Source organism: Chroococcidiopsis cubana SAG 39.79 (assembly GCF_003991895.1).
GTDB lineage: Bacteria > Cyanobacteriota > Cyanobacteriia > Cyanobacteriales > Chroococcidiopsidaceae > Chroococcidiopsis > Chroococcidiopsis thermalis.
On the sequence record NZ_RSCK01000005.1, the window covers coordinates 154,673 to 206,384 of the forward strand.

The 51,712-nt window shown below is 45.4% G+C and carries 47 protein-coding genes and 1 pseudogene; 25 read left to right on the plus strand and 23 right to left on the minus strand.

What is annotated here, in order from left to right; genetic code table 11:
- A partial coding sequence (locus DSM107010_RS39405) for a non-ribosomal peptide synthetase (protein ID WP_199755411.1) occupies positions 1 to 2,397 on the plus strand: 2,397 nt, incomplete at its 5' end.
- A gap of 121 nt (positions 2,398 to 2,518) precedes the next feature.
- On the opposite strand, the gene DSM107010_RS05360 is transcribed toward DSM107010_RS39405, so the two are convergent.
- Complete coding sequence (locus tag DSM107010_RS05360; protein ID WP_106167429.1) at positions 2,519 to 3,574, minus strand: hypothetical protein; 1,056 nt, start codon at positions 3,572 to 3,574, stop codon at positions 2,519 to 2,521.
- 672 nt (positions 3,575 to 4,246) lie between these two features.
- On the opposite strand from DSM107010_RS05360, the gene DSM107010_RS05365 reads away from it, so the two are divergent.
- From DSM107010_RS05365 to DSM107010_RS05390, 7 genes are all read left to right on the plus strand, one after another.
- A complete protein-coding gene (locus DSM107010_RS05365; protein WP_015154597.1) occupies positions 4,247 to 4,903 on the plus strand; it encodes a Crp/Fnr family transcriptional regulator in 657 nt (218 codons plus the stop codon).
- Between the two features lie 66 nt (positions 4,904 to 4,969).
- The gene (locus DSM107010_RS38170) at positions 4,970 to 5,137 is read left to right on the plus strand and encodes a hypothetical protein (RefSeq protein ID WP_158266024.1); all 168 of its coding nucleotides are present in this window, start codon (positions 4,970 to 4,972) and stop codon (positions 5,135 to 5,137) included.
- A 21-nt stretch (positions 5,138 to 5,158) separates the two neighbouring features.
- Complete coding sequence (locus tag DSM107010_RS05370) at positions 5,159 to 5,920, plus strand: sigma-70 family RNA polymerase sigma factor (RefSeq protein ID WP_127022520.1); 762 nt, start codon at positions 5,159 to 5,161, stop codon at positions 5,918 to 5,920.
- A gap of 37 nt (positions 5,921 to 5,957) precedes the next feature.
- The gene (locus DSM107010_RS05375) at positions 5,958 to 7,403 is read left to right on the plus strand and encodes a glycoside hydrolase family 140 protein (RefSeq protein ID WP_106218776.1); all 1,446 of its coding nucleotides are present in this window, start codon (positions 5,958 to 5,960) and stop codon (positions 7,401 to 7,403) included.
- A gap of 280 nt (positions 7,404 to 7,683) precedes the next feature.
- The gene (locus DSM107010_RS05380; protein WP_106167878.1) at positions 7,684 to 8,682 is read left to right on the plus strand and encodes a helix-turn-helix domain-containing protein; all 999 of its coding nucleotides are present in this window, start codon (positions 7,684 to 7,686) and stop codon (positions 8,680 to 8,682) included.
- 133 nt (positions 8,683 to 8,815) lie between these two features.
- On the plus strand, positions 8,816 to 11,458 hold the full coding sequence (locus tag DSM107010_RS05385; protein ID WP_106167877.1) for a TonB-dependent receptor: 2,643 nt from the start codon (positions 8,816 to 8,818) through the stop codon (positions 11,456 to 11,458).
- A gap of 13 nt (positions 11,459 to 11,471) precedes the next feature.
- Positions 11,472 to 12,425, plus strand: coding sequence for an ABC transporter substrate-binding protein (locus DSM107010_RS05390; protein WP_106167876.1), 954 nt, complete (start codon positions 11,472 to 11,474; stop codon positions 12,423 to 12,425).
- A 125-nt stretch (positions 12,426 to 12,550) separates the two neighbouring features.
- Here DSM107010_RS05390 and DSM107010_RS05395 read toward each other — a convergent pair whose 3' ends face one another.
- The 10 genes from DSM107010_RS05395 to DSM107010_RS05435 form a co-directional block, all read right to left on the minus strand.
- The gene (locus tag DSM107010_RS05395) at positions 12,551 to 13,345 is read right to left on the minus strand and encodes a DUF2887 domain-containing protein (protein ID WP_106167875.1); all 795 of its coding nucleotides are present in this window, start codon (positions 13,343 to 13,345) and stop codon (positions 12,551 to 12,553) included.
- 106 nt (positions 13,346 to 13,451) lie between these two features.
- Entirely contained in the window at positions 13,452 to 13,793 is a 342-nt protein-coding gene (locus tag DSM107010_RS05400; RefSeq protein WP_106167874.1) for a hypothetical protein, read from the minus strand.
- A 54-nt stretch (positions 13,794 to 13,847) separates the two neighbouring features.
- The gene (locus DSM107010_RS05405; RefSeq protein WP_158631738.1) at positions 13,848 to 14,087 is read right to left on the minus strand and encodes a TonB-dependent receptor plug domain-containing protein; all 240 of its coding nucleotides are present in this window, start codon (positions 14,085 to 14,087) and stop codon (positions 13,848 to 13,850) included.
- Positions 14,088 to 14,097: 10 nt separating this feature from the next.
- A complete protein-coding gene (locus DSM107010_RS38175) occupies positions 14,098 to 14,259 on the minus strand; it encodes a hypothetical protein (protein ID WP_015154590.1) in 162 nt (53 codons plus the stop codon).
- Between the two features lie 145 nt (positions 14,260 to 14,404).
- Positions 14,405 to 15,241: an MFS transporter gene (locus DSM107010_RS05410; protein WP_127022523.1), complete on the minus strand. Its 837-nt coding sequence runs from the start codon at positions 15,239 to 15,241 to the stop codon at positions 14,405 to 14,407.
- A gap of 161 nt (positions 15,242 to 15,402) precedes the next feature.
- Entirely contained in the window at positions 15,403 to 16,305 is a 903-nt protein-coding gene (locus DSM107010_RS05415; protein WP_106167871.1) for an ABC transporter substrate-binding protein, read from the minus strand.
- An 88-nt stretch (positions 16,306 to 16,393) separates the two neighbouring features.
- Positions 16,394 to 17,371 carry a sucrase ferredoxin gene (locus tag DSM107010_RS05420; protein ID WP_106167870.1) on the minus strand — a complete coding sequence of 326 codons (978 nt, stop codon included), beginning with the start codon at positions 17,369 to 17,371 and terminating at the stop codon, positions 16,394 to 16,396.
- A 12-nt stretch (positions 17,372 to 17,383) separates the two neighbouring features.
- Positions 17,384 to 20,005, minus strand: a complete 2,622-nt coding sequence (locus DSM107010_RS05425) for a TonB-dependent receptor domain-containing protein (RefSeq protein WP_127022526.1) — start codon at positions 20,003 to 20,005, stop codon at positions 17,384 to 17,386.
- Positions 20,006 to 20,154: 149 nt separating this feature from the next.
- A complete protein-coding gene (locus DSM107010_RS05430; protein ID WP_106167059.1) occupies positions 20,155 to 21,120 on the minus strand; it encodes a helix-turn-helix transcriptional regulator in 966 nt (321 codons plus the stop codon).
- Positions 21,121 to 21,237: 117 nt separating this feature from the next.
- Positions 21,238 to 21,420 carry a hypothetical protein gene (locus DSM107010_RS05435; RefSeq protein ID WP_127022530.1) on the minus strand — a complete coding sequence of 61 codons (183 nt, stop codon included), beginning with the start codon at positions 21,418 to 21,420 and terminating at the stop codon, positions 21,238 to 21,240.
- Positions 21,421 to 21,527: 107 nt separating this feature from the next.
- Here DSM107010_RS05435 and DSM107010_RS05440 point away from each other — a divergent pair, with 107 nt between their 5' ends.
- The 3 genes from DSM107010_RS05440 (at position 21,528) to DSM107010_RS05450 (ending at position 26,410) form a co-directional block, all read left to right on the plus strand.
- Positions 21,528 to 22,529: a helix-turn-helix transcriptional regulator gene (locus DSM107010_RS05440; RefSeq protein ID WP_106167062.1), complete on the plus strand. Its 1,002-nt coding sequence runs from the start codon at positions 21,528 to 21,530 to the stop codon at positions 22,527 to 22,529.
- Positions 22,530 to 22,678: 149 nt separating this feature from the next.
- Positions 22,679 to 25,375 (plus strand): TonB-dependent siderophore receptor, encoded by a 2,697-nt coding sequence (locus tag DSM107010_RS05445; protein WP_106167078.1) that lies wholly within the window; start codon positions 22,679 to 22,681, stop codon positions 25,373 to 25,375.
- A 114-nt stretch (positions 25,376 to 25,489) separates the two neighbouring features.
- Positions 25,490 to 26,410 (plus strand): iron-siderophore ABC transporter substrate-binding protein, encoded by a 921-nt coding sequence (locus DSM107010_RS05450; RefSeq protein ID WP_158631739.1) that lies wholly within the window; start codon positions 25,490 to 25,492, stop codon positions 26,408 to 26,410.
- A 132-nt stretch (positions 26,411 to 26,542) separates the two neighbouring features.
- Here the strand turns inward: DSM107010_RS05450 and DSM107010_RS05455 are convergent, their stop codons facing one another.
- Together DSM107010_RS05455 and DSM107010_RS05460 are read right to left on the minus strand one after the other, a co-directional pair.
- On the minus strand, positions 26,543 to 26,977 hold the full coding sequence (locus tag DSM107010_RS05455) for a type II toxin-antitoxin system VapC family toxin (RefSeq protein WP_015154581.1): 435 nt from the start codon (positions 26,975 to 26,977) through the stop codon (positions 26,543 to 26,545).
- Positions 26,974 to 27,267 (minus strand): hypothetical protein, encoded by a 294-nt coding sequence (locus DSM107010_RS05460; protein ID WP_015154580.1) that lies wholly within the window; start codon positions 27,265 to 27,267, stop codon positions 26,974 to 26,976. Before DSM107010_RS05460 ends, DSM107010_RS05455 begins: the two co-directional genes overlap by 4 nt.
- Before the next feature lie 4 nt (positions 27,268 to 27,271).
- On the opposite strand from DSM107010_RS05460, the gene DSM107010_RS42050 reads away from it, so the two are divergent.
- The 3 genes from DSM107010_RS42050 (at position 27,272) to DSM107010_RS05470 (ending at position 28,229) form a co-directional block, all read left to right on the plus strand.
- Positions 27,272 to 27,394 (plus strand): hypothetical protein, encoded by a 123-nt coding sequence (locus DSM107010_RS42050; protein ID WP_015154579.1) that lies wholly within the window; start codon positions 27,272 to 27,274, stop codon positions 27,392 to 27,394.
- A 170-nt stretch (positions 27,395 to 27,564) separates the two neighbouring features.
- Positions 27,565 to 27,867, plus strand: a complete 303-nt coding sequence (locus DSM107010_RS05465) for a DUF433 domain-containing protein (protein ID WP_015154578.1) — start codon at positions 27,565 to 27,567, stop codon at positions 27,865 to 27,867.
- A 2-nt stretch (positions 27,868 to 27,869) separates the two neighbouring features.
- Entirely contained in the window at positions 27,870 to 28,229 is a 360-nt protein-coding gene (locus tag DSM107010_RS05470; RefSeq protein WP_106167067.1) for a DUF5615 family PIN-like protein, read from the plus strand.
- A gap of 147 nt (positions 28,230 to 28,376) precedes the next feature.
- Here DSM107010_RS05470 and DSM107010_RS05475 read toward each other — a convergent pair whose 3' ends face one another.
- Positions 28,377 to 28,673 (minus strand): XisI protein, encoded by a 297-nt coding sequence (locus DSM107010_RS05475; RefSeq protein ID WP_106167069.1) that lies wholly within the window; start codon positions 28,671 to 28,673, stop codon positions 28,377 to 28,379.
- Positions 28,674 to 28,703: 30 nt separating this feature from the next.
- Here DSM107010_RS05475 and DSM107010_RS05480 point away from each other — a divergent pair.
- From DSM107010_RS05480 to cobO, 4 genes and pseudogenes are all read left to right on the plus strand, one after another.
- Positions 28,704 to 30,491, plus strand: a pseudogene (locus DSM107010_RS05480) (ABC transporter ATP-binding protein).
- Positions 30,492 to 30,703: 212 nt separating this feature from the next.
- Positions 30,704 to 31,753 (plus strand): glutathione S-transferase family protein, encoded by a 1,050-nt coding sequence (locus DSM107010_RS05485; protein ID WP_106167071.1) that lies wholly within the window; start codon positions 30,704 to 30,706, stop codon positions 31,751 to 31,753.
- A 2-nt stretch (positions 31,754 to 31,755) separates the two neighbouring features.
- On the plus strand, positions 31,756 to 32,673 hold the full coding sequence (locus tag DSM107010_RS05490; RefSeq protein WP_015154573.1) for a histone deacetylase family protein: 918 nt from the start codon (positions 31,756 to 31,758) through the stop codon (positions 32,671 to 32,673).
- Between the two features lie 150 nt (positions 32,674 to 32,823).
- Entirely contained in the window at positions 32,824 to 33,495 is a 672-nt protein-coding gene (gene cobO, locus DSM107010_RS05495; protein ID WP_106167073.1) for a cob(I)yrinic acid a,c-diamide adenosyltransferase, read from the plus strand.
- A gap of 72 nt (positions 33,496 to 33,567) precedes the next feature.
- On the opposite strand, the gene DSM107010_RS05500 is transcribed toward cobO, so the two are convergent.
- On the minus strand, positions 33,568 to 33,729 hold the full coding sequence (locus tag DSM107010_RS05500; protein ID WP_015154571.1) for a YqaE/Pmp3 family membrane protein: 162 nt from the start codon (positions 33,727 to 33,729) through the stop codon (positions 33,568 to 33,570).
- Positions 33,730 to 33,899: 170 nt separating this feature from the next.
- The gene (locus DSM107010_RS05505) at positions 33,900 to 34,259 is read right to left on the minus strand and encodes a translation initiation factor (RefSeq protein ID WP_015154570.1); all 360 of its coding nucleotides are present in this window, start codon (positions 34,257 to 34,259) and stop codon (positions 33,900 to 33,902) included.
- A 238-nt stretch (positions 34,260 to 34,497) separates the two neighbouring features.
- On the opposite strand from DSM107010_RS05505, the gene DSM107010_RS05515 reads away from it, so the two are divergent.
- Complete coding sequence (locus tag DSM107010_RS05515) at positions 34,498 to 35,334, plus strand: peptidoglycan recognition protein family protein (protein WP_106167075.1); 837 nt, start codon at positions 34,498 to 34,500, stop codon at positions 35,332 to 35,334.
- Between the two features lie 107 nt (positions 35,335 to 35,441).
- On the plus strand, positions 35,442 to 35,732 hold the full coding sequence (locus DSM107010_RS05520; protein WP_015154568.1) for a hypothetical protein: 291 nt from the start codon (positions 35,442 to 35,444) through the stop codon (positions 35,730 to 35,732).
- Positions 35,733 to 35,788: 56 nt separating this feature from the next.
- Here the strand turns inward: DSM107010_RS05520 and DSM107010_RS05525 are convergent, their stop codons facing one another.
- From DSM107010_RS05525 to DSM107010_RS05550, 4 genes are all read right to left on the minus strand, one after another.
- Positions 35,789 to 36,415: a ribonuclease D gene (locus DSM107010_RS05525; protein WP_127022533.1), complete on the minus strand. Its 627-nt coding sequence runs from the start codon at positions 36,413 to 36,415 to the stop codon at positions 35,789 to 35,791.
- Between the two features lie 109 nt (positions 36,416 to 36,524).
- A complete protein-coding gene (locus DSM107010_RS39410) occupies positions 36,525 to 39,299 on the minus strand; it encodes a hybrid sensor histidine kinase/response regulator (protein WP_199755412.1) in 2,775 nt (924 codons plus the stop codon).
- A 72-nt stretch (positions 39,300 to 39,371) separates the two neighbouring features.
- Entirely contained in the window at positions 39,372 to 41,666 is a 2,295-nt protein-coding gene (locus DSM107010_RS05545) for a methyl-accepting chemotaxis protein (protein WP_199755413.1), read from the minus strand.
- Positions 41,667 to 41,828: 162 nt separating this feature from the next.
- Positions 41,829 to 44,222: a methyl-accepting chemotaxis protein gene (locus tag DSM107010_RS05550; RefSeq protein ID WP_106168207.1), complete on the minus strand. Its 2,394-nt coding sequence runs from the start codon at positions 44,220 to 44,222 to the stop codon at positions 41,829 to 41,831.
- On the opposite strand from DSM107010_RS05550, the gene DSM107010_RS42055 reads away from it, so the two are divergent.
- Positions 44,223 to 44,357: a hypothetical protein gene (locus tag DSM107010_RS42055; protein ID WP_277871311.1), complete on the plus strand. Its 135-nt coding sequence runs from the start codon at positions 44,223 to 44,225 to the stop codon at positions 44,355 to 44,357. It begins immediately after the preceding gene.
- A gap of 15 nt (positions 44,358 to 44,372) precedes the next feature.
- Here the strand turns inward: DSM107010_RS42055 and DSM107010_RS05555 are convergent, their stop codons facing one another.
- The 3 genes from DSM107010_RS05555 to DSM107010_RS05565 all read right to left on the minus strand — a co-directional run bounded on the left by DSM107010_RS05555 (position 44,373) and on the right by DSM107010_RS05565 (position 46,602).
- Positions 44,373 to 44,858 carry a chemotaxis protein CheW gene (locus DSM107010_RS05555; RefSeq protein WP_106168208.1) on the minus strand — a complete coding sequence of 162 codons (486 nt, stop codon included), beginning with the start codon at positions 44,856 to 44,858 and terminating at the stop codon, positions 44,373 to 44,375.
- Positions 44,858 to 45,217, minus strand: coding sequence for a response regulator (locus DSM107010_RS05560; RefSeq protein ID WP_015154562.1), 360 nt, complete (start codon positions 45,215 to 45,217; stop codon positions 44,858 to 44,860). The genes DSM107010_RS05555 and DSM107010_RS05560 overlap by 1 nt, the downstream gene beginning before the upstream one ends.
- 194 nt (positions 45,218 to 45,411) lie before the next feature.
- Entirely contained in the window at positions 45,412 to 46,602 is a 1,191-nt protein-coding gene (locus tag DSM107010_RS05565; protein WP_015154561.1) for a response regulator, read from the minus strand.
- A 224-nt stretch (positions 46,603 to 46,826) separates the two neighbouring features.
- On the opposite strand from DSM107010_RS05565, the gene DSM107010_RS05570 reads away from it, so the two are divergent.
- From DSM107010_RS05570 to DSM107010_RS42060, 4 genes are all read left to right on the plus strand, one after another.
- Positions 46,827 to 49,883 (plus strand): UPF0182 family protein, encoded by a 3,057-nt coding sequence (locus DSM107010_RS05570; RefSeq protein ID WP_199755414.1) that lies wholly within the window; start codon positions 46,827 to 46,829, stop codon positions 49,881 to 49,883.
- Positions 49,884 to 50,096: 213 nt separating this feature from the next.
- Entirely contained in the window at positions 50,097 to 50,846 is a 750-nt protein-coding gene (locus DSM107010_RS05575; RefSeq protein ID WP_106170351.1) for a hypothetical protein, read from the plus strand.
- Positions 50,843 to 51,550: an OmpA family protein gene (locus DSM107010_RS05580; protein WP_127022536.1), complete on the plus strand. Its 708-nt coding sequence runs from the start codon at positions 50,843 to 50,845 to the stop codon at positions 51,548 to 51,550. The genes DSM107010_RS05575 and DSM107010_RS05580 overlap by 4 nt, the downstream gene beginning before the upstream one ends.
- 8 nt (positions 51,551 to 51,558) lie before the next feature.
- Positions 51,559 to 51,690 carry a hypothetical protein gene (locus DSM107010_RS42060; protein WP_277871312.1) on the plus strand — a complete coding sequence of 44 codons (132 nt, stop codon included), beginning with the start codon at positions 51,559 to 51,561 and terminating at the stop codon, positions 51,688 to 51,690.
- Positions 51,691 to 51,712: the final 22 nt, after the last annotated feature.

Consider the following 51,712-nt stretch of genomic DNA (forward strand, 5'->3'; position numbering starts at 1 on the left):
CTTTTGAAGGGGGGTTGGGGGGATCTTCAACCACTCTACCTCGATCGCGATTGGGAAATCGTTGCTCAACAAAGCGGGGAAAACATAAACAGTGGTGTAACTGCCGCAAATCTTGCCTATATAATTTACACTTCCGGCTCGACCGGACAACCCAAAGGGGTTTTAGTCGAACATGGCGGACTGTGCAATCTAGCCCAAGCGCAAATTCACACCTTCGATCTCAAACCAGAGCATCGAATTCTCCAATTTGCTTCCCTTAGCTTTGATGCTTCTATCTTCGAGATTGTCATGGCATGGGTAATAGGAGCAACCCTATATCTAGTGCCAAAAGCAGCACGTCTAGGATCGGAGTTGATTTCGTATCTACGGCATCACGCCATCACTCATGCTACCCTTCCGCCTGCCGTACTGAAGACTTTATCACCCACTCAATTGCCAGCTTTGCAAACTCTAATTTCTGCTGGAGAAACTTGTTCGCCGGAAATTGCAGCCCGTTGGACAAGCGATCGCCATTTCTTCAATGCTTACGGGCTGACGGAAACAACTGTTTGGTCTACGATCGCTGAAGTAAGCGATCGTAAAGATACAACTATTGGTCGGGCGATCGCTAACACTCAAATCTACATCCTCGATGCCCACCTCCAACCCCAACCCATCGGTATTCCAGGTGAAATATACATTGGCGGAGTCGGTTTAGCAAGAGGCTACCTCAACCGTCCTGAATTGACTGCTCAACGGTTTATTTGTCAAGGGAGCAAGGGAAGAGAGCTAGGGGAGCTGGGGAGGCGGGGGGAGCTGAGGGAGAAAGAACCCAATTACCCATTACCCATTACCAACCGCCTTTACAAAACTGGAGATCTTGCCCGCTACCTAATCGATGGTAATCTTGAATATCTCGGACGCATCGATCGCCAAGTGAAAATTCGCGGCTACCGCATTGAATTGGGAGAAATTGAAAGCCTGCTATTACAACACTCAGCAGTAGAAGAAGCTGTAGTTTTGGCACAGGAAGATCGATCGAGCAATTATTGTTTAGTTGCTTATATTGTTCCTGATGTAGAGACTAATTTATCAAATTTAAAATTAAAAATCCAAAATCCAAAATCAAATGACTTGCGCTGCTTTCTCAAGCAAAAATTACCAGACTACTCGATCCCTTCAGCTTTTGTAGTGCTGCCATCCCTACCACTAACTCCTAATGGTAAAGTGGATCGAAATACCTTAATGAAGTCTAATATCAGTAGTCCAGAGCGTCCTTTTGTTACTCCTAAAACTGCCATTGAAGCAACCTTAACAACACTTTGGGCAAATATCCTGAAGCTTGAGCAAGTGGGTATTGAGGACAACTTTTTTGAATTAGGTGGAAATTCCCTGCTGGCAGTCCAGTTATTGGAGCAGGTAGAGCGGCAATTCGAGCAAAAATTACCATTGTCCGATCTCTTTGGTGCGCCAACTGTTGAGCAATTCGCGCCTCTGATTCAGAAATGGGGAAAGCCTAAACGTAATTCTAAGCGATCGCCCCTTGTACCACTCCAGCCTTTAGGTTTTAAGCTGCCATTCTTCTGTATTCACCCAATTTTCGGTGTTGTTCTGCCCTACTACGAGTTGGCGCGTCATTTAGGAACCGAACAGCCCTTTTACGGACTGCAACCTTTTGGGATGGACGGTTTGCACCCACCATTAACCAGCATTGAGGAGATGGCAGCGAGCTACATCGAAGCACTGCGTCAAATTCAGCCGCACGGTCCTTATCAGCTAGGCGGTTGGTCTTTTGGCGGTTTAGTTGCCTATGAGATGGCGCAACAGTTACACCAAGCAGGAGAGCAAGTGAGTTTCTTGGCAATCCTAGATACGATCGCTCCTATTTCTAGCAATCGAGTTTCCTGGGGCGATGGTTTGAAATTTCTCCTGACAACCGTACCTGGTTCTATTTATCCTTTTGTTCGGGATTACTGGTCGCTGCTTCGCGATCGCCTGGCGCGTTCTAGAAACGATAATAGCGATCGCCTACGCACTTCAAATCCAATTTCTACAATGAAAAAAATTTTGACTCCTCACGCATGGCTATCTTCCCTAGAACGAACAACTATTAGCCATCTCCTTCCACGATCGGCTGTTTTAAGAATGCTGGACGAGTTAACCATTCATCGACTGATGAAGATTTTTTCTGCCAATAGCCGAGCTACCTTGAAGTATACACCTCGACCTTACCCTCTAGCGATCGCCCTATTTAGAACTACCGAATTGCAAAAAAAATCTCACGACCCAACTTTAGGTTGGAGTCAATTGTCAAGATCTGGCGTGCAAGTTCACTACATTTCTGGTAACCACTTGACTATGCTGCAAAAGCCTCACGTCCGAGTGCTTGCCGAACACTTACGCAGATATCTGGCATAACGCCAAACGAGATCGACGAATAGCTTTGTCTATGCTGCTGAGTGATGTTGACTTTCCCCAGTCTATATCGAGCGTTTCGGTTGGGAGAAGCGCTCGATATAGACTGAGTCAGACGATCTCGCTAGAATCGCCCGTGTCCGATGTCCTTGAGCGCCGCCAGAGCAGCCCGATCCTTATCCATTTCCCAATCTCCATGAATGCTAAACATGCTGAAGAACAGAACGTTGTGGAGTTTCTGGCGCCGAGCGTAGGCAGCCATGTCCCGCAGCCATAGCGCCCGCGCCTCTCGCCCGTGCTGACCCTTCCACTCTCCATCGGAGCCGCCTGGGTTGAACCAGTTAGGGTCCGACCCACACTCGCTAATCGCCACCGGCTTGTTGACACCGAACTCCGCCATCCATTTGCGCAGTGTCGCGATCGCATCTTCCCTGAGCTGACCGCCGTACATGTGAGTGCCGATGAGATCGGCATATTTTCCAATACCTGCCTTGAGGAGAGCGCGGTTGTATTCGGTGTTCGGTCTGGTCGCGGGTGCAGACTCGACGAGTATTCCTGGGTCTACCCGCTTGATTGCCTCGTAGCAGGCTTTTTGCATACGGACGACGGTTGCGGGTGTCTCGGGACCTCGCTTGGCATCTCGACCGCGAATATCTGGTTCGTTATCCACTATGTAGTAGCGCACCGTATCCTTCCAATGGTGAGCCACTTGACCGCATTTCCAGGCATAGTTCTTCGTCCACTGGATGGGTTCGTATCCGGCGACATCGAGTTCCCACCTGAAAGCGATTACCATGTGAAGGGCTAACCCTTTAGCCAAGTGTTCTTGAATTACTACGTCGCGCCGAGAGAAATCGCACGGCTCCCCCTCCCGTTCGCACTTCATCTTGTCTGCTCCGGTGCGGACTGCGGTGAGCCCAAGGGCAGAGATGCGCCCTGACACCATCTGACTGAACTTCTGGGAGTCGTCGTACCCAGTGCCGTCGTTCACGCCGAAGATGACATTCCCGCCTCCTCGCTGCGGCACGTCGGTCTTCAAGTCGGCGCAGGCGAAAGAAAATGGCAGAATCGCACTGAGGATAAACGCACAGCAGAAGAATAAGAGCTTCGGATGTTTCTTTGGATGAACAGCGGCAACGAGGCGACCGATTGTGACGCGGTAAAGATCGGGTATGTGCATAATTTCTCATGCGGTAAAGTTCGCTCGGGCGGTTATGTATTTATTCCTGCCAGACATTACATGCTTATGTTCTTTTGGATCAAACCAAATCATCTTCATAAAACACCAGCGCCTTTTTTAGAATTAAGCTTCAATACTTCTGTCATATGACTTCTACCTGCTGAAGACTTTTTGCTTGACTTTTGAAGCAACTACAATAACTACTCTCAAATTTCCGCAAACAAGTTAGAGCAATTTTTTCGATTCTGCAAGCGAAACTTTTTCAGAAAAATAGCTACAGATTGAGCGCAACGGATTAGGTAGCAATTCCAAAAATTTGAGAGCCTTACCTGAGAGAAGCCTATATAATTTGTCAATCTAGTCAAGTCGAGAATAAAATTTTGTAAAGTAGGAACGTGCAATTTAATACTGAATCTTTTGTTACGCCTCTATCTAAAGAAAGAGTTTTTGATTCGGTATCTGAAGTAGCTTGCGTGACTTGAGCAAATATAACTATTCTTTGGATGAATTTCATAGCTACGCTCTCGGTTAGTTCCTTGATACTTTACCGATGTGAAGTGACGAGTTCCGCTCGGTCTGTTTGTCGCATCCGAGGCGGTGTACCAACAAGTCTAGCTGTAGCGGCTGCTAGTCACGAATGAGTTGACCAAAAAGCCCAACTGATGGAGTTTTATGCAACAGTCAAGTCCGCTCGTTGGCTTAATCACTCCACCGTTCCAACAGCAATGGAAGCGTCGCGCGCAGCTGCCAGAACACAGCGAAGTTTTATGGCGGATCGAATCAGGTGTCGTCTGTAGTATGACTTGGACTGCTGAAGGCGAGCTAGTTTGCTTGGGCTATTGGGGAGTGGGAGATGTGGTGGGACACCGATTGTCACGAGTGCGACCTTACGAAATCCACTGCCTCACAGATGTCGTTATCAGCTGCTGTTCCTACACTCAGCGATCGCATTTCACCGATGCCATCATTCACCAGCAGCAGCAAACCGAAGAACTCCTGAGCATTATTCATCTCAATCCCCTATCTCAGAAGTTATGGCAGCTCCTCATGTGGTTGAGTCAAAAATTCGGTTGCGACGTGGAAAACGGTCGCTTGCTCGATCTGCCGCTCACCCATCAGCAGTTGGCTCAGACGCTGGGGACGAATCGGGTCACGGTGACCACAATCCTTCAGCGGTTAGAAGCAGAGGGAAAAATACATCGGCAGCAACGGCGGCTCGTTGTCGCACGGCAGGAAAACCACGCTCGTCAGTCAAAAGACGTGCAATCTAGAGAGCGAGCAAACAGGGCGCGCCATCGGGCTAACATCATCACAAGCGATCGCTCCTGAACTTTTCCGTACCTGTGTGCAATTGACAAGCTTTTAGTATGAGTAGAGAATAAGCCAAAAGCAAAGATGCCGAAAGTCAGATTCAGAGCGCTTGTAACATTTGCTAGCAGCGCTCGACGTGCGAGAGCGATCGTGGCGATCGAGAATCTCTCAAGCGAGCCGCTGCAAAAGATGGAGCGCATGACCGAGAACTTTCTCGGCTCGACTCAAATTTCTGCGGTGGTCGCTCGATAACGTTCGCGATTGAGGTGTTTTATGGTGGTGACTCAAACTAACGTCTACTGTAATGAGATCGAGCTGTTGATTTCTTACTATCAAAAGCCTTCGCTCTGGTTACGCAATCGACTGGTGAGAAGGCACGCTGGGTTAGTACGCCAGATGGCGCGTCAACTGTACCATCGCTCTCCCGAACCTTATGAAGATTTAGAGCAGATTGGATACTTCGGTTTGATTCGCGCGATCGAGCGCTTTAATCCCGCTCGAGGATATGCTTTTAGTTCTTTTGCAATTCCTTATATTCGCGGTGAAATTTTACATTTTATCCGCGATCGCGCCGGAGTGGTAAAAATCCCCCGCCGCTGGCAAGAGCTTCACGCTCGCGGGCAAAAAGTTTACCAACAATTAACTTCTTCTCTCGGTCGTCTTCCGACAGATTTAGAGATTGCGCGCTCGCTGCACGTCTCGCTGTCAGAATGGAGAGAAAGCCAATTAGCCATTCAAAATTGCCGCGTCTTCAGTTTAGATAGTACGTTGGTTCGAGAGTCCGATGGTCAGATTCAACTAGCCGATACCATAGCAGAGCGACGTTCTTGCACTTTACAGCCAGAAGAAGAGCGGCAACAATTGCGCTTCGCTATGAACCAGTTGGAAGAAAATACTCGCAAGGCAGTTGAATTGGTCTTCCTCCAGCAATTTTCTCGCAAAAAAGCAGCTCAATACCTTGGTGTGAGTCCGATGACTGTCACTCGATATCTACAAAAAGGCAAACAACAGTTGTTTGAGCTGTTGCAACCCTAGAATTTTGGACTCGACTGAACCCAGGGGCTAGAAAACTATGAGACGTTTTTTGCTTTGGATGTTACCGCTCGCTGTCTGTTTCCTCTTATCGAGTTGCAATACTGTCATGGCAGGAGCGCGAACGAGTAAATTGAGCCAACTGCGTGTCAGTCACAACGGTCGGTTTTTGGTGAAAGAGGATGGTTCGCCTTTCTTTTGGCTGGGCGATACGTCGTGGGCAATTCTTCAGAAGGCAACGCGCGAGGATGCGCACAATCAACCTTCCGTGTTACGCTATCTCGAAGATCGCGCCGCCAAGAGATTCAACGTGATTCAGTGTCGTTTGGTTAGGAACGCCGAGAGTACAAATGCTTACGGTCAAGCGGCGTTTATCCGAGGCAACTTTGCCCGACCTCAAATTGCTAACGGTGCTAACAACGATTATTGGGACATGGCTGACTGGTTTGTTGCCCAGGCTGAAGCGCACGGACTTTATCTGGCTCTGCTGCCGATTTGGGCTAACAACGTGCCGAATCACGACCCAATAGTTCAGAACCCTGCGATTGCTTATCGCTACGGACATTTCCTTGGCAACCGTTGGCGGCATAAATCGCACTTGATTTGGGTGATGGGCGGAGATCCGGTGCGCGAGCGGGACGTTGACAATCCAGAACGACTGAGAATGACCCGCGCCATAGCCGAGGGAATTGCGGATGGTACGAACGGCGACGCGCGATTTGACGGGCAAGCAGATTACAGCACGACATTGATGACTTACCACCCTCGCGGTGGCGGTCGCTCGTCTTCGCGCCATCTGCACCAGGAAAAGTGGCTCGACTTTAACATGATTCAAACCACAACTTCTTTCGAGTTTCGTAACTACAAAACGATCGCCGCAGACTATGCAAAAGAACCGCCGAAGCCAACGCTGGATGCCGAAGTTGCATACGAAAACTCACTTTCTCTGAGCAGGAATGCGCCACCGGACAAGCGAATTCAGCCTTGGCACGTTCGCAAAGCGGCATACTGGGCTGTGTTTGCTGGTGGCTTCGGTCATACCTACGGTCATCGTAGCTTTATTGGTTGGGTTCGTGAAGGCGAACATCTGGGGAGAGGTGCGGACATCCCGTGGTTCAAATCCCTCGATGCGCCAGGTGCGGGTCAAATGACATATTTACGCAATCTGATGGAGTCGCAACCGTTTCTAACGCGGATTCCAGATCGCTCCTCGATCGCAAACGGGCAGAGAGAGCAACTCAATCGCATTCAGGCGACACGGAATGCTGATGGCAGCTATGTCATGCTCTATCTTCCAACTAGTAATGCTGTAACAATTCAAATGGATAAAATTTCAGGCGAGCGGGTGAAAGCACGCTGGTTTAACCCGCGTCAAGGGACTTGGCAGGCGATCGGCGAATTCGCTGCGGCTGGCACGAAACGCTTCGTTCCGCCATCCCACGAGCGCGATCGCGACTGGGTACTGGTACTAGAGCGGGCGGATTAGTTTTATCGCGTGCGTTCAATCAGCGATTCTTGTAGATGTAGTACAGGTTTTGACAGCGATTCTCAATTAATTAAAAGAAACTATACACGACCGCTGGCGATCGCGTCTGACGCGAAACGGATTTTTTCTATTGCAAAGGGATCTCTTAGTTTCAGCTTAATGTTTTGCTTGAGGGCGATCGCGTTTAGCAACGCCCTCAAGCAAATTGTATCGGGCGATCGCGTTCTAATTTATTGAAATTTATTATCATCAAATCTAACAGATCTCCCATTTGCTAGCTATGACAATTACCCTGACGATGTACGAGGATTGGGAACTATGGGCAGAAGCTAACCCCAACAGTCTACAAAAACCAAAACCAGAGCCATTTGAAATCGTCCGCGAAATGCCTAAGCAACTGGGTAAAGGCTATGCGCGACTTATTGAGGTGTATCCCCACTTTTGGCTAATGATTGTGGACTATAAATATCGCGATGATATATTAATCAAAATCCCTGAGTGGGATCACCCATTGCAATTCTTAGTTTACCTTTCAGGTAGAATCACAGACGAATACGGGGGGCAGTTAGGAGAAGGATATACGTGTATCTCTGGTAGTGGCGTTCAACGCCAAATGACTACGCAGTTACTCAAAACTCGATATGTGGGTATTGATTTCGATATGCCTCCTGAGTTGCTGGCAACTTTTTTCCCTGATGAAGCTGGGGAAATTCCCCACCAGTTGCGTCTATTGGCAAAGGGTAATGATTGGCAGACTTTGCTTTACCCCGAAACTACAACGGCTATTCAAGGAATAGCACAGCAAATTATCAACTGTCCTTACGAGGGAATGACAAAGCGAATGTATTTACAAGGGAAGGTGTTGGAACTAATGGCGTTGCAATTAGCTCCTATATTATCTGCTCAAAATGGAACACAACCATCGCCGCGACTAAAGGCAGATACTATTAGCCGGATTCATTACGCTAGAGAAATTTTGTCGGCACGTTTGGAAAATCCGCCGTCATTGTTGGAATTGGCGCAAATTGTTGGAGTGAGCGATCGCAATCTGCGGCGCGGATTTAAGGAAATGTTTGGCACAACGGTGTTTGGCTATCTCACCAATATACGTATGGAGCAAGCAGAACAACTTTTGCGATCTGGTAAGCTGAGTGTTGCAGAAGTTGCCAATTTGAGCGGTTATTCTCAGCAAGGACACTTTGCGGCTGCCTTTAAAAGAAAATTTGGCATTACACCCAGAGAATGTTTGTCAGGAAAGAGAAGTATTTTACCTTCGTAATGCCGTTTTGCGACTGTAATGCCGTTTTGGAATAGACTCTAACCCCAGTGCTTCTTTACACTATGCTTTATTGCAATTAACAACTATACGCAATAAGCCAAATTTTTATTGAAATTTCAATAACTGTGGTGTGATGAGCAAGATCGAAGGTTGGATAGTTCTGCCCAAACAGAATTCATGGCTAGTACTCGGCTTGATAGGATACATTTTCAGCTTTGCTGTCAGTCAGCCTGTTTTAGCTCAAGTTGAATCGGATAACCAAAAATTAACTACATATATTCCTCACTTAAATGAAGTTAGATTTCCAGCCACTAATATTGAAGGTTTGCTCTCGCAATCATCAACACCAACTAACCGCCCTTCCCAAGAAAAAGTTACACAAGTGACGGGAGTGCAGGCTAATCCCACTGATAAAGGTGTAGAGGTGATTTTACAAACCACCCAAGGCGAACAACTGCAAATCAGCGATCGCAGTCAAGGAAATAACTATATTGCTGATATTCCTAACGCCCAATTGCGCTTGTCAACTGGCGATGCCTTTACATTCAGTTCTCAACAACCTGTTGAGGGTATTACTGAAATAACAGTTATAAATCTGGACGCTAATACTATTCGGGTGACGGTGACGGGTGAGGCGGGTGTCCCAACTGTCGAATTGTTGGACAGTCCAAACGAGGGATTGATTTTTGGCATTACAACTACTGCAACTTCCGCACAACAGCCGCAACAACCAGAACAAGAACAGCCAAGTCAACCATCAGCAGCGGATGATGAGTCAATTGAGATAGTTGTGACGGGCGAACAAGATGGGTATCGCGTGCCAAATGCTAGTGTGGGAACCAGAACTGATACACCTTTGCGGGATATTCCTCAGTCGATTCAAGTCATCCCCCAAGAGGTTATCCAAGACCAGCAAGCTACTCGTCTAGTAGAAGTACTAAAGAATGCACCTGGTGTTGTGCTAGGTGGTCGCTCACCTCGCGATCCGCTCAATATTATCAATATTCGAGGGTTTAATGCATCTAGTGATATTCTAATCAATGGTTTGCCAGATCCCACAGCTTCAGAAATAGCATTTGGGTCTAACATTGAACGGGTTGAAGTTCTCAAAGGACCTGCTTCAGTTCTATTCGGTCAAGGTGGGCTTGGTGGTAGAATCAACTTGGTCACGAAGCAGCCATTGCCCGATCCTTTCTATTCCGTAAAGGCTTCTGCTGGCAGCTACAATCTTTATCGTGGTGCGATTGATTTATCCGGTCCATTGAATGAAAGCAAAACGGTACTGTATCGCCTAAATGCTTCGGCTCAAACCAGGGAAAGCTTTATTGATTTTTATGAGCACCGAGACTACTTAATTGCACCAAGTTTGGCATTTAAGCTCGGCGACAAAACCAAGCTGACATTAGCAACAGAGTATCTCCTGTCAGAGGGAACCTACGACTTTGGAATTCCTCCACGGGGCAGTGTTTTGCCTAACCCTAATGGTAGGATTCCTCGTAACCGTTTTGTGAGTGAGCCTGACTTTAATCAAGTTTCAAATGAGGTATTTCGTATCGGCTATGATTTGGAACATCGCTTTAGTGAAGACTGGCAAGCAAGAAGCGTTTTTCGGACTTCCTTATTTCGCCTAAGACGAGATACTGTATTTCCACTAGCATTGCAGAGTGATGGACGTACCCTAAATAGAGGACAAGAGGATGATACTGAATACAATGCAAATACCTACAATCTTGACAATTACATTGTTGGTAACTTTGCTACGGGTAGTATCAAACATCAACTAGTAGCAGGATTTAATCTCAGAAGAACTGATATTGATTATAAATCTAATCTCAGCTTAAATTATGCTCCCCTTGATATTTTTAACCCTGTGTATGGGCGTACTCCAATCAACCCGACTTTTACACCGCAGGCTAACAAAGATAGAGTGCAGCAATTCGGTATTTATCTCCAAGACCAAATTACCTTAGCCGAAAACTTGAAGCTACTTTTGGGTGGACGCTTTGATATTGCTAATCAAAAATATCAGGAACCATTTGAACAAATAGATGACTTTAAACAAACAGAGGCTTTTAGCCCCCGTTTTGGAATTGTTTACCAGCCTATTCAACCGATTTCGCTCTATGCTAGCTACAGCCGTTCATTCAACTATTCAACATCCAGTGGATTCGCTCCTGCGGAGACCGATCCAGAACGAGGTACACAGTATGAAATTGGTATCAAAGCCGATCTCACTGACCAATTGGCTGCAACACTAGCATTTTATGACTTAACTCGTTCCAATCTCCCAACACCCGATCCTAATAATCCGAACCGAAGTATTTTAGTTGGAGAACAGCGAAGTCGTGGGATTGAGTTTGATGTTTCCGGTGAAATCTTGCCAGGATGGAATATTATTGCAGGCTATGCTTTTACCGATGCAGAAATTACTGAAGACAATGACTTTCCAGTTGGTAATCAACTGAGTAATGTGCCGAAACACGCGCTCAACCTATGGACAACTTATGAAATTCAGTCCGGCAGCTTAGAAGGATTGGGCTTCGGTCTAGGAGTCTTTTACTATGGAGATCGTCAAGGTGAGTTGGGAAATACATTTACGTTACCAGGTTATACACGCACCGACGCTGCGATATTCTACGAACGAGATAACTTCCGAGCTTCGCTTAATATTCAGAATTTGTTCGATGTTGATTATTTTGTCTCTGCTCAAAACATAAATCGTGTTATCCCGGGCGATCCATTGACATTCGTAGGTACAATTTCTTGGGAATTTTGAATGATACATACCTATGAGAATTTCTTTGCGTCGCTTTATCTATCTATTGTTATTGGCAGTTTTGGCATTTACACTGACTTCGGCTTGTAGCAGAAACATTAATTATAGTATTACAAGCCCAAAACAACTGCGAGAAGATTGCCAAGTTGTACAACATGCAATGGGTAAAACGTGCATTCCTCGCCATCCTCAACAAGTAGTAACTTTGTGGATGGCTACTTTTCGTAGCACCTTAGCATTAGGTACTAAACCTATTGCAACTGCTTGGTATGCAGGCGACTCTTTTCCAGAACATCTTCAAGACAAAGCAGATGGAGTAGAAAATATTGGATTTCAGCCAAACTTAGAAAGAATTTTGTTACTAAAACCCGATCTAATTCTATCTACTACTCGGTTTAAAAATATTTATAAACAGCTATCTGATATTGCGCCTACTGTTGTATTGGATAATCCTAGTCCCCCTCCTCCTTGGCAAAAGCATTTAGAAGACGTTGCTAAAGTTTTGGATAAAGAACAGAAGAGTCAACAATTAATCGATCGCTATCGGCAACGAATTGAACAACTTAAACAAGCGTTGGGCGATCGCCGTCTCCAAATGCAAGTATCAGTTGCCACTGTAGATAGAACTTATGGAATATACACCTATGGAATAAAACATCCTACTGGCGCACTTTTAAATGACGTTGGATTACAACGCCCACCTGCACAAAGCGGAGATTTCTTCACAAAAGATCGGATTTCTCAGGAAAATTTGTCTGATATTGATGGTGATGTTTTATTCCTTTCCTATAGAGAAGAAGCAGGTAAAAAAGCAATAGAAAGGTTACAAAAAGATCCACTGTGGCAAAAGCTGAATGTGGTTCAACGAAATCGGGTTTATCTTGTCGATTCTGCCCACTGGTACGCTTTTGATATTTTGGCAATGAATGCAGTTATTGATGACTTATTCAAATACTTAGTCAACTAATTTTAAAATAAGATCAATATCTAAAACACTCTTTGAAGGTTGTGACAATTAAAACAACACTAAAAAAAGCGATCGCCAACTACTGACTTCTCGATCGCAAATATTGCTGTGCGATCGAAGAACAGTTAGCTCTCAAGTGCTTCTAACCAGGCTTGTAGATCGGTTATGCTGGTAAAATCAAGCAAAGCTTCACCAAGATTTTCTAACTGTTCCAAACAAAGAGATTCAATGCGCGATCGCGCCTCTTGCGGCAATTCTCCCACCCGTCGAGATAATTGACGCAAAACGAGAGATTTTTCGCCTTCCTCTCGTCCTTCTTCCTTAATTTCTCTGTAAACCCGTGTTTCTTTGAGTGTAATGCCTAACATTTCCTCTACCTCCCTTTGACTTTTACTATCAAACTTGTACACCATTATCGTCGTTAATAAATCTATTATGGCGCGATTTGCTAGCTGAGAAGTTTCCTGTTGACTTCTAGCTAGCAAATACCTTGCTTCCTCAGTGGTGCGGCTTTCCTCTAACGTAGTCAGAACCATCAATGCCACCCATACGGGTAAGGAGCGAATATCACCCAATTCATCCAAATATATCCGATTTACCTGTGGGCTGTTGAGCTGACTTAAGTAGGGGAGAAGATCGCTTTGTTCGAGACTGCGGGACGGATATATTATGACTATTTGTAAGTTACTAAACCTGTCACGATTGCGGTAGAAATATAAATAGGATTCCGCAAATACCCTTTCATAGAGCCTTTCATCCTTCTGGAATTGCACCTCACAAAAATACACCACACCAGGACTTTCCTCAACTGGTGGTAGAAATACGCCATCAATTTCAAATTTCGGTTCTTTAACAGCGACTGAATCAAACCTATATTTGTCTGCATTTGCTGGCGGATTTGTCAAGAGTTCAAATAACAAACTGGGTGATTAACGTTTCCCATGTAGAGACGTTACATGTAACGTCTCTACATGGGCAATCGATTTCACGATTTATCTAGGATTGCTATAGATTTTACAATCAATCCTAACGGTACTCGTTGGCTCGCACAAAATTACCGCAACTATTGAAAACAAACAATCCAAAAGTGGTAATGTCCCCAGCGCGTGTTGCTCCTTCAACTCTAAAATTGCGCTCTAAATTGAAGGCCATAAGTTGTAGGCGTGCCATATTGACCCGTTGTTGAGCCAGAAAGCCCAAAGGCAGCAGTAAGATACTCGCGATCGAAAATATTGTTGCCAAACAAATAAATGCCGTAATTCTCAAATTCGTATCCCAATCGCACGTTGATAACGATCGCTCGTCCAAGCGATCGTCTAGAAATATGTTACTGAAATATCCATCTGCCGATCCATAGCTGCCCGCCAACCGATAAAACAGCCGATCTTCAACGAGTGGTCCGCCGACACTTGCTCGTAAATTTCAATCGTTATAGGTTCCGTAACTTACCATTCCATTCAACTCAAAAGACAGTCCTCGAATGCTGTAGTAACTGAAATAGCGATTTCCGGTGGCGTTGAAAACCGAAAAGTTAGGCGTACTTTGAGCGATGTCCTCCAAGGTGATGATATCTGCATCTTCAATTTCTTCTTTTGTCAAGACTCTGATGCTGATGGGGACATCCTGTACGTCTTCTTCGGTTCGTTGAGCCGTGACCACCACTTCGATCTCCTCATTCGCTGGAGAGCCTCATTTGCCGTATCCAGCCTTTGCCCATCTGGGGCGGTAATTCTAGAATTGTTTCAGATGAGTTTACCTGCAAAGATGCTTCAGTCCTCTGACTCCACTCGGCAAACAACTCGTCGATATTTTGGGCAGAAAAGCCGATCTGCATGGCAATAGACTCTCAGACATAGAGCTTGTACGAAGCACGAGCTAGCGCACGTTGAAATATCATAATCTTATTGCTATTAATTCTCAAGGTCAGTCTTGAGTGCCACCATGAGATCGGATTCATCATTCGCAGACATCGATCCAAGCTAATCCGATCCGCGATCGTCTAAGTCTTGCAGGCAGCGACAGGCGTATCCACCTAAACCCACTAGCAACAAACAGGTTGAAGTGGATACATACATAACTGCCATCCCCGCACCAGGATGAGTCCCAAACACGCCAGCGAGTAATTTCGCTAAATTGCCTCCTGGTTTCATTGCTGGTTCAAAAACATTGTCAGCTAGCGGTCCAGCAATTAAAGATGCTATCGCAGAAACGAGTTGAAACATCAGCGATCGCGCCGCAAACACTCTTCCTTGAACCTCAGGTGCTACCTTAGCTAGCAAAATGGCAGTCTGAGAACTTTCTAGCAAGGGGAAATTGAGTGACGAGCAAAATTGTGCTGGTAGCCAAATCTGGGGGGATTGACCTAAACCAAATATTGCTTTACTTACACCTGCTCCTACCATACCCAAAAGATAGCCGTGAATGCGTCGTCGCGGACCACCCCAAACACTCAACAGCACTGCTCCGGTGACACCCCCAATCCCAGCAACTAAGAAGATCGAACCTAATACTCGCGAATCATTTTCCGTACGAGCCAGAATCATCGGTGTAGCTACTGAACCGCCTAAGTCGTGAGCAAACCAAAACAAAGAAGCGGATACTACAAGTGCTAGCAACCCAGAACGTTTGATGATGTAGTGAAATCCAAAGGTGAGTTGCTGCCAGATACTAGCGTTCTTGTGGTGTTCTGTAGTATGAACTGGTAGTTGCGGGATCGGTACTAACAACACTGTGGCGATCGCCACGCTAAATGTCACAATGTCCATCAGCGCGATCCCAGCTAGACCAATGATGTAGAAACGAGTTGACCGAGCCAAATAGTAATAAAATTACGCATATAACTGGGGAGTGGGAAGTCGGGGGACAAGGGAGACAAGGGAGACAAGGGAGAGAGAGCTGAGGGAGCGATCGGGAGCTGAGGGAGCAAGTGAATAACTACCAACTACCAACTACCAACTACCAACTACCAATTACCAACTCACTTCAAAATTTCGCGCATTCGATTGACAAAAGTTTCAGCTGCAATTGGTCCCCGAATGCGAGTTAGTTGAAAATCAGTAAAGTAGACTTTTCCACCCCTGTCAGCACTGAGCGATCGCAAAATCGGATTTTCACTCCACTGTTGCTGGGCGTTTGCTATGGTGTTATTACCAGAAGGAAGGACGAGAATCACATCCGTTTCAATTTGCGGTAGAACTTCGAGCGAAAGACTAAATCTCTCTTGTTCTCTCGATCCAACAGTAATAATCTCAAACCCAAGTTCTTGAAGTATGCCACAAACAAATTCTTCAGGATCGAGTACAAAAGAATCGGCAATTAATCTACCAAACCCCAGCACCAAGATCCGGCGCTGTTGTGCTGCGATGGGTGCTAGTGCAGCTTTAGTTTGGGTAATTTGTTGTTTGTATTCGGCAATGACTTGTTTTGCTCGTTCTTCGCGTCCCAGTGCGCGTGCGATCGCTGAAATATGCTGTTGCCAATCATCTTTTTCTTGAATTCTAAATAGTAAAGTTGGGGCAATTTTGGCAAGTAAATGGTAATTATTTTTGTTATATTCTGGTTCGCCCAAAATCAGATCTGGTTTTAGCCACAGCAACAATTCTTGTGAGGGGCGATCGCGACTGCCCAAGTTAATCGGTTTGGTCGTTATATACTTGCCTAAAAAGGGAATTTGTGCTTCTGGTTTGTCAAATTTGCGCCTTGTAAACAAATCTACTTCAGCATAAGCTAGCGGTTGTACCCCAAGTGCTAACATGATATCTAACAACGGCGGACTGAGTGCAACCACTTGTTGGGGTTGACCGCAAACTTGGGTTTTACCGCTAATATGTTGAATGACTTGGCATGAGGATGTCGAGGCTTGAGCGCTGGTAAAAGCCATCTGCTGAGTAGTCCTGCCATAACAAGCTGCAATCGTCAGAAAGGTTAAGATAACAAGCAGGCAAAACTTGAATGAATGGTAGAACCGTTCAATCACGATCGCATTCCAATTGAGTCAAATTTTTGACATAGAATTTGGGCAATTTTTCGACTTCTGTACCATTACAGTCTCCAATTAGATATAAAGCTTTGCTCCGATCTTCAACTACATCTGCTCTATAACGAGCGATCGCGCCATCCGGTGTTGCAAAAATTAATTCAACACAGTTGAAACTGGCATCTTCATTTTGCTCGACAATTCGACTAGCAACTTTGTATTTAAACCAATCCCAACTATATCGCAGCATCAGCTCTTGTTCTACGAGTTGCGCTGGAATTGGGTAATCGGAACCAGATAAAATACCCCAACCCCGATAAACCGATTTTAAGTCTTGGATATCGCCGTTATAAGTCAAAATTGAGGTAAAAGATTTAGCATCCAGCCTGCCATAACAACGACCTGAAGGAAAATCTAATGCTGTAGGTGCAAAGCGATGTCCGCCAAAATGACTCGATTGCCAAATGCGAACGTTCTCTAAACCGAGATTAGTCACAGTAGCTATGGCTTGCCGATAAAAAGGAATACCATACTTAGCACAACATTTGTCGTGGCTGCCGTGGGTACAAATTAAGATGTCTCTAGTTAGCGGTGGCGGATCTTCTGTCTGAATCGGGTTAGCCAAATAATTTTGTAAAACCAAAGCAATATCGTTGATGCAATTAACTTCAGTTTCCTGCTTGCTGTATCCATCACAAAGACCCGATTTCTGACGAAATATCAGCAATTTGGTAGAATTTTTCTTGGTCAGAATGTGACTGTAAATCAACAGTACCATCGCCGCAGGCTCAGCTCGATAAATCTCCTCCACTAAAACTTTTAAATTAGCGGATATAGATTGGGAAGCAAACTCATCTCCTGTCCACGGCGGCGGACATTCTATTAATATGTAAAGTTGACAGGGAGCCGCCCAACCGATGGGGTTTTCTTCAGCTTGACGCGATGCTTCAGCACAAAAGAATTTGTTCATATGTCATAGAGATTACCACTCAATTGAGTAGCCAAGGCGAACCGTTCTACCTCTAGCGGCAATATTACTGATCTCGTCGATTCCGCCAAAACCGCCAAAATACTGATTCACAACTGGTATATATTGTTCGTTCAGCAAGTTCTCAACACTGAGGGCGAGCCTGCCACCAAGTAAGGGAATGCTGCTAATGTAGTCTAACGTGGTGTAGCTCTCGATGGGTAAGGGATCGGAGCCGTCTTCAAACCCAGCGTCGCGATCGCCAACAAAAAGCAACTGCAAGCGATTCAGCCAGCCACCGTCAGTTTTGTGTTCCACATAAGCAGTTAGCTTCGGTGGAAAGGCAACATTACTACTTGCATTCAAGTATTCGCCATCTTCATCTTCAAATTCGCCTTTAATCAAACTGGCTGTTCCGCCTAATCCCCAACCGCCGCCTACTTGCCAGTCAAGCGTAGCTTCTAAGCCATAGAACCGCTGTGGTTGTCGGACAATCTCAAAACCAACTGGGCTATCTACAAAATCTATACCCAATTCTGAGGTACTGTAAAAACCAGCTAGGGACGCTTGGATATTAGACCAGTTACCGCGCACACCCAGCTCGAAACTATCTACTTTTTGGGGACTGGTAACTTCGAGATCGTTTTCTACCGAAGTCAAAGCATCGGGAGGAGTACGTAAGATGTTGCCGAAATCTGGCGCAGAGAAGCCTTGAGCAAAGCTAGCCAATAGGCTAATTTCATCTGTAATGTTGTGAATCGCCCCAAGATTAAACAAAACATCGTCAAAGTTGATGTTACCACCTTCGATCGCCCGATCTGGGATCTGCCCGAAACCGATCGCCGTATAGTCGTCAACATCTAAGCCAAAACGCTCGTATCGCGCTCCGCCATTTACAGAAGTGCGATCGCTGACTTCCCATTGCAACTGAGCAAATAAACCGAGACTATTAAAGTTGTATGGAGGAGTATAAGTGACATCGCGCGTTTTTTGAAAAATTCGCCTACCGCTGGCATCGAATACTTCTGGATCGAAAACTTCAATCGTCTGGGAAATATCCTCATCAAAATAGTCAGCTCCCCAGAGCAAACTCAAAGCTGGCGATAAAGGAGTTTCAGCCTGAAGTCTGCCGCCAAACGCTTCTTTGTCCACATTGGTTTGGTAAACTCCTGGGTCTACAAAACCAAACGGTCGTAGATCGTCGGGTGTAGTTACTATGGGGCTGTTACGAAAGTACGCCTGCGCTTGTACCCGACTACCAAATAAATTTTCGTGGCTGTAGTTGAGATTAACTATTGTATTGCGGTTGCCAGGTCTTTTACTACCAATGAGTTCTGGATTATCGAGTTGCAGCGCCCGTGCTTTTTGAATTCCTGGAAGATCCGCCACAATTGGATCGGAAATAAATCCAAAGTCTTCGTTTGCATCAAAATGTTCAAATGTCAATTGCAGGCGTTGCTCGTCGGTGAGGTCTACCCCTACCTTAGCCAGCAAGTTTAAAGTTTCAGTATCGGCAGTTGGTGCGAATTGGGGAATGCGATCGCCTTGGGCATCAAAGAAACCGCCTGTCTGCTTGCGCGAGAGAACCGCCAAAAAGTCAGTATTTCCCTGCCGTCCTGATAGCGAATATTCCAAATAGTTACCAAAACTATCTGCTGAATTTGTTGTTGAGAAATCAACTCCGACTTCTGCCCTCGAAACGATCCCTTCTTCATCTGGTGGTCGTCTGGTAATAATATTGATGACACCCCCCGTTCCACCATCACCGTAAATCGCGCTGGGACCTCGAACCACTTCCACGCGATCGACAGACGCGGGATCGATGCTTCTCAAGTCTCTAGGTTGGGCAATAAAATTCGATCTGACAGGAACACCATCAATTAAAACTTGAGGTGTCCGCCCCCGCAAAGTTTGATTGCTATTGATGCTACTTTGAGTTGAAGGAGCCAAACCAGGCACTAAGTTAGTAAGAATATCTTGTAAGTTACGCGACGGCGAGACGTTAGCCTGTTGCTGAATTTGTTCGCGCTCTATAACCGTCACCGATCGCGGCACGTCTTCTAAAGCTTGTGCTACACGGCTTGCCGTGACTACAATATCTACCTCTTCTGCTGCTTCTGGAGTTTCAGGAGTCACGCTTAAAACTAAACCACTGGCACTTTGAACGATCTGTGCTGTTGGTGCTGCTGTTTCTCCCGTGACGGTGACTCGAATATTATTGGCATTCACCTGAGTCACGGTGACAGAAGTAATACCCTCGGTAGGGTTTTCAGCGCGAAAACTTTCTTCTGGTAAGGCTAGCTGAGTATTAGGAATGTCAGCAATTAAAGCATTGCCCTTGCTGAAAGTCTGGGCTGGTAGCGATCGCCCTGTTGGAGTTTCTAAAATGATTGATAAACCTTGGGCAGTGGGTTTTAGCCTCACACCTGTTACTTGTATGATTTCTGCGGCTTCTGTTGTCAGTGGCTGTTGTGTGAGCAAATCGGTGCTAATCGGTGACTGAAGTAATGTTTTTTCTTCTGCCCTAACTGGTTGAGCTACGACGATCGCGATCGCTGCCAGACATAAACTGCTAAGTAATTGCTCTTGTTTACGCATATCTCCCCACGTCCCAACTGCCCCTGCTTGGCGTACCACCGAGACAGTCAAGATGGTAGTAACAAGACTGGACAGATGTTTTGAGCGCTAATTAAAAATCTTCTCAATAAGCATACACGAACTTGCTAGCCCTCTTGACAGAAAAATGGCTCGCAGACGGATTTTTTCGATCCCTAAACGGATTATTGTCACTGCTTCGATAAGTAAGTCTTGGGATTAACGCCAAACCTGCGCTTAAAAGCTGTGGCAAAATGCCCTCGGTTAGCATAACCTACTGTCCGCATGACTTCGCCAACGCTCATCTGCCCCGTTTCTAATAATTGGCGCGATCGCTCCAGTCGATAAGTATGTAGATAACCAAATACAGTAGTACCAAAAACTTGTCGAAAGCCGAGCTTGAGCTTGTAGTCATTCAGCCCTACCTGTCGTGCTAACTCCATTAAAGACGGTGGGCGATCGCATTTGCAGATTAAAATTTCCCTGGCTTGGTAAATGCGATCGATATCGTTGCCTTTAAGAACCTGAGAGCGATCGCACTTTTGCGGTGTCGCTAATTGTTCTAATTGTAGTGCAATCAGTTCCAGACACTTACTTTCAAGATAGATTTGTCTGGTTAATCCCTGATAAGGGCAGTGCAAAATCTGTTCTAGAGGTAGTTGCATGGTAGTTGCAATCGTGCCAATTTCTTCGTAGGTTTCATGAGTGACACCCTCAATGAGTTGTTTCAATTGCGTAGGGAGTTGTTGGCGATCGCTGGTTATAAAACTTATCAACTGGCTGGGAGATTCGAGGTGAATATCGACTTTGACAATTTTTTCTCCTGCTAGAGCTTCCCATGTTCCGCCAGTCCCCCAACCCCAAGCAAGAAAGTTTTGCCCACCGCGCATACCATGACGCGCACCCGAAATTTGAAACCCAAATTCACATTCAGCAGTGCTAGAGGGCTGAAATTGGACGCTCAAATCGTCATGCAAGTTATAGTTGTGAATTTCTAGTAGTATACCCCGCAGCTGAATCACCCGTTTATACCCAATACCCAACTGATGCGGAAACTTCCAGATCGTGTCAGCAGGATCGGTGTGCGGAGAAATATTGCTACACAGCATCTCCTGCCACAGTTGTTGATAATCCTGGTCTGACAAGGCGATTGTCATAAATCTTAAGTTGAGTATCTCTATGTGACTGGAAGCACTTATGTAGCGAAAAGATACCAAGTCGATCGCCCCAAGCAACGCTCCCAGATAAAATAGTATCAGGCGATCGCGATGGAATTATTGAAATTTACTATCATTGCTTAAGTGTAGAGCATCGCTAGCTACGATCGTCATTCTGACAATGGAACAGGAGTCAGAAATTGCGATCGCTAGCACTCCTGTTTTTCCTTTGCCTTCTGAGTCTTTGGCTGCGACTGGTTGACTATGGAGGAGCGATCGCGTTTTATTTGTGTGTTGCATTCTTGTTTCAGATTGGTATGAGGCGTTTCGGGTTTCGGGGCGATCGTGGTACACTATTGCAAATTATTATCACTCAAGTTAATTTGCGATCTTGATGTAGCGCCAGCATGACCCTGATTTTCACCCAATCCGACTGGGATGGACTGCACGAGCAGGCTCCTGTTACTTGTCCTGACAATATAATTTTGGATGAGTTTGAGGAAATAACGGGAGTGCCAGACTACCTGGGACAGGGCTACGGTTGGGGAACAGAATTGTTGCCTGGCGTGTGGTTAAATTTCGAGGATATTGAATATCGCCAAGATTTAGGGGTGAAGGTATCCGCTCACAAGCATCCGATTCAGATGACAATTTTTCTGTCAGGTTTTCTAGACTGTAATATTCATCCCACATTCGACAGGACTTGCAGCTATTTGTCGGGAAGTGGGATTTCGCCTGCCTATCTGGAACAATATCGAGATCCACAGCATTTAACCTTTGTCAATATCGAGATTGAGCCAGACGTGATGGAATCATTTTTCCTCAACGATCGCCTGCGACAGTCCGATCCGGTTAAGCAGTTGTTCAAAGGGGAAGATTGGAAGGTGTCGTTTTATCCTCAAGTCACCCCAGCAATGCGATCGCTAGCTCTCCAAATGTGGAATGCGCCTTATCGGGGTGCGGCAAAACGGATGTATCTTCAAGGAAAGGTGTTTGAACTGTTGGCAATGCACCTTGACCTAATTGCGGAAGATGGGACGCGGAATCAATCTGCACCGAGATTGAAACCAGAGACGATCGCACGGTTGCACTATGCAAGGGAGATTTTGACGACACAATTTGCTCAGCCTCTTTCGTTGCCCCAGTTAGCACAGCAGGTCGGGTTAACCCATCGTTCTCTGCAACGTGGGTTCCAAACTTTATTTAGCATGACAGTGATGGACTATTTGCAGCAGCGACGACTGGAGCAGGCAAAACAGTTATTGCGCCAGGGCGATCGCACGGTGGCTGAGGTGGCGATGCGAGTTGGTTACGGGCATTTGGGGAATTTTGCCAGCGCGTTTAAGCGGCGGTTCGGGATTACACCGAGCCAATGTCTGGCGGGAAAACGGGCGATTAAAGCAGACTGAGGATCGCGATCGCGCTTCGATTGTCGTTTTTTCGATCGCCGCTGTCGCTTTTTTGATAGACAAGGCGAGAGCAACTTCTCTACACTACTTTTCACAACTTATTAAAAGTGATTTGCAATAGAGCATTTCAGTAGGTGGAAGGAGTTGCGATGAGCCTAGAGCGGTTGTCGGTGCGGTTGTTTTTGGCGATCGGGGTGGCAAGTGCGATCGCGCTTTTGCTTGGTACTCCTGCGAAAGGCGAGGAAGTAGGAGATATTCGAGAAGCTAACAAAAATCTTCCCCAACTGAGCGAAATCGAGAGTCTCGCGACCAGCGCTCAAACACTCGTACAAACACCGAGCGACCCCTCTTCTGTTGCCCCTGACCAAGGGAACCCCTCTTCCGTCCCCCCTTACCAAGGGGGGAAACAGGGGGGTGTTGTATCAATTACAGGAGTGGTAGCGAATCCTACCGACAAAGGTGTAGAGATAATTCTACAAACCACTCAAGGAAAAGCACTCCAGCCTGTAACTCTGGTTTTAGGCAAAACCTATATTGCAAATATTCCTAATGCCGTGCTAGCACTTCCCCAAGGGGGATTTCGTCAAGATAATCCCGCCAGTGGCATTACTCTTGTGAGAGTGACTCAGGCTACTACCAACAGTATACGAGTCGCGGTGACGGGAGAAGCAGCTTTACCACAGGTGCAGTTGTATGACGCTCCAAATGAAGGATTAATTTTTAGCTTCACACCAGGTACATCCGCCGCCCAGACTCCGCCAGCGCCAGAGGGTGAAACCCAGCCAGAAAAACCATTGGTTGACGAGCAGGAAATTGTGGTGACGGATGAGCAAGATGGGTATAATGTGCCTAATGCCTCAACTGCTACTAAAACTGACACACCCTTGCGCGACATCCCCCAATCGATTCAGGTCGTGCCGCAACAAGTTATTGAAGACCGCAATGTGAGAACTGTAACTGAGGCACTGGAAACCGTCAGCGGTGTAACTCCTGGAAGCAGAAGCTATGGTGGTGCGCCGATTACAAACAAAATTATCAGAGGATTTGACCAAGCGGGAACGGGCGTTGTAAATTTTCGAGATGGCTTTCCAGACGGTGATTTCTATGTCCTGTCACCCATTGAGACGGTCGAGCGAGTGGAAGTCCTCAAAGGACCTGCTTCAGTCTTGTTTGGTGCTGGGGAGCCAGGTGGTATTGTTAACACGGTGACTAAAAAACCCCTGAGTGACCCCTACTACAAGCTCGCGTTTGAGGCAGGAAATTATGGATTTTATCAACCCAGCATCGATTTATCAGGACCCTTGAATAATAACAAAACGGTACTGTATCGATTTATCGCCAGCTATCAAGGTTCAAGTGATTTTCAAGATTTTGCCAATAGAGGACTGACGACGATCGCGCCTTCCCTTACCTTCAAGATCGGCGAAAAGACAAATCTGAATCTTTACTATGAGTACACTCGTCTTTCTGGCTACCCTGCTTCTGGTCTCGGTAATGCTGTATTTCTAAGCGATGGCAGCTTAACACCTAGAGACTTTGCCACCTACTATCCGAGCTTAAGCCAGGTCGATACCACTTCTCAAAGGTTTGGATACATCCTAAATCACAAATTTAACGATAACTGGCAGATTCGGAATAATGTTGCCATAAATATTACTCGTTTTGGAGAGGATGTAGCTTCTGGTACAACACTAATAGACGACCGCTTTTTGGATGAGTTCAATGTTTCCACAGCTGTCTTTGAGAGAAACAACTATTTCGGACAGATTGACTTGCTTGGCAAGTTTATAACTGGATCGATTTTACATCAGGTCTTAGCGGGTTTTGATTTTAATCGCTTTAGCAATGTTGGCGATCGCATCAGTGCCGATACACCTCTGCCTCCTCTAGATATCCGCAATCCAAATTACGATATCCCAAAACCAACATATTCGACACGTCTGACATTCTCTGATTTCGATCTTGTCAGGAGATCCTACGGCGTTTATCTCCAGGATCAGATCGCTTTGGGCGATCGTTTGAAATTCCTAATCGGCGGTCGCTATGATTGGGCTTCAACTGACTTTGAAGCAGATACCGATACAGGGGGAGAAGTAATTCGCTTTCCAACAAGGAATGATGGTGCTTTCAGCCCGCGTGTCGGCTTGGTCTATCAGCCCAGCGAAGAAGTTTCTCTCTATGCCAGCTACACTCGCTCTTTTGCCCCTCTCTCTGGATTCGACAACACAAGTGTAGATGAAGATGTCACCTTTGAACCGTCGAGAGGCACTCAGTATGAAGTCGGGGTTAAAGCTGACTTTCTCGATGGTAGGCTCTCAGCAACTTTGGCAGCCTATCATCTCACTAAGACTAATGTTCTTACACCCAATCCAGATGACCCTGATTTTTCTATTCAGACTGGGGAACAGCGTAGTCAAGGCATCGAGCTAGACCTTACGGGTGAGATTTTGCCTGGTTGGAATGTAACTGCTGCCTATGCTTACACGGATGCAGAAGTCACTGAAGATAACGCCACTCCGGTCGGCAATCGATTACCAAACGTGCCAGAAAATCAAGCTAGCCTCTGGACAACCTATGAGATTCAAACAGGGGATTTAGAAGGTTTAGGCTTTGGTCTGGGGTTGTTTTATGTCGGTGCGCGACAAGGAGATTTGGATAACTCGTTTGAAATGGGGGATTATTTTCGTACTGATGCAGCCCTTTACCACCGGAGAGGTCGTTTTAATGCGGCGATTAATATGCGTAACATATTTGATATAGACGCTGCTGCATTTGCCTATAGCCCCACAAACGTTGAAAGAACCGAACCGTTTACGATCGTTGGTTCCATCAGTTGGGAGTTTTAACTGGCTTTGCAGTTAATCATTGATTGATTTTTTTTAAAATCAACACAAAGTATGATGAAAAACTCAATGTATTGTTTGGTAAAGCCATTTCTCCTAATCGCTTTATCCTTTCTTGTGACTACAGCTTGCTATAGTCCAGTTATCCAGAAGTATAATATTCCAATAACTAGTTCTCCTGGCTGTCGAATCGTTCAACATAGGCTAGGAGAAACCTGTATTCCAGTAAAACCGAAACGCATAATCGCATTAGACCCTAGATATCTAGTCGATCCTGTACTGGCTCTTGGGATTCAACCGATTGGAATGGCAACCTCTATCGTTCGAGGAAAAGAATCACTCGATGGATTAACCCCAGATGATACTAAATCGATCCTAAATGTTGGAGATGCGTTCAATCCTTCCTTAGAAAAGATTCTCAAACTTAAACCAGATTTAATTTTAGCAATGGATTTTGCCCATAAAAACATTTACAAAAAGCTATCAGAGATTGCGCCCACAGTTTTAGTTAATTATGAAGAAAACACTTCTTTTAAAAAGAATTTACTTTACCTCGCTCAACTTCTTGATAAAGAAGTAGAAGCAAATGAATTACTTTTACAATATCAAACTCGGATTAAAAAATTAAGAAAACAATTGAGTTGCAAGCCACAAGAAATAGAAGTCACTGTACTTATATACTACCAAGGTACATTTGTAATTACAAAGTCCGCACATACTTCTCATGAGATTTTTTCTGACATCGGCTTAACGAATAAGATTAATTTAAATAGCAATGAAGTAATTAGTGTTGAAATCTTGAATCAATACGATGCTGATATCTTATTTATCATGGATTATGATGGCAAGTCAAAACCACTCTTTTTGAAAAACCCATTAATAGCCTCTCTCAATGCCGTTAAAAATAATCGAGCTTACTTCGTCGATGCAATTAAGTGGAGCGCCAACGGACCTTTAGGAGTAAACAGAATGTTAGATGATATTTTTAAGTACCTCCCACAAAAATCATATGCAGCACCTCAGACCAATTCAGGGTAAAGTAACTCAACACCTCATAAATACATAGCTAAACCCACCATCTTTATCTGCAAATCTAGCGATCGCTTTTGGTTTTCATGACACTTCTAATAAATTTACTGAGTCATCAGGAGAGGCGATCGCTGACATCCTTCACTCAGGCATCTGTACTCGAACCGCAATCTCGTCTCCCAGGCGTGTAAAATCTTTAGGATTTAATGTCAAAATGCAATCGGCTTCAACCTTTAAAGCAGCCTGAGCAATGACTGCATCAAAAATACCCCCACCTCCGAGCTTTTGCGTCGTCATCAACGCAATTGCCTTCTGATACTCTTGCGTCAATAACGGCACAGGCTCTAGATATTCTAAAAGGTCTGCGATCGCTACCTCTGCTTCAGCAGGCAACACTCTTAAGGGTTGAGGCAAACGAGTAATTACAGCATAAATTTCCGCCAAACTATGAGTTGAAATGTAACCCTTTACCTCTCCCCGTCGCGCTAGTTCAAGTTTAGGAAAAGCTAAATTGTGACTGGTATGTTCAACCAACAAAGCTGCAATTAACACAGATGTATCGTACAAAATTTTCATGTATCAGCTTGCTCAATCTGATTCTGAAACCGCTCCTCTCTTACTTCATTAATGAATGCATTGATGTCAAACCCATGCAAATGTCCAGTTTCAATGACTAAAACCCCTTGCTTGCGATGCAACCGACTAGGCGCTTCCTCCACTGTTGCCATCTCTGGTTCTCGTGGTGCTGACCTTGCTGCTTCAGGCGATCGCTGCCGCTGCAATACCTTTAACAATTCTAAAAGTACCCCAACCAGATCGTCGGGCAATCGCTCAATTGCTTGAATCAGTTCCTCTTTTGGAGTCATTCTCATGCTATCTACTCACGACTCGCAGACTTGCTATTCTCATTTTATAGTTTTGGAAGATACTAGCAGCGATGCAGATAAATTAGCGGGCGATCGCCTCTACAACTACCTCGTCAACACACCCTAAATCTATGTCCAAACACCCATATTCAGTTATAAAACTTGCGATCGCACTTCATTTTTTATGGGCGATCGAGTTGTTGAAGCGGTGGGGGAGTGAGAGCCGAGGGCAATCGCTACCATTGCAGCTCTTACCTTTAGAATAGTCATAATCTTTACCCATAAAAATAACGGCAAATGACAACAACCACAGTAGATATTGGCACTTTGATCGACCGCACCCCAGGACTCCACGGCGGTGTCCCGCACATTTCAGGTAAAGGCGTAACGGTTCGACGCATAGTTTCCTGGTACAAGCGGGGGCTAGCGGCTGAGGAAATTGGCGATCGCATCGGAAATATTACGCTTGCCGAAGTTTACGCCGCTCTTGCCTATTACCACGCTAATGTTGCCGAAATCGAAGCTGATATTGCTCATCAAGCAGCAGAAGACCAACGCCTTGAAAAGTTAGATCGATCTTCTACAAGATCGATGGCATAGGCATGATTCGCCTCTATCTCGACGAAGATTCTCAAGATCGCTCGCTCCTAAGAGCGTTGCGTGCCCGTAACATTGATGCGATCGCAGTCCAAGAACCTCAAACCGAAGGCTTAATTGATGTTGAACAGTTACGTTTAGCAACTAAGCAACGGCGAGTTCTCTACAGTCATAACATTGGAGATTTTTACCAGCTCCATACTGAATTCATTGCAAGTGGAGAAAAACACTCAGGAATCGCCCTCCTTGCCCAAAATTACTCAGTCGGGGAGCAAGTTCGAGCGATTCTGGAATTCATCTCAAACAAGACTGCTGAAGAGATGGAAAGCCAACTGGAGTTTCTCAGCAAATACTTGAGAAGCTAAAAACTTTCAGTGATAACACAGGCACTCAATACTCTAAAAGGTCTGCGATCGCTACCTTGATGCAGATAAATCAGTAGGCGATCGCCTCTACAACTAACTCGTCAATATTCACTAAATTCTACCTAAATACACTTTACTCTTTCACTTCTAACCCACTGCATAATCACTCATTTCTCGCATAAAAAGAGGATAAAATCCCAGCACGATATCTTGCTTCGGCACGCCCAAAATCACTAAATCGGCAGCAATATCATGCTCTGTTGAGTTGTAAAAAATCCAGATCTTCCCATTCCGAATATCGAGATGCATTACACAATGATGTACCCACCGATTATGATGCCAACCCAAATGCACAATCTGATAATGATTTCGCTGCGTATCAAAAATAGTTTCAACCTCAATATCACCGTAAGCAGGCTTATTTTTGGCATAGCTCTCATTCATCAATCAAACTTGATTCTTTCATCCTAAATAATGGCAAGCTCTACTCACCCTTTACTGCGTCTACTAAGTTATGCCAAACCCTATCGAACTCAAATAGGGAGTGCGATCGCCTGCTCGATTCTTCGCACTTTGTTCGATCTTGCCCCTGCCTATTTAATTGGCGTTGCCGTTGATGTGGTTGTCGAGCGCCAAACTTCGTTCATTGCTCGCTTTGGCATTCCAGATGTCGCGACTCAATTGCTGCTGCTGTCGCTGCTGACAATTGCTACTTGGGGCTTAGAATCGCTGACTCAATACGGAGCCGACAAGTTGTGGCGCAACTTAGCTCAAACCGTGCAACACGAACTGCGAACCGATGCCTACAGCCATTTGCAACAGCTAGAACTAGGTTACTTTGAAGATCGCAGTACCGGAATGCTGCTATCGGTCTTAAACGACGACATCAACCAGCTAGAACGCTTTCTTAACTTTGGCGCTCAAGATCTGCTGAGCTTTTTCACGCGGGTATTCGCTGTAGGCAGCAGTTTTGTCATTCTGACTCCTGGGATCTCCTGGCTTGCCATGCTGCCCATTCCATTAATTTTGTGGGGGACGTTTGCTTTTCAGTCGCGTTTGGCTGACCGTTACGACGCAGTACGCGATCGCGCTGCCATCATCAGCGATCGCCTAGCTAACAATCTATCGGGCATCGCAACAATCAAAAGCTTCACTGCTGAAGATTACGAACGCAGTCGAGTTTACCAAGAAAGCGATGCCTACCGCAAAAGTAACACGAGGGCGATCGCCCTTTCTGCTGCCTTTGTGCCGCTAATTCGATTTCTGATTTTGCTGGGTTTTGTCACCACGCTGTATCTAGGTGGTATGGAAGTATTGGGCGATCGCCTCAGCGTTGGTACTTACGGCTTTATGGTGTTCATCGTTCAAGATCTGCTATGGCCTTTTACCGAATTGAGCGAAATTCTGGACGAATATCAACGGGCAATGGCATCGATTCGGCGAGTCATGGGATTGATGCAGACACCAATTACAATGGCGGCTGGAACGCGATCTTTGCCGATGCAGCAGGTGCGCGGCGAAGTGCAAATCGATCGCGTGAGTTTCACCTATGACGGCTTTACTCCAGTACTCAAAAACATTTCACTGCACATTCGGGCTGGCGCAAGCATCGGTATTGTTGGCGCGACCGGATCGGGCAAAAGCACGCTAGCCAAGCTGCTACGCTTTTATGAGGTGCAACAAGGCAGCATTTAAATCGATGGTATTGACATTCGATCGCTTCAGTTGCGCGATTTGCGAAGTTGCATAGGTTGGGTAAGTCAAGATGTGTTTTTATTTCACGGTACGGTAGCAGATAATATCGCCTATGGCAGCTTTAGTGCCAGTCATGAAGCGATCGCTGATGCTGCCAAGTTAGCCGAAGCCCATGAATTTATTCTGGAATTACCACAAGGGTACGATACAATCGTTGGAGAACGGGGACAGAAGCTTTCTGGCGGACAAAGACAGCGAATTGCGTTAGCGAAGCTTAACGAAGTTATCGCCCGTGCCATTCTCAAAAACCCGCCAATACTGATTTTAGATGAAGCAACATCTGCGGTGGACAACGAAACCGAAGCCGCAATTCAAAAATCCTTAACCAAGATTACCCAAAATCGCACGACAGTAGCCATTGCTCACCGCCTTTCCACAATTCGCTACAGCGATCGCATTTACGTCATGGACAAAGGTGAGATTGTCGAACAGGGCAAACATGAGGAGTTACTGGCACTCGATCGCATTTATGCCAGTCTTTGGTGGGTGCAATCTGGGAGCAACTGACAATCGCTCGGTCGTTTATCTGTACAATTATTGTCAATGATTTGCAGTTATAATTAAAATAGAGTGCAGCTAGATTTAGGTTCTAGTACCAAAAGATGTGAAGGTTCATGTCCTTTTATTCGCATTTCCTTACTTTGCCAACTTTCTAAGCTTTTACAGACTGTCGATCGAGAAAGCCAAGCTGACAATAAATCGTTGATTTTTGTCTGAAAATGAGCGCTGATAACCAAAATGTAACTGCTACCAAACCCAAGCAGAAGGGGAAATCTCTACCACCCAAGTTAATTATCTGGTTGGGCAAATTTGTTTGGACGACACTTTGGCAGTTGATGATGTCGCAGCTTGCACCCCGTGGTAAATCGGGGGAATATCTTCGTCCTAGCAGTCAGTTTCGCGACTCTATTGGTATAGACAGTCCTTACCCACCAGCAACAGGACGCTACCAACTTTTCGTCGGACTTAGTTGCCCTTGGGCGCACAGAACGCTCGTGGTACGATCGCTCAAGGGTTTAGAAGATGCCATCTCAGTTGCGATCGCCACACCCGATCCAATTCAAGGCGGTTGGGTACTACATCAGCAAGAAGAAGGCTGTCGCAGCCTAGCAGAGTTGTATCAGTTGGCGAAATCAGGATATCAAGGACGCTGTACGGTTCCCGTCTTATGGGATAAACAAACAAAGGCGATCGTCAATAATGAGAGTGCAGAAATTATTGTCATCTTAAATAATGCCTTTAACGAGTTTGCCCAGTATCCAGAATTAGAGCTTTATCCTGAAGATTTGCGAGAAAAGATTGATTGGTGGAATGAAAAAATTTACCATGCTGTCAATAATGGGGTATACCGCTGCGGTTTAGCTCAGACACAAGCGGCATACTTAGAAGCTTGCAACGAATTATTCGCAACATTAGACGAAATCGATGCAGCCTTGGCAAACAGTCGGTATCTATGTGGCGATTGCGTAACTCTAGCAGACATCCGGCTATTTACCACTCTATTTCGGTTTGATATCGCCTACTACGGCATATTTAAATGCAACCGCCGCCGCATTCAAGACTATCAACACTTAGGATCGTATCTGCGCGATTTGTATCAATTACCTGGGGTGGCTGATACTTGCGATTTAGAAAGTGTCAAGCAAGATTACTACGGCAATCTATTTCCCTTAAATCCTGGTGGGATTATTCCCGCAGGTCCAGATATGTCAAGCTTACTTGTACCGCATGGGAGAGAAAATATAGGGAAGTCAACTGCTAATAGCTAAGCATGGATTTACCCCTGGTCTACCATCCCGATTACGTCGTTCCCTTACCCGATACTCATCGCTTTCCCATGCCGAAGTTTCAGTTGCTTTACGAGTTACTGATAGCTGATGGCGTAGCGTATCCAGAACAATTTCAGATTCCCGAACGTCCGCCGCAGGCTTGGATTGAGTTGGTACACCTACCAGAATACGTCCAGGCTTATTGTACCGGGACGCTAGATGCTAAAGCACAGAGGCGCATTGGATTACCTTGGAGTCCAGCTTTAGCCAACCGTACTTGTGTTGCAGTCGGAGGAACTGTTTTAACCGCCAAGTTAGCGTTAGAGTGCGGATTAGCTTGCAATACAGCAGGAGGAACCCATCATGCTTTTCCCAGTTATGGTTCTGGTTTCTGTATTTTTAACGATTTAGCGATCGCCACTCGCGTATTACAAGAATTAAATCTCGTCCGCAAAGTTTTGATTGTAGATTTAGACGTACATCAAGGAGATGGCACTGCTTTTATTTTTCAAAATGACCCCAGCGTGTTTACGTTCTCGATGCATTGCGAAATTAATTTTCCTGGGACAAAACAGAAAAGCGATTTAGACGTGCCTTTACCCGAAGGCATGGAAGACGATGAATATTTGCAAACGCTAGCTCAATATCTACCAGATTTACTATCAAGGATTCAGCCAGATTTAGTACTATACGATGCCGGAGTCGATCCGCATATAGGCGATCGCTTGGGGAAATTAGCTTTAACGAATACTGGTTTATTTCGCCGCGACATGCAAGTTTTGAGTACCTGCGTTGCGGCTGGCTATCCTGTTGCCTGCGTCATTGGTGGCGGGTATGCAGAAGATATGACATCTCTCGTTTACCGTCATTCCCTCGTCCATCGCGCCGCTAGCGAGGTTTTTCATCAATATCGCTTGTGAAAGGGAGTAGGGAGAAGGAGGACAAGGAGGACAAGGAGGACAAGGGAGCAATTCTAGTCACCAGCCACTAGCCACTAGTCACTGTCAACCAACAATTAAATTCAAATCAAACTATCCTAAAATTATCCCAGTCTGTTTATTGTCAACCTGATGCCAACTAACTCTCAATCCGATCGCAGCTTAGAAACCACCAGCGATGTCGCCGTCACAGAATCATCCTCGCTGACAGCAGAACAGTATCGCCAAAAAATGCAGCGCCGCCAACAGGTACAACACGATCGCGTTGCGAAAGCCTCAAAAGAAAAAGGCTTAATTATTGTCAATACGGGTAACGGTAAAGGGAAAACCACAGCAGCTCTAGGTATGGTACTGCGATCGCTCGGACATGGCTATCGAGTGGCGATCGTGCAATTTATTAAAGGTGCTTGGGAACCTGCGGAAAAAGCTATTTTCAGTCAGTTTGGCGATCGCTTAGAATTTCATGCTATGGGAGAGGGTTTTACTTGGGAAACCCAAGATCGCGATCGCGATATCCAAAATGCTAAGGCAGCGTGGCAACAAGGATTAGCATACATCCTCAACTCAGATTTTAATCTAGTGTTATTAGATGAAATTAACGTAGCACTTAAACTTGGATATTTAGAAATAGGAGAAATCTTAACTGGATTGGAGCAAAAGCCAGTCAATAGTCATGTTATTTTAACGGGAAGAGGCGCACCCATCGCGTTAATCGAAAAAGCAGATCTTGTCACAGAAATGACTTTAGTTAAACACCCATTTCGCGAACAAGGTGTCAAAGCTCAACCAGGAATTGAATATTAGCAGTGATTAGTGGCTAGTAACTAGTGACTGGTGAGTGGAATCGAGCCACTAGCCACTCACTATTACCAATTACTACTTCTTAGAAAGAATGATCCAAACAGCATGAACAATACCAGGAACGTATCCCAGTAGCGTTAACAGAACATTAATCCAAAAATCAATTCCCAAACCCACTTGTAAAAAAACGCCTAGTGGTGGTAAAAAAATGGCACACAGCAAACGAATAATGTCCATTTCATCCTCCCATATAGTAATTGTGTAAAAGTACCTTACTAGCTGCAATAAGCACAGACAAGCTACCGTATTCCACCACTATAGGTTGACATAATGGTTAAAACTGTGACATCACCATTGAGATAGATTTGATTCTAGCGATCGTCTAAAATCCAAAATATAACATCTTCTCAGCCGCCACTAATCTTGACTTTGTAACCGATTTGAGTCAAAACTTGCAATAATTTTTGCTTGTGGTCGCCTTGAATTTCAATTTCATTTTCTTTCACCGTACCGCCAGCACCACACTGAGATTTGAGCTGTTTGAGCAATGCTGTTAGAGTTTCTGGCTTGGCTTGAAAACCAGTGATGACAGTGACAGTCTTTCCCTTACGTCCAGCGCGAGAAGATTGGACGCGCAGGTTTTGCTGAGAGGGTGGTAAGTCTGGAACAGCTCTTTCTGTAGCCGCCGAGTTGTCGCCACCAAATTCACGGTAGACGACTTTTTCTTGTTTGTTAGAATTAGACGATTTACGCTTTTCGGTTGACATAAATGCGATCGCTCTATGGGTAAAGATTTTTGTAGTGTCTGTAACTATTCCACTGTAAAACAGTCTTGATGCAGAAATAAATATCATCATCCAAAAGAGTGACATAAGCGAGCAGGGAGAAGAGAGCAGGGAGAAGAGAGCAGGGGAGCGGAGGAGCAGAGGAGAATCACAACCAATTACCCATTACCAACTACCAACTACCAATTACCCATTACCAATTACCAATATTTACACTTCAATGGAAATCAGGGTTTGGAAAACGAGAGCTTTACTAATATTTGTTCTATCTTTATGCGTTGCTGTAGCACTTGCTCTATTTCCTCAAACACCAGAGTTACAACAAATAGATGCATCTGTTTTACCTGCTGTCCCTGTATCCTACGAGGAGACAGTTGTGCCTGCGCCTGAAGCTCCACAGCAACAAAAGCAACAAAAGGTTGACAATTCTTCCCAAGAGTCACGGGTAGCTAATGCTACTACTGCTACCAGCTATAAACCAAGATATCAGATTGCCTGGGCGCATCCGCTCAATTATGGCGATCGCTTCGCCACAGATATTTACGGCAAACCAGTCTACAACCAACCAATTATCGTTTTGCACGAGACTGTTTACTCCGCCGCTTCTGCAATCAATACCTTCCGAACTCCACACCAGCAAGACGATAAACAAGTTAGCTACCATACCCTAATTGGGTTAGATGGTACGGTAATATACATAGTCCCGCCAGAAAAACGAGCTTTTGGAGCAGCAAATTCTGTTTTTATAGGTAGTAATGGAGCTGAAACCGTCAAAACTCATCCCAACCTTGCATCTTCAGTCAATAACTTTGCCTACCATGTCTCGCTAGAAACTCCAGTAGACGGACGCGATCGCGATCGCCGTCACAGTGGTTATACTCAAGCTCAATATAAATCTCTCGCTTGGTTAATTGCTCAAAGTAAAGTTCCTGATGCAAGAATTACTACTCATAAAGCAGTCGATCGCTCTGGTAGTAGAAGCGATCCGCGCTCTTTCGATCGCCGGAAGTTTCTCAGTTTGTTGCACGCTTATAGAGGAATAAGTCGTAAGTCGTAAGCCAAAAGTTAAAAGTCAAAAGTTAAGAGTCAAAAGTTAAAAGTTAAAAGTCAAAACCGATCGCTACTCACTACTTACTTGCTACTAATAATTGATAACTGAAAAAAATGGCTTTAAACTCCGATGAATTCAAACATCGCCTTTTGCCTCAAGCAACAACCTTGGTTGAAAAGGCAGTAGGAACGGCTAATTCAGTCGTACTTGAAGCCCTACTTGATGCCTGCTATCTTTTAGAAAATAGCTCGAATAGCAATGCACCCATAGTCGCGATCGAGCGAGATGTCCGCACTGAAACGGGAACTTATCATCTATTCGTCCGCCGCCTCAGTACAAGCGTTCCTGCGGGTAAATTCCAAATTTTGATCGTCCGCGAACTAGCATCTGGCTTAATTCAGTGAGCAGTTATCAGTTATCAGTTCTTTTGACTTTTGACTTTTGACTTTTGACTTTTAAATTAATGCTCGAATAAATCTTTGAATTGCAACAAATCAAGCGCAACAATGGTTGGCAAAGTTTGAAAACAGGTTTGCGCGAGTTCCCAGCGTTCTTCTCGTTTGAGCATTTCTATGAGTTTTTGCCGCAATGAGATTAAATAGCGGACATCATTAGCGGCATAGCGGAGTTGTTCTTCAGATAAATTGGCTGCATTTCCCCAGTCGGAACTTTGAGCGCTTTTATCAAGTTCTACCAGTTCTAATTCTTGGACTAATTCTTTCAAACTGTGGCGATTTGTGTATGTCCGCACTAATTTACTAGCAATTTTTGTACAAAAAATCGGTGCGACTTGAATACCGAGATGATGTTTTAGGGTAGCAAGATCGAACCGTGCAAAATGAAAAATTTTCTCGATATCTGCTTCTAATAATTGTTTTAAATTAGGTGCGTCCGTTTGTCCTTTGGCAATGCGGACAACCGCAACTCTGCCCCGATTATCGCATAACTGTACCAAACAAAGGCGATCGCGGTGGACGAGCAAACCCATTGTTTCCGTATCTACTGCAATTGCCGTAGCATCCATGAATTGAGCCAAAGCCTTATTGCTCAAGTCGCGATCGCAAATCTGAAAATCTTCCCCTACCATTGCCCTACCTAACTCGATCCTTCGTTACTAAAATACTACAAGGGAGCAGGGAGCAGGGAGCAGGGAGTAGTCAGTTTTGATTTTTAACTTTTGACTTTTGACTTTTGACTTACATACGACTTACAAAAGAGCCTACTTTACTCAACAATTCAGGGGTCGTAAATCCTTTGGTGAGGTAATCTGTTGCACCGACGCGCTGCGCTTCGTTGCTCCACTCTTCTGATAAACGGGAAGAAATGACAAGAGCAGGTAATTTCATGCCTGCTTGCCGACAGCGATCGATCAGGGTGAAACCGTCCATCCCTGGCATCTCAATATCGGTAATTAACAAAGCTGGTACGGAATGGCTAGAGAGCCAAGTCCATGCTTCTAAACCGTCGCGACAAGTCTCAACTGTGTAACCGTTTGCAGTCAAACTTGCTTCAATTCGCCGCCTCACCAGCGCTGCGTCATCAACAACGAGAATAGTACGACTAGCAGCAGGAGGCTCGGCAAATATTTCTGCTAGATCGAAGCTAGGAATGACAGTTCGATCGCCATCTCCAGTGGGATTCATCCACAGATGTGCTGCTAGAGATGCAGGTTCTAAAACCGCGATCGACGTTCCATCAGTTTGTAAAGTTACCCCCATCATCCCTATAGGTGAAATTAACGGACTGGGTAAAGACTCGATCGACAATTCTGACTGTTCTAGCAAGTCATCTGCTAGCAACCAAGCGTCTCGTTCAGCTGCCGTGGAGGAGAAAGTAGAACGCACCCGCAAGCAAATGGCTGTATCTGACAACGGACGGTTGGCTCTCGCTCCTGGTTGCCAGTATTCTAATAAGTCAAGACATGGTATTGAAGCTTCATCTTGAGTTACAAACCAGTTAGGAGCGCTAGACATCGGGTCGCGATCGCTGGGCGTTGCTGATAAATTACTCCAAAGAGTCGTGGTGACGATCTCCTCGGCAGGAATGGCAAAGTTGCGATCGCCTGCCTGTACCAAGACGCAGCGTACTAATAAGTGTGGAACGGGAACCTGCATCTGAAAAGTCGTCCCTGCTCCCAGTACCGTTTTCAAGTTGAGATGTCCGCCGATGCTAGCAATTTGGGTGGCAACTACGTCCATCCCTACCCCGCGTCCAGAAATATCACTCACTTCGCTGCGAGAGCTAAAGCCAGATTGACAGAGAACGGCAAGCAAATCGGCGGGGGTATCGGTACGAGTCAGGGGTAGTCCTCGCGCTTGGGCAAGTTGGGAAATCTTGCTGGCATCAATGCCACCTCCGTCATCTTGCAAGGATAGCAGGTAAAATTTACCTTGGCGGCGTAGCGATAAGATAATCGTGCCTTGTTCCGGTTTCCCTAATGCTAGGCGATCGGCAGCAGACTCTAAAGCATGGTCGTAGGCGTTACGCATTAAGTGTAATAGAGCTGGCTCTAGGTGTTGTACCGTACCAGCATCGAGTTCCAAGTGTTCCCCCTGTACGATTAACTGAGCTGGCTTACCAAAGCGATTGATCAGATCGCGGAGAATACCTTTCGCCCGAAAACCCAAAACCTTAAACGGGATCAGCCGACTTTCTTCTACTGTTTGTTGGAGGTTGAGGACATTGCGATCTAACAATTGCAAACTATCTGCTGTTAGCCGCGAACTTGTCGCTGCTTCTGCGCCCAATTCTGACAGGCGCAAACTCACTTCTAGCAGGCGATTGACAATCGTATAACCTTGACGATATCGCTCTAAAACTGGAGCCGTTGACACACTAGAGCGCTGTTGCTGTAAGTTGTCTAAAAGGGCGTAATCGTCTTGAACTTGTCGTAACTGCGTCAGGTATTGCACGCTATCTTGCGCCAGCGACAGCAGTTGTCCGATTTGCGTCTGTAACGATTGATAAAATCCTTGCACTGCCCTTGCAGATAATAGCGTCTCCACCAAACGCTGAGACGATCGCTCCAAGCGTTCTAGAGGGACGGGGACTTGGATATTTGTTTCGGTAGTTGGTTGTTGGTAATTGGTAATTGGTAATTGGTAATTGGTAGTTGCTCCCTTGTCCCCCTTGTCCCCCTTGTCCCCTTCTGCTCCCAGCTCGTCCCTGCTCCCTGCTCCCTTCCCCGCAGGCAACTTCCCACCTTGTCTGGCGCTGTCTTTTAACAGGGGGAGATATTTAGACCATTGCGATCGCCAGAAATCGGATTCGGGGCGGTTGAGTAAAGCTTTACTGTAACGTAGCAAGTCTAACCAACCAGCCTCAAATTCTAAATCGTTGCCAATTTGTATGAGTTGCTGAAGCGTTTGTTTTGCTATTTTGATAACTTCTGGAGGAACTTGACCGCGATCGGGCAGGTCTTCTATTGCCATTTCCAAGTCCAGCACGACGAGATCGAAGCCTTGTTCGGCAAACTCTTGAAATAATTTTGTCTGTTCGTTGGCTTCCGGTAAGTAGAGTTGCTGAATTTCTTGGCGCAGAAATGCGATGCGATCGATGCTAGGTTGGACGGCAGCGATCGCCGCTTCTCCTGTTGCCTCAACTTGCAAACTTGCAGTCAGAAGTTCTCCCGCCTCTGCTAGCATTTGTGATAGCTGACCGTCTTCTAGCGGAGGTGCAATTTGCAGATAGCGCAAGTCTGAAAGTAAGGCCTCTAGAATAGTTGAGACATAAAGAATCCCATCAGCACCCACCGTCACGGCTCCACCCTTGATCGTGTGGACGCAGCGATAAGTTTCTTGAATGTCTGCCGTCCAAGTTTGAGGCTGAAGCTTTTGGACGAGATTTATGTATGTTTGCAGATAAGTTTGAGTATCAACAGCAAACATACTGCGCAGCTCTTGCTGTAATTGTAGCTCGGCTACGTCAACAAAATCTGACTCAGCAGCAGTGGAGCTATGTTGTTCCAACATAATCGGGTATATGGGTGTAGTATATATTTACTGATAACTAGTTACTGTGTAGAGGTGTTACATGTAATGCCTCTACACTGCTCCCTGCTCTCTGCTCCCTGCTCCCTGCACCTCTTCAGAAATACGGAAGAAACTGACTTTTTCTAATAACGTCCGTGCCATGTTGTCAATTAATCCGGCTTGTTCCTGGGTGAAACTAGATTGCTGTTCTGTCTTAGCAGCTACCGTCGCAATTTCTTCAATCGATCGCAGCGTCGTTTGTGCTTCTGCGGCGATCGCTTGGCTAGATGCTGTTACTTGTTGTCCTACTTGTGCCACGCGGTCTGTTACGTCTTTAATCAGCTCGAATACGTACTGCGATTGTTCTACGCTACCAACGAATTGATTCACTGAATGGCTGATGCCTTGCACGTCTTGGTTAATCCCAGACACTACAGTTTGAATTTGAGCTGCTTGCTGCTGCAACATTAGCAAACCTTGGTTTGTTTGTACGGCAAGATCGTTCACTTGAGTCGCGATGGTTTCAAACTCGCGGGCAACACTAGCAAATTGGTCGGGGTCTTGCTGTCCAGAGGCACGAGCGGCAATCATAGAAGCATTTAACGCAAGTACCCGTGTTAGGGCAGCAACTCGTTTTTGGTCTTTGGCAAACTGAGCAGCTGAGGTGACGAAGTTAGTCAAAATTTGGGCGCGTTTGACGATTTGTTCCGTACCTGAGTGGAGAACTTTAATTTCTTCGGTTAGTTTCACCATTTCCTCCTGTCCTTGGGTAACAGCGATTTGTGCCTGTTGCACGGCTTGGTCTGATGCCAATGCTTGTTGTGCTGTTTGTTGGGACAAATCCGAGAAAGTGACAACTGAGGCTTGCACGGCGTTAACTGAGTGTGCCTGTTGCTGTGCTTGTTGGGCTGTTACTGCTGCTAGTTGTTCTAGCTCTGTCGATCCCTGAGTTACTTGTTGAGCGGTAGATAACACTGTCGCCATAATCCGCGCTAATTCTTCAATTAGGCGGTTGAGGGTATCTGCTACGAGTCCAGTGGCGCGATCGCTTACTGGTGCTTGTACCGTCAAGTCTCCGCTCTCCAATGCTGCGACTGCATCGAGTAGATGACTCACATCTGATTGTAAGACGTGGCTCTCCTGTTCGATCGCCTCTTTCAATTGCTTAATTTCAGCAGTCCCTTTTAAGTTCTCCAATAGGTCTTGGATTTGGTCAGCCATCTGATTAATATTGGCTCCCAGCATTGCCAATTCGTCACTACCTTTGACTGCAAGACGTACATCTAGATCGCCCGCTCCCAACTTTTGGACGGTTTTAGTTGCTGCCTCAATTGGCTGGATCGATCGGTTAACTAATAAGACTGCGATCGCGCTTACTGCAATTGCTGCGGCTAAAGTACCAAAGGCAAAAATTTGCACCAAGCGATTGTTGACTGCAAAAGCAACGTTTCGATCTGACAGAATAAAGCCATCCCAACCTAGATCTGGTAATCCTTGTGTTGGCTCGAACGGAGCATATCCCCCAACCACATATCGCTTTTCTAATGGTTCGTAAGACTTTGTCGGTGCAGCTTTTCTAACCTGGCGCAGTTGCGGAAAAGGAGTGAGGTGTTCGGCGGCATCCATGCCTAAAGTCTCAGTGCCATCATTAGTAACAAAAACCTTGCCTGCTTTATCGGCTAAATGATAAGTTCTGTCATTTTCACCATAGCTCTTAACCAGAGCGTCCAGAAATCGAACTGGCATTTGGGTACGCACGACACCAATTATTTTATTAGTGACTGAATCTCGTACGGGTGCGGCAAGGTAAATAACAGTTTTACCCGTAGATGGAGCAACTCTGGGTTGGGAAATAAATCGCTTGCCCGTGGCAAGGACGGATTGAAAGTAATCTGCACTTTTGTGATTGCCAAGTTTAGCCCCTTGGGAGACTAAGATATTATTGCCGTTTAAATCGATGAAGGCGACGTTGTCATAGACTTCATACGTTGCAGCGTAATTGGTTAGTACCTGCGAACGGTCTTTTACAGAAACAACTTGCTTCACTTTCTCATTACGCAGAATCGGCAGGTTGCTGAGAGCTTGAATATCGCCGTAACGCTCAAACAGAAAACGTTCAACTTTGTCCATCATTGCTACAGTTTCTTCCTGCTTGGCAAGCTCAATTTGCGCGTCTAACATGTTAGCTGCGATGAGATTAGCTGCGATCCCAGTAACGACTACAGGCAGCGTACCAATTGCTACTGCTGCCAAAGTGGTTTTTAAACGCAAACTCAACCCTTTTTTGGTAGAGCGGTTGGCATTACTTGAAGGTGATGGAGCTGCATTGTTAGGAGCAGATGGCAAGCCGAGGTCTGATGAATTCATTGTCATAAGAGCAGGAAAAATGACTGGATAAGCAAGTCAAAAGTTAAAAGTCAAAAGTCAAATATTCGTAGGGGCGGGTTTAGCCAGACGAGCGAGCGATGACAGAGTTTTTTCCAAAACCCGCCCGTACAGCCATCTATAGGAACGATATGCCGCAGAGCGTTAAGTTGTTGTCAGTTCCATAGCAACAGTATCTTCAGCCTCAGATAATAAATCCAAGTCTGATAAAACTGTATTTTGCTTCAAGGCAGTTTCTGGTAAGCGGAAGAATTGAATGCTGCTGAGTAACTTGCGCGATAGCTGTTGCATTTGTTCCGATTGCAGGCGCGTACTCTGAGTCAGCAGCGCGGTACGTTTGGCGAGGTCGGCAATGTCATTCATCGCTTGAGCTGTAGATTGGGTAGCGTGAAGAATCTCATCGCTAGAACGAGATACCCCTAGTCCAGCCTGTACGACCTCTACGGTACTGCTGCGGACGTTACTAAACACTTGGTTCGACTGTTCCACACCCGTCGTAAAGTCGCTCACCAGCCCACCTAAACCTTGTACGTCGCTATCAATTGCCGATACTACACTATGAATTTGGTCGGTACGCTGTTGTAGAGTGAAGAGTCCTTCGTTTGTCTGCTGCGCTAGAGTACTGACTTGAGCCGCGATCGCCTCAAATTCTCGCGCTACAACTAAAAACTGTCTGGGGTCGCGCTGTTCGGAGGCGCGGGCTGCTACCAGGGTGGCGTTTAAAGCCAGTACTTGAGTCAAAGAAGCAATCTGGCTTTGGTCTTGCACGAATTGATCTGCTAGACCGACAAATTCACCCAGAGTTTTCATTTTCTGAATAATTCGGTCAGTACCTTGACTGAGAACGTCAATACCTTTAGTCATTGCTTCCAGCGCCACTTGACCTTGTTCTACTGCCGATTGTACTTCGGTGAGAGATTGATTCGAGCGATCGACCGTTCCCGCAGAGTCTTGTGCTGATTCACCTACCTGTTGGGTTAACTGTAGTACCTGTTCTACTTCTTGAGCTTGGGTTGCCGCGTTATTTGCTACAGTTTCAGCTAGCTGTCCCAAGGCACTAGAACCCACGGAGACTTGTTCTGCTGCGGCATATACCTGAGCCAGCACTTGTCCGAGTTTTTCTAACAGGCGGTTGAGGGTGTCTGCCACTAGCCCGGTAGCGCGATCGCTTACATCAGCTTGTACCGTTAAATCTCCTTCTTCTACTGCCGACACTACGTCGAGGATGTGGATCACCTCCATCGACAGCGCTTCCCCTTCTTGTTGGTTGAGTTCTGCTTGTTTTAGCTGTTCCTGGGTAGATACCGACCGCGATACTTCATCCCGAATCCGATCTTCGTTAGCCGCAACCTGTTTCAACAAGTTGAAAAATGAAGTTGACAACCGACCGATCTCGTCTTGCTGCTGCATCTGCATTTCGGTTTGGGCATCCGCTTGCGCTAGCTTGTTACATTCATCTAGAATCGGACGCAGGCGACGATTGAGACTACGCACGAAGAGTAAAACTACGGCTGCTAGCAATAAACCTGCACCTAACGCACCAGCGATCGTAATTGTCAAAACTGGACCGAGAACAACTCCTTCCGGTACTGCTGCCATCATTAACCAATTGGTGCTGGGAACTCTTTGATAAGCCCAGAATTTACCTCCCGTCCACAATAGTCCCGATCGCTCTTTTTTGTCCGGCGATGATATTTTCGACCAGATGGCTTTGAGTTCTGGAACTGTCTCGTAACCGCTCTGATTTTTAGCGCGATCGGGTGCGGGTGGGTAAGACATGAGTTTACCCTGTTCGCTGGCGAGGACAAAATAGCCCTGGTTACGAATCACGGATTTGGAGATCTGGTCGCTCAAAGCCCCTAAGTTTACGTCGATCGCGGTAATACCAAGAATTTTATTGTTGCGATCGCGTATTACCTTACTAAAACTGGTCATGGGGATGTTATACCAGGAGTAAGGCTCAGTCCAGCTTTCACTTCCCTGTGCTATGGGATCTTTAAAGTACGATTGAGTCGGGTAATTGTCCTCCTTGAACAAATCCATTTGGAATAGTTGGTCGTAAGGTGCAGTTAGACGCTTACCTGGCTGCTTGGGGTCTTTTTGGTCTATGTAGAAATATGTTCCATGCCATTGACGGTCTGGAAGAATTGCATAAGCCGTTTGTTCCAATGCCATACCCATAGCCAAAGTAGGGCGATGGAGAAAGGATCTTAGCAGTAAAGCATCAAGTAGGTCTGCATTGACCGCTTTCTTGCTGCTCAATAACTCAGATGCACCAGTTAAATCGCGCATCGATTGCTTAACAGGTTCTAACTTACCTTCAATTGAGGTTATCTCAGTGTTTAAGTTATCGCCGATCTGAGCGAGGATTTGTTGTTTTAAAGACTGATAGAAGAAAAAACTAATACCACCGAGACTAACTAACGCACCGCCCATGACGGAGATAAACAGTACTGTACCGATGGAATTAAACCGAATTTTTCGCCCAGGACTGTTTTGCGGGGCAGACGAGGAAACGGTAGGTTGATTAGTAGTCATATGATTGAGAATATTGTTTACAAAAAAGGGAGTCGGGAGTCGGGAGTCGGGAAAGAATTCAAAATTCACTACACCCCACACCCCACACCCCACACCCTATTTACTGGTCACTGGTCACTGGTCACTGGTCACTGATAACTGCTCCCTTTATCAAGTCAATCGCCATCTCAGGGGTTTCCACAATGCATCTGCTAAGAGTTCCGGTTTGAACAGTCGCATGTTTGGTTCAGTATTTGACTGCGCGGCATCAAATAAATCTGGTGGCAATTGGGAATGCGATCGCATTCCCAGGGTGCGATCGACAACTAACCCCAGTCCTGCTTGTTCCGCCGCCGCAGCGCTTAATTGCACCACTGTCAGTTTTTCTGCGGCAAAACCCTTAGCAACACCCAAGAGTTGACGCAGAGAAACCAAGGGGATAACGTGACCTGCATGATGGAGTACTCCCATCATCACTGGCGAGTAGAACGGCATCACCAGGATCTGCGATCGCTCGACAATTGGAATTTCTGCCACTAGAGTCAGCGGTAAGACAAAAGTAAATTGTTCGACTTGGGTGAGGATATATCGCTGTTGCTTTTCCTCAAGCTGGATCGATGCATCACTTTGGGCGATCGCGTCAGGAGAGGGATTCATTAGCGTACCTTTTGTAAAGCTTGCTCGACGGTTTCCCGCGTCACGGGTTTGATCAAATAATCATCGGCTCCAGCCCGTTTCATGCCATAGTCAATCTCCAGAGGAGTCTTTTTAGTCGAACAGAAAATGACGTGCTGCTTTGCAGTTTTTTGGTTAGAACGCACCTCGCGCAAAAACTTGTAGCCGTCCTGTTCTGGCATCACAATATCTAGAAATACAGATGCATAGTCTCGATCTGTAAGCATTTGCATAGCTTCCTTCGAGTCGGAACAAGCATCGACTTGATGCCCTAAACCTTCTAATAAAGAAGTGAGTAAGTGGCGATCGACCGAGCTATCATCAACAACTAAAAATTTCATGAGTTTGTCGTCCTTTCGTGTGGTTTAGTTGACCTTAATATTTAGAATTCCCATTAACAGTTGTCAGTTATCGTAGGGGCGGGTATGAAGCGCAGATGACTGCTGAAGTCATAATTTTTTTGCTAAACCCGCCCGTACTGGTGCATAAAGAAAGGGTATAGGGTATAGAATTTAATCGTGAATTGCGCATAAAATTACACAACCATATCTTTAGTGGTGGGGGCTATTTCAAATAACATTTGCCGCAAATCTGTGCGAAATGTTGGGACTTCGGCAGGGGTACGGGGCTTAGCTAAAAACTTGCAATTTGCCCACTGCGCCCGCCATTGGTTGGAAACAGATTTTTCAGCTGTCAGTAACACCAGAGGCAGGGATGCTAGTTGGGGTTGTCGTCGGATTTGCTTAATCAGGTCGAATCCAGAAGCTCCTGGCATATTGATATCGAGAAAAATTGCTAAGGGTTGAGATTCCATCATTGTTTGCACCGCAGTCAGAGCATTGTTGGAATACTTCACTTGGTATCCCCAACCTTCTACGAGCTGACGAAATTGCTGGATTAGTAGAGGCGAGTCATCAACAATAAATATTTCTGCTGAAGATTGAGAATTGCCAGAAGTGTTAACGGACTTTTCTATTTCTACTAAGCCTCTTTCGATCAAACGGCTAAAGAATTTTGCGACTTCTAAAGGATCTTTTCCCATCGTGCGGGCGATCGCCGCTAAATTTTTACCTGGTTGGACTAAGTTTTGTAACTGCTGCTGTTGTGCTGTTGGCATAGAAGCAGCTGCTATTGCCTCCTGTTTCAATATCAAAGTGCTGTCGAGGGAAGGAATGTATTTTTGCAGTTGCTTCCATTGACTTTGGCGGTTCGAGGCTTCTACAAACAAACCACTCAATTCAAAGCCGCGAATTGGAGTATTGACAACGAGTTCGGGTTCGGAAAAAAACTGAGCTTGTCCGCCGTAGTCAAATAAATATGTATCTAAGTCGATGAGAATTTTTTGCCGCAGCGCCTGCGTTACGTCGTCATGAGTGACCAATTTCATATTGACCATCTCGACGACAATTTTGCTTAAAGGGGTGGCTTCCTTACTAGATAATTCCTGTTGTAGCTGTCCGAATGCTTGTTGTGCTTGTGGTTGGCGCAGTTGAGGTATAGATTGATTTAAAGTTGCTAAAAAAGGCTTCCACGCTGCTAGTTTCTCAATTCCAGAGGAAATGACCCGCCCTTGCACGACTCCTAGATAGCGAGGCTGAGGAATACGAGAGCGCTCTCCTTTGCTTAATTGAATTTGCCAGTACCCTGTTAGGGTATCGTCAAAAACTTGCTTCAGTCGGTCGGTTAGTTCTGATGCCCCAAACGAAAAGCTTAAATTTGATTGCATACCAATTATCCGCGAAAGTCCCTATACTCTGGCAACCCTAGTTTTCTCGCTTTTATAGTTCCCTAAATTTTCAGATTGCTAACATCTTCGTCAAGAATTTAAGTGCAGGCGATCGCGGCAACAAAGGACAAAAGCTATCTATACTTTTTCTTAAGAGTCGCTAAGTAAGCGAGTTTTCTGCATTTAACGAACATAAAATCTTTTTAGATATTGACAGTAAGAAAGTGTTAAAAAAACCTATATTTTTGCAACGCTGTTTTCAACTTATCGCAATTGTCTTTGGCTTGTGGTTATTTTTCGATCTTGTCGCCCGTCTGGGGGCAGAGATTTTTTGGTTTCAAGAAGTCGGTCACTTGCCAGTATTGAGACTGCGACTATTGACCCAAGGTTTATTATGGGCGATTGGCTCTGGCATCACGGCTTTGTATTTGCTGGGTAATTTAGTGGTGGCTGAACGCTTGATAGAGAGCAGGGGGAAGAGAGCTGAGGGAGCTGAGGAAGCTGAGGGAGCAATTCAAAATTCAAAATTCAAAATTCAAAATTCAAAATTCACGCACCACTCACTACACCCCACACCCCACACCCCACACCCTATCAACACGCACTACTGCCAACTACCAACTACCAACTACCAACTACCCCCACACCTATTTCTCCCCCTAGTCTTGCTATTAAGTCTGTTGGTGGGGCTGTTGTTGTGGCATTACGGTCAAATTGCTAGGCAGTACTGGCAAACTGACTTGAATTTACCGAATATATCGCCGCTGATTCCCAAGTTATTTAGACCAGCATCAGTTTTCTCTCTGGGCGAACGATTGTTCTCCCAAGTTTGGGCGCTGGGTGTGTTGGCAGGATTAGCGATCGCGCTATTATTCTATACGCGCTTTTTTCTGTGGGCGATCGCGATTGTGTTCAGTGGAATTTTTGGTTTAGTTCTGTCTGGGAATTGGGCAAGAATACTGAAATACCTCAATCCTACCACTTTTAATAGTGCCGAACCCGTTTTCAATCGCGATATTAGCTTTTATATCTTCACCCTCCCATTAGGAGAATTAATAGAATTTTGGTTGGTGGGAATGTTTTTATATGGTTTAACTGCTGTCGCCCTGACTTATCTTTTAGCTGGAGATAATTTAAGTCAAGGGCGATTTGCCAGGTTTACGCGATCGCAGCAGCGACATCTAGAGGGATTAGGCGGTTGTTTCATGCTAGCGGTTGCTCTCAGTTATTGGTTGAACCGCTATGAATTACTTTATTCTCGCCGTGGTGTGTCCTTTGGCGCAGGTTATACGGATGTAACGGTACAGCTACCAGCTAATACTTTCTTAAGTTTATTGGCAGTGGCGATCGCTATTTTTTTATTCTGGGGTGCAGTTTTTGGTTATCCCAAACAATTTAGACGCAAGTTTTTAATTGGAAGCGTTAGCACGTATTTACTGATTGCTTTGGGAACTGGTACGCTATTACCGTCAGCCGTGCAGCGTTTTGTCGTACTCCCGAATGAATTAGAACGAGAACGACCCTACATTCAGCGAAGTATTGGATTAACTCGTCAAGCTTTTAACTTGGGAATCGATAACCGTACCTTCGATCCACAAAATAATCTTACCTATAAGGATATTCAAGTCAACGACCTCACCATTCGCAATATTCGCCTGTGGGATCAACGTCCGTTATTAGAAACAAATCGCCAATTGCAACAGATCCGACTGTATTATCGGTTTCCCGATGCCGATATCGATCGCTATACCTTACTACAAGATACAGTTGCGCGCCGACCCAGTGCCGCACCACCATCTACAACCGAACAACAGCAAACTGGTGTAAATGCAGTTAACACGGAGACAAGGCAAACTCTGATTGCCGCAAGAGAGTTAGACTATAGCGCCGTACCCCAAGAAGCACAAACGTGGGTCAACCAACACTTAATTTACACGCATGGCTATGGTTTTACCCTCAGTCCTGTGAATACGGCGGCTGCTGGGGGACTACCGGAGTATTTTGTCAAAGATATCAGCGACACAACAACTGATGGCAGTACTCTGGCTGTCTCTAGCGAAGCAATCCGCGATAGTATTCCCATCGGACAACCGCGAATTTATTTTGGGGAAATTACAGATACCTACGTCATGACGGGTACGCAGACAAAAGAATTAGACTACCCAAGTGGCAATGATAATGTTTATAACGTTTATGACGGTCGAGGTGGAATTAATATCGGCTCGTTTTGGCAGCGGTTGCTATTTGCTAAGTACTTAAATGACTGGCAAATGTTGTTGACACAGGATTTTACACCCCAGACGAAGTTACTATTTCGGCGTAATATTAATCGCAGAATTCGGGCGATCGCTCCTTTTATCCGGTACGATCGCGACCCCTATTTGGTAGTTGCAGATGCAGGAGATCGACAAAGTTATCTTTACTGGATTGTCGAGCGATACACGACGAGCGATCGCTATCCCTATGCCGAGCCTGGTAATGAGGGAATTAACTATATTCGTAACTCAGTTAAAGTTGTTATCGATGCCTATCACGGTACGGTCAATTTCTATGTTGCCGATCCTAACGATCCGATAATTAACACTTGGCAAAAAGTTTTTCCTGGTTTGTTTCAACCGTTAAACAATTTACCAAAAACTTTGCGATCGCACATTCGTTATCCACAAGACTTGTTCAGCATCCAAGCAGAACGGTTGACGACATATCACATGACCGATCCGCAAGTATTTTATAACCGTGAAGACCAATGGCAAATTCCTACTGAAGTGTATGGTAATGAAGCAAAATTAGTCGAGCCTTATTATTTAATCACTAGTTTACCTACTGTACCGTTTGAAGAATTTATCCTTTTATTGCCTTACATTCCCAGTCAAAGAACGAATTTAATTGCTTGGTTGGCGGCGCGATCGGATGGCGAGAACTACGGTAGATTATTACTGTACGAGTTTCCTAAACAGCGACTGGTTTATGGTCCAGAACAAATCGAAGCGAGAATTAATCAAGATCCGGTTATCTCTCAACAAATTTCGTTATGGAACCGACAGGGTTCTAGAACAATTCAAGGAAATTTATTAATAATTCCCATAGAACAATCGCTGTTATATGTCGAACCACTGTACCTAGAAGCAGCACAAAATAGCTTGCCAACTTTAGTACGGGTCATCGTAGCTTACGAAAATAGAATTGTGATGGCAGAGACTTTAGAACAGGCATTACAAGCTATTTTTCAACAAAAGGAAACACCTGCAACACCGATTATTCGCCCGGTGGAGGAACAGTGACCAGTGACCAGTGACCAGTGACCAGTTACTAGTTACTAGTTAACTGTCAATTACAGATTACCAATTACCAATTACCAATTACCCCTTGTCAGCAAGTATTGACTTGCAAGAGCCTTTTTGGTATCTATTTTTAATAAAGTTAGGGTATAAAAAGAGTCTTGGTAGGATTGAGATTTAATTAAAAATTAAGCATTGAAAAAACATATTTGAGTTATGGCTAACTTCAAAAGTAACGATCGCGCCGAGTCAGAAACAGCAAATCACGCGAATGTCACCCGTGGGAATAGGACAGGAGAAGTTAGCGATCGCCCGCACGCGGAACCGACTGTTGGACGCAGCAACAATGGAATACTCGTGTTTTTGTTGGGCGTAGTTTCCACCCTACTACTAGTCGTTTTAGTCGGTGGCGGATTGTATATATTTACGCAACAGCGATCGACTCAATCGGCGACAAATCTAATACCATCAAATAACGAACCTCAATCAATCGCTGCGCCACCTCCAACTCAAGCTGAGACGAGTACGACAGCCGCAAATCCTCCTACTGCTACAACTGCGATCGATCCTTCGTTACCCGCGCCTCAAACTCTCAGTCTCCAAGTTAATCATGCCAACGGTACGACAGCGCGACTTACAGGAATTACCTTTTCTGACGACCACATCACCGCCGATCTCAGCGTGACAAACGGTCATCGTAATGGGATTCGACTTAATAACAGTCACGATATGGTCATTGCAGATAATTTAGGGAATCAGTACAATCTGGTAGAACCACCGAACAACGAAGATATTAGAATTGACCCCAACACGACCCTTAAAGGAAAATTTGTTTTCAACGGTCGAATTGCCCCTGGTGCAACTACTTTGACCTTAACTACAAATAATAGATTTGGTGGCAATGAAAATTTTAGCAATAACCCGAAGATGACCTTTAATATCCCGCTTCAGGGTGAAGGAAAATGAGGGAAGAATTCGGAATTCGGAATTCGGAATACTCCTTCAAAGAAGCAAGCTACGGAATTGTGAATGTGCGGTGGTTCGCTGGATTGTTGTTAACATTAACTATTGCTTGTGACAGCCAGCAGGCTAGCAATCGTGGTGTTACAGAGACTCAACAGCAGTCCACCACAAATGTAATTACAACTTTAGAAGAACCACAGGCGATCGCTGTAACTCAATTAGAACAACCCCATCAATCCGGTGCTTCTGTCACCCAGCTAGAAGTTGTGCGATCGACTCAAACAACGCAAACAGTTATTCAAAAAGCTTTGACAGACTTAAAAGCCCAAGAAACGAGCGCGGGTATTCGGATTAATTTACCAGAAAATATTCTATTTGATTTTGATAAATCGAATATTCGTCCTAGTGCTAAACCAACGCTACAAAAACTGAGTTTACTACTGAAAAACTATGCCAAAGCACCCGTGACTATCAACGGATATACAGATAGTAAGGGTAGCGATGCTTACAATCAGGTGCTTTCTCAGAAGCGGGCGGAAGCCGTCAAAAACTATTTAGCGCAGAATTTCAGTATTAATAATAGCCAGATGACAGCTAAAGGCTGGGGTGAAAAACAGCCCATCGCCCCGAACGCAAAATCTAATGGTGCAGATAATCCCGAAGGAAGGCAGAAAAATCGGCGGGTAGAGGTGATTATTCGGAATTAACGCGGGAGTTGGGAGATAAGGGTGACAAGGGGGACAAGGGGGACAAGGGAGACAAGGGAGACAAGGGAGACAAGGGGGACAGCCATGCCAGGAGCGAACTTCATATTCCCCTAAACCTAACTGATCTTTGGCAAACTTAAAGCATTCTTCAATTCGCCATCG

Coding starts and splice junctions, on each gene's coding strand:
- DSM107010_RS05565 (WP_015154561.1), bottom strand. CDS start 46,602: ATGCAATCAAATTTAAGCTTTTCGTTTGGGGCATCAGAACTAACCGAC.
- DSM107010_RS05445 (WP_106167078.1), top strand. CDS start 22,679: ATGAGCCTAGAGCGGTTGTCGGTGCGGTTGTTTTTGGCGATCGGGGTG.
- DSM107010_RS05470 (WP_106167067.1), top strand. CDS start 27,870: ATGATTCGCCTCTATCTCGACGAAGATTCTCAAGATCGCTCGCTCCTA.
- DSM107010_RS05580 (WP_127022536.1), top strand. CDS start 50,843: ATGAGGGAAGAATTCGGAATTCGGAATTCGGAATACTCCTTCAAAGAA.
- DSM107010_RS05455 (WP_015154581.1), bottom strand. CDS start 26,977: ATGAAAATTTTGTACGATACATCTGTGTTAATTGCAGCTTTGTTGGTT.
- DSM107010_RS05390 (WP_106167876.1), top strand. CDS start 11,472: ATGAGAATTTCTTTGCGTCGCTTTATCTATCTATTGTTATTGGCAGTT.
- DSM107010_RS05525 (WP_127022533.1), bottom strand. CDS start 36,415: ATGGTAGGGGAAGATTTTCAGATTTGCGATCGCGACTTGAGCAATAAG.
- DSM107010_RS05460 (WP_015154580.1), bottom strand. CDS start 27,267: ATGACTCCAAAAGAGGAACTGATTCAAGCAATTGAGCGATTGCCCGAC.
- DSM107010_RS05575 (WP_106170351.1), top strand. CDS start 50,097: ATGGCTAACTTCAAAAGTAACGATCGCGCCGAGTCAGAAACAGCAAAT.
- DSM107010_RS38175 (WP_015154590.1), bottom strand. CDS start 14,259: ATGCAGATCGGCTTTTCTGCCCAAAATATCGACGAGTTGTTTGCCGAG.
- DSM107010_RS05360 (WP_106167429.1), bottom strand. CDS start 3,574: ATGCACATACCCGATCTTTACCGCGTCACAATCGGTCGCCTCGTTGCC.
- DSM107010_RS05545 (WP_199755413.1), bottom strand. CDS start 41,666: ATGAATTCATCAGACCTCGGCTTGCCATCTGCTCCTAACAATGCAGCT.
- DSM107010_RS39410 (WP_199755412.1), bottom strand. CDS start 39,299: ATGTTGGAACAACATAGCTCCACTGCTGCTGAGTCAGATTTTGTTGAC.
- DSM107010_RS05505 (WP_015154570.1), bottom strand. CDS start 34,259: ATGTCAACCGAAAAGCGTAAATCGTCTAATTCTAACAAACAAGAAAAA.
- DSM107010_RS42055 (WP_277871311.1), top strand. CDS start 44,223: ATGATTGAGAATATTGTTTACAAAAAAGGGAGTCGGGAGTCGGGAGTC.
- DSM107010_RS05475 (WP_106167069.1), bottom strand. CDS start 28,673: ATGAATGAGAGCTATGCCAAAAATAAGCCTGCTTACGGTGATATTGAG.
- DSM107010_RS05440 (WP_106167062.1), top strand. CDS start 21,528: ATGACCCTGATTTTCACCCAATCCGACTGGGATGGACTGCACGAGCAG.
- DSM107010_RS05380 (WP_106167878.1), top strand. CDS start 7,684: ATGACAATTACCCTGACGATGTACGAGGATTGGGAACTATGGGCAGAA.
- DSM107010_RS05365 (WP_015154597.1), top strand. CDS start 4,247: ATGCAACAGTCAAGTCCGCTCGTTGGCTTAATCACTCCACCGTTCCAA.
- DSM107010_RS05520 (WP_015154568.1), top strand. CDS start 35,442: ATGGCTTTAAACTCCGATGAATTCAAACATCGCCTTTTGCCTCAAGCA.
- DSM107010_RS05415 (WP_106167871.1), bottom strand. CDS start 16,305: ATGGCTTTTACCAGCGCTCAAGCCTCGACATCCTCATGCCAAGTCATT.
- DSM107010_RS05375 (WP_106218776.1), top strand. CDS start 5,958: ATGAGACGTTTTTTGCTTTGGATGTTACCGCTCGCTGTCTGTTTCCTC.
- DSM107010_RS05500 (WP_015154571.1), bottom strand. CDS start 33,729: ATGGACATTATTCGTTTGCTGTGTGCCATTTTTTTACCACCACTAGGC.
- DSM107010_RS05490 (WP_015154573.1), top strand. CDS start 31,756: ATGGATTTACCCCTGGTCTACCATCCCGATTACGTCGTTCCCTTACCC.
- DSM107010_RS05435 (WP_127022530.1), bottom strand. CDS start 21,420: ATGCAACACACAAATAAAACGCGATCGCTCCTCCATAGTCAACCAGTC.
- DSM107010_RS05555 (WP_106168208.1), bottom strand. CDS start 44,858: ATGAATCCCTCTCCTGACGCGATCGCCCAAAGTGATGCATCGATCCAG.
- DSM107010_RS05420 (WP_106167870.1), bottom strand. CDS start 17,371: ATGAACAAATTCTTTTGTGCTGAAGCATCGCGTCAAGCTGAAGAAAAC.
- DSM107010_RS05550 (WP_106168207.1), bottom strand. CDS start 44,222: ATGACTACTAATCAACCTACCGTTTCCTCGTCTGCCCCGCAAAACAGT.
- DSM107010_RS38170 (WP_158266024.1), top strand. CDS start 4,970: ATGCCGAAAGTCAGATTCAGAGCGCTTGTAACATTTGCTAGCAGCGCT.
- DSM107010_RS05515 (WP_106167075.1), top strand. CDS start 34,498: ATGGAAATCAGGGTTTGGAAAACGAGAGCTTTACTAATATTTGTTCTA.
- cobO (WP_106167073.1), top strand. CDS start 32,824: ATGCCAACTAACTCTCAATCCGATCGCAGCTTAGAAACCACCAGCGAT.
- DSM107010_RS05465 (WP_015154578.1), top strand. CDS start 27,565: ATGACAACAACCACAGTAGATATTGGCACTTTGATCGACCGCACCCCA.
- DSM107010_RS42050 (WP_015154579.1), top strand. CDS start 27,272: ATGCTATCTACTCACGACTCGCAGACTTGCTATTCTCATTTTATAGTT.
- DSM107010_RS05560 (WP_015154562.1), bottom strand. CDS start 45,217: ATGAAATTTTTAGTTGTTGATGATAGCTCGGTCGATCGCCACTTACTC.
- DSM107010_RS05485 (WP_106167071.1), top strand. CDS start 30,704: ATGAGCGCTGATAACCAAAATGTAACTGCTACCAAACCCAAGCAGAAG.
- DSM107010_RS05385 (WP_106167877.1), top strand. CDS start 8,816: ATGAGCAAGATCGAAGGTTGGATAGTTCTGCCCAAACAGAATTCATGG.
- DSM107010_RS05370 (WP_127022520.1), top strand. CDS start 5,159: ATGGTGGTGACTCAAACTAACGTCTACTGTAATGAGATCGAGCTGTTG.
- DSM107010_RS05430 (WP_106167059.1), bottom strand. CDS start 21,120: ATGACAATCGCCTTGTCAGACCAGGATTATCAACAACTGTGGCAGGAG.